Raw genomic sequence first — 44,316 nt, forward strand, 5'->3', positions numbered from 1 at the left:
TTTGCAGGTCACGCTTGCCTCGCGTGATCGTATCGGGGTGACAGCCGAACAACTCAGCAACGTAACCGATCCCGCCATGGCCCAACTTGCTCGCTTCAATGGCCGCATACCGTCGTCGGTCCTTCTCGCTGAGCGATTCGTACAAATTCCGCATCTGCGTTTCAACATCGCCTCGGTAAACATTCTTCATCGCTGGCCTCCGTGGAAAGTGACGAAACCAGTTTACACGTTTCCCGAAGTTGTTTCCGAACAGGTCCTTAGTCGGCCACCCTGGGTTGGCGAATCGTTCGCTGCCCGATTTTCACCGCCGCCAAGTAGCTTAGTGCAACAACCGGAAACTGGTCGTTCCGCTGAACCATTGCACTGTCATCACCTCCGCGTCATCCTGCCATAATGGCAGTCGCCGGAGCTGGCCGATGGGCCCAGGAAATCGAGGCTGCCATTTTTGTCGCTTGAACTTTTTTGCTAGCCGTTCGTTTTGTTTTTCCTTCGTGAATAGCGTGCTAAACAGCCTGCTGCCTGTTTGGCACCCCTCTCAATCTGACGCAATATTTCACTCTGGCACAGTTCTTGCCACTCCTCTGGGCCGTTGAAAAAGTCTGACATCCTGATCAACCAGCGGTACTGAGCACTCGGGGACACTGAGCACTCGGGGACGCTGTCAAACAATAAACACCACTTTTCTAGAACAAACCAGCCTCGTGTTAAGCGGGGCGCCAGCCCTGCGGAGAAACAAAATGGCACAAGGCGAAAAAATCATCGGCATCGACCTCGGTACCACCAACAGCGTGGTGTCGATCATGGAGGGTAGCGAACCCAAAGTGATCCCCAACGCGGAAGGCAACCGCCTCACCCCGAGCGTCGTGGCGTTCACAGACAAGCAAGAGACGATCGTCGGCGAACCCGCCCGACGGCAAGCTGTTACCAACCCGAAACGCACCGTCTACTCGGTCAAGCGATTCATGGGTCGGCGGCACAACGAAGTCGAATCGGAAGAAAAGATGGTGCCCTACGGCATCACTGGCGGAGCAGGCGACTATGTAAAAATCCAAGTCGGCGACAACGAATACACTCCGCAAGAAATCTCAGCTAAGGTGTTGCGGAAGCTCAAGGAATCCGCTGAGTCGTACCTCGGACACAAGGTCAACAAAGCCGTCATCACCGTCCCGGCGTACTTCAACGATGCCCAACGGCAAGCCACCAAGGACGCCGGCCAGATCGCGGGCCTCGAAGTCGCTCGGATTATCAACGAGCCGACCGCCGCAGCCCTCGCTTATGGCCTGGACAAGAAAAAAGACGAAAGCATCATCGTGTTTGACCTCGGTGGTGGTACGTTTGACGTCTCGGTTCTCGAGGTCGCAGACAGTGGTGATGAAGAACAAGAGAGTCGCGTTTTCCAAGTCGTCTCGACGTCGGGTGACACACACCTTGGTGGTGACGATTTCGACGAAGCGCTGATTCACTATGTCGCTGACGAGTTCAAGAAAGAAAACGGCATCGACCTCCGTAACGATGCGATGGCGTTGCAACGGTTGCAGGAAGCCTGCGAGAAGGCCAAGAAGGAACTCAGCACGCTGCCTGAGACCGACATCAACCTGCCCTTCATCACGATGGATGCTTCCGGTCCCAAACACTTGACCATGAAGATTACGCGATCGAAGTTCGAAGAGCTCATCGACAAGCTCGTCGACCGTTGCCGCGGTCCTGTCATGCAGGCTCTCAAGGACGCCGGCATGAGCCCGAGCGATATCGATGAAATCGTGTTGGTCGGCGGTAGCACTCGAGTGCCCAAGGTCCGGCAAGCAGTGAAGGACATCTTCGGCAAGGAACCTCACCAAGGCGTGAACCCGGATGAAGTGGTTGCCATCGGTGCCGCGATCCAAGGCAGCGTTCTCGCGGGTGACCGCACCGACGTGCTGCTGCTCGATGTGACCCCACTCACCCTCGGTATCGAAACCGAAGGCGGCGTGATGACCGCATTGGTCGAACGCAACACGACGGTTCCCGCAGAGAAGAAGAACGTCTTCAGCACCGCGGCCGATAACCAAACCGCCGTCACGGTGCGGGTGTTCCAAGGCGAACGCAAGATGGCGAACTCCAACCGCTTGCTCGCTGAGTTCAATCTCGATGGGATTCCACCTTCCCCACGCGGTGTTCCGCAGATCGAAGTTAAGTTTGACATCGACCAAAACGGCATCCTGAGTGTTTCGGCGAAGGAACTCAAAACGGGCAAGGAAGCGCATGTCGAGATCAAAGACAGCGGAGCGTTGTCCGATGACGATATCTCGCAAATGAAGAAGGATGCGGAAGCCAATGCTGACGAAGACAAACGGCAGTTTGAGCTGGTCGAAGCACGCAACAAGGCCAGCCAACAGGTCTATCAACTCGAAAAACTGATGTCTGAAAATGCTGACAAACTCAGCGATGCCGACACCGCACCGATGAACTCCGCGATTGAGAAGGTCAAGACCGCCGCCGAGGGCGACGACTTGGCTGCGATCAAGTCCGCATCGGACGAACTCGATGCGGCCTCGCAAGCCTTCAGCAAGGTCCTCTACGAAAAGACCGATGCTGCGGGCGAAGCAGGCGAAGGCCCAGCGGCGGGAGCAAACGCTTCTTCCGGTGACGACGACGACGCGGTTGACGCGGAATTCGAAGTCAAAGAGTAGAGCTTCTAGCTTCTAGAAAAACGGGCCTTCGGGCCCGTCGAGATTGGTTGAGCGTTTCGGTATTCGCCGAAACGCTCGACCGGTTTCGCGACTCTCCTGTTCCTGTTGGTATTTGACGGACCACGACTCACTCACCTCTGAGCAGTTTCCATGGCGTTTCGATTCGATAAATTAACCACCCAGGCTCAGAGCACGGTTGCCGAAGCGCAAGATCAGGCGACCGAGGCCGGCAACGCGGAGATCACACCTCTGCACTTACTCGGCGCAGCCATGGCGCAGTCCGGCGGCATCACCAAGCCGATGCTCGAGAAACTCAATGTCGACACCCAGTCGCTGCAGGGGCTAATCGAGAGCGAACTGGAAAAACTGCCTCGGAGCAGCGGTGGCGGCCAGCCCCGTGTGAGCTCGAAGTTGCAGGAGGTCTTCCAAGCCGCCGATGAGGCGGCCCAGTCACTCAAAGACGAGTATGTCAGCACCGAGCATTTACTGCTCGGTCTGGCGCGGATCGAAAACACAGCCAAGAACCTGCTCGCTATGTCCGGCGTCACCGCGGACGACTTGCTCAAAGCAGCCAGTGAGATCCGCGGTTCTGCGCGGGTCACCGATCCCAACGCCGAGGCGACGTATCAAGCACTCGAGAAGTATGGCATCGATCTGACTCAGTTGGCCGAATCCGGGAAACTCGACCCCGTGATTGGGCGTGACAACGAGATCCGCCGCGTCATCCAGGTCCTCTCGCGACGCACCAAAAACAATCCGGTCCTGATCGGCCAACCCGGTGTCGGCAAGACCGCCATCGCCGAGGGACTCGCCCTGCGAATCTTTGAGGGCGACGTTCCCCAAAGCCTCAAGGGAAAACGCGTGATCTCGCTCGACATGGGCGCGCTCGTGGCAGGTGCAAAATTCCGAGGCGATTTCGAAGAACGACTGAAAGCTGTCCTTCGCGAGGTCAAGGATTCCGATGGTGGCGTGGTGCTGTTTATCGACGAATTGCACCTTGTCGTTGGTGCGGGCAACGCGGAAGGTTCCGCCGATGCAGCGAACCTGCTCAAACCGGAACTGGCGCGGGGCACGCTGCGCTGCATCGGAGCGACAACACTCGATGAGTACCGCCAAAACATCGAGAAGGACGCCGCGCTCGAACGACGGTTTCAACCCGTCTTCGTGGGCGAACCTAACATCGAAGACACGATCGCGATCCTGCGTGGCTTGAAATCTCGCTATGAGTCGCACCACGGCGTGCGGATCACCGACAGCGCCCTCGTGGCGGCGGCGAATCTCTCGAGCCGATACATCGCCGATCGCTTTCTGCCCGATAAAGCCATCGATTTGGTCGATGAGGCCGCCAGCCGATTGGCGATGGAAAAGGAATCGGTTCCCGAACCGATCGATCGCCTGCAACGTCGACTGCGACAACTCGAACTCGCCCATCGGCAACTCGTCGACGAATCAGAAGCTTCGGCCGTTGAAAAACGCACCGAAGTCGAAGACGAGATGGACGAAGTCAAAGCAGAGCTCGCTAGTTTGAAAGAACAGTGGGAGGCCGAAAAGATGGGTCTCGACGACGTCCAATCGATTCGCCAGGAAGCCGAGCAACTTCAACATCGCTTCGCGAAACTCGATTCCGAAGCCAAGGAGAAGCAACTGCGCGGCGACAGTCCTGAAGACCTGTACCGTGAGATGCTGCAGGTCCAAACCCGTCAACGCGAACTGCAGGTACGTATCGAAGAGGTCGAGGCCGCCGAGAATGCGAAAGCTGCGGCCGATGTCGAAGAGCGAGCCGATGCCTCCGAGCGCGACGATGCCGATCAGCGGCGGTTGCTGCGGCAGGAAGTCACCGAAGAAGAGATCGCAGAAGTCGTCAGCACGTGGACCGGTGTGCCGGTCTCGCGGATGATGGAAACCGAGCGGGCCAAACTACTGGTCATGGAAGAACGCCTGCACCAACGAGTCATCGGGCAAGACGAGGCCGTCACCGCGGTGTCCAATGCCGTTCGCCGCAGCCGCAGTGGACTGCAAGACCCGCATCGGCCGATCGGATCGTTCCTATTTCTGGGACCTACCGGTGTCGGCAAAACCGAACTCTGCAAAGCGCTCGCCGAAGTCATGTTCGATGACGATTCCGCGATGGTGCGAATCGACATGAGTGAGTTCATGGAACGGCACAGCGTCTCGCGATTAATCGGCGCCCCTCCCGGATATGTGGGATACGAAGAGGGCGGCAAACTGACCGAGGCGGTCCGCCGGCGCCCCTATGCCGTGATCCTCCTCGACGAGATGGAGAAGGCCCATCCCGACGTGTTCAATATCCTGCTGCAAGTCCTTGATGACGGGCGGCTGACCGATGGCCAAGGCCGGACCGTCGATTTCACCAATGCCGTCATCGTCATGACCAGCAACGTCGGCAGCCAGGTGATCCAGCGAGTGACCGAAGAAGGCGGTGAAGAGGAGGAGATGCGCTCAGCCGTCCACGAGGCTCTCAAAGCGCGGTTCCTGCCTGAGTTTCTCAACCGGGTGGACGACATCGTGATCTTCCATCCGCTGCAGCAATCCCAGATTCGTCACATTGTCGATCTACAGCTCGATGAACTGCGGAAGAGACTCGCCGTTCGCGGCCTGTCTCTCAACATCACTCCTGCTGCACTCGATGAGCTGGCAGCTGTCGGATACGACCCTGCCTACGGTGCCCGGCCGCTCAAACGAGCGATCCAGCGGGAGGTGCAAAACCCGCTTGCCAGTGCGTTGTTGAAGAACGACTATTCCGAAGGATCGACCATTGAAGTCGATTTCCAAGACGGGAACTTTGTGTTCGGTGGGAGTTCGGCTACGCAATCAGACTCAGAAGATTGATTCAGCAGATTGCAGTTTTAAATTAGCGTGGTTGCCCGCCGTTCTCTAAGAGCGGGTCTCGCCTGGCGTCGAGTAGCTCGGCGGTGATCGCATGAGCGTTGTCGAACGGACACCAGTTCGTTTCAACTCCCTTGCGTTCCAGCATTTCGCGTAGACGCTCTGAGTCCGCAAACGAGAGCACCTCGTCACGCCGGTCATTACTCCGCCAGCGGCAAAGCACCCAACTCAAGGAAGAAGCGGCGAAAACGCAGGAGCACTCGGCGACTTTGAAACCGGAGCCTTTGGAAGCCAGGCAACTGCTGGTCGCCAATATCTTTCATAACGACTTCATGCCGACAACTTCGGATCGAGACGACGTTGCATCGACTGTTGATACGATCACCACCCTCGAACGCATGAACCAGCCATTCGACCGCGGTGGTTTGCAGACACACGGTCCCGGCAGAATCGCAGATCCCTATAATGGTGTCGAGTTACCGCCGGCTAGTCGGTTTCGCCAGCGACGCACGGAGCTTAGAATCGAGACCGCTCTGACCCTTGTTTTGCCTCCTTGTTTCATCTAGTTGACGAGATGCTCATGTTACGTTTTGTTTTGCTGTGCCAGCTCATGGCAGGTCTAGTGTTTGCGTTGAATGGCTACGCCGATGACGTGCATCCAATGCCGCTGATCCTTGCCCATCGGGGAGGCGCGTTCGAGTTCGAGGAGAACACGATGGAGGGATTCCGGGCTTGCTACGAGCGCGGGATTCGTGGCTATGAAACGGACATTCGGATGACCAAGGACGGCGTGTTGGTCCTGTTGCATGACGATAGCCTGGACCGGACTCACAATGCCAGCGGCCCAGTCGAAGAGAAGACGGCGGCTGAACTGAAGGATGTGCAGACAAAGAAGGGCCAATCCTTCTTACTGCTGGAGGATTTCCTCGCCTATTTCCAGGACAAACCGGGTGTGTACCTGGAATTGGAGATGAAGACCAGCAACAAGGAATTGTATCCCGACGCCCGAATCGCTGAGTACTGCGACAAGCTGTATGCGATGGCCAAGAAGTACAAGCCAACGGATTCAGACTATCTCTTCACATCATTTGACGAACGACCTTTGGTGGCGATGCGCAAGCTGGACGTGCATTGGCCGATAGCGATCATTGCCAGCAAACCGCTGTCGCTTGAATTCATCAAGCGCGCCGAACGATTGCAGGCGACGCACATCGCGTGTCAAATTTCGGGGACTTCGCGTGAGATGGTGCAGCAGGCACAAAAACTGGGGTACAAAATCAACGGCTGGCCCGGCCGCAAGGTGGAGGATTACTACTTGGCGATCGGTCTGGGACTGGACGTTGCCTGCACAGACATCCCGACGGTGATTCAGCAGACCAAGGAGGATCTGCCGGCGCGAGACAAGGAGTGAACGAGCGACTGGTCTGTGCCGGCGATCCCGAATGGACCGCGAAACTGCCCGGTACAGTCGACTCATTGTTCGACGTATACAGTTCAGATAATCCGTTTCGCAGGTAGATGCGTTTCGCGGGGGTCACTGACGGCCCAACAATCGCGTCACTCAGATTTGGCGTACGTCGAGCGGCAGGCTCTTGGCCAGTGGGCTGAGCCGGATTAAGTTAGGTGAATGATTGTTCAGCGAACTCTATTTGCCCTGGTCGTATGCGTGCTGTATTTGCCCTTGGTCAGCGGCCAAGATGTCACCGACGATCTGCTTACTGCTGAGGAGCGGGCGTGGCTTGCCGAGCATCCCGGCATTCGGATGGCACCAACGCCCGACTACCCGCCGGCTGAGTGGTTCGATGAACAGGGAAACTACCAGGGGATCACGTCCGACTATGTCGATGAGTTGGAGCGGTTATTAGGGATTGAGTTTGAGATCGTCCAAACGGACTCCTGGTCCGAGAATCTTCGCATGCTGCGCGAGCGTGAAGTCGACATGTTTCCCTTGGGAGCTGAAACGGCAGATCGGCTCGAATACTCTCGGTTCACCCAGCCCTACATTCACTTTCCGGCCGTGATTTTGGTGCGCCACGGCGACGAACATCTCGACATGGATGCGCTCCGGGGTCAACGGGTTGCCGTGGCCGAGGGCTATGCCACTCATCGCTATTTGGAAACCGACCACCCGGAACTTGAACTTGTCCCCGTGCTGTCGGCTCGGGAAGGCCTGTTTGCGGTTTCCTCGGGGGCCGTTTCCGCGTTCATCAGCGACTACGCTTCAGCATCCTACGTGATCGAAAACGAAGGCATTGCTAACGTGCGAGTTGCCGGGGAAGCAGGGTACGTGTACCACATGGGATGCTGTGTGCGTAGCGATTGGCCGGAACTGGTCAGCATCTTGCAGAAGGGGCTCGATGCGATCTCACCGCAACGACGCAAGGAAATCACAAACCGCTGGATTTCTCCCCTCCCACCGCCCACACCAATCTACCGCCAAAGGGGATTTTGGGCTGTCGTCGTGGCGACACTGGCCTTGATTGTAGGCATCTTCGCCTGGAACCGATCGCTCAAACGCATCGTCTTGCAGCGTACCGAGGAATTGCGACAGCACCGCGATACCCTGGAGGAAACGGTCCAACGCCGGACTGCCGAACTGGACGAAGCTCGCATCGCCGCGGAGTCGGCCAGTCAGGCCAAGGGAGATTTCTTGGCCAACATGAGCCATGAGATTCGCACGCCCATGAATGCCATCATCGGCATGTCCGAATTGGCACTCGACACCGACCTGGATCGCGAACAGCGCGAGTACTTGCAAACGGTGCTGTCGTCCGGTGAAGCCCTCTTGATGTTGATCAACGACATCCTGGACTTCTCCAAAATTGAAGCCGGCAAGTTAGATCTGGACAGTATCCGATTCAAACTGCGCGATGTGTTGGGCGATGCCACGCACACCCTCGCGGTACGTGCACACAAAAAAGGTCTCGAACTGGCTTGCCATGTGCTCCCCGAAGTTCCCGAATACCTGATCGGTGACCCCGGCCGTCTCCGGCAGATCATCGTCAACCTGATCGGAAACGCGGTCAAGTTTACCGAAGAAGGAGAGGTTGTCTTAAAGGTCGACGTCGAATCTCAGAATGAGGATTCTGTCGTCTTGCACTTCGCCGTCTCGGACACGGGCATTGGGATTCCGGATCACTTGATCGACAAAATTTTTGGTGCATTTGATCAAGCCGATACCTCGACCAGTCGCAAGTTTGGGGGTACCGGATTGGGGTTGTCGATTTCCAAACAACTCGTGGCCTTGATGGACGGTCGGATTTGGGCCGAGAGCACGGTAGGCATCGGCACGACGTTTCACTGCACCGCGAGTTTCGGTGTCCAGGATCCCGATACGATTCCGGTGGCGGCTGAATTGAGTGAGCTGCAAGGTTTGAAAGTCTTGGTGGTCGACGACAACGAGACGAACCTCAAGATTTTGAATGAGATGCTGTCGCACTGGGGACTTGTGCCGACCATCGTCGACAGCCCGCAAGGTGCCATGCACCTGCTAGGTGGCGATGATTCCAAGTCGCCGTTCCAACTGATTCTGTCTGATGTCAACATGCCGGGCATGGACGGATTCGACTTTCTCAGCTGGGTTCGCGCCCGACCCCAATTGGAAAAAATCACAGCCATGATGCTGACTTCGTCGCGCAGCAGTGGCGATTCAGCGCGCGCCAAAGCCATTAATGTGGCGGCACTGCTAACGAAACCCATCAAGCAATCGCAACTGTTGGAAGAGATCGAGACGGCGATGGGGGCGAGTGGTGCCCTGAAGCCAAAGTCGGAAACATCGGATGACGGCGATCCGTCCGTGGTCGGACCTTTGCACATTTTATTGGCCGAAGATCACCCTCCCAATCAACAGTTGGCAGTGCGGCTGCTGGAGAAGCATGGTCACACCATCGTGGTCGCCAATAATGGTCGCGAAGCCATTGAGGCCTTGAAGCACGAACGGTTCGACTTGCTGCTGACGGACATTCAGATGCCTGAGATGGACGGCTTCGCGGCTACCAAGGTTATCCGTGAATCTGAAGAAGGAACCCACCAACATTTGCCGATCATCGCCATGACCGCACACGCGATGAAGGGTGACGCTCAACGCTGCCTCGACGGTGGTATGGACGGCTACGTCTCTAAACCCGTGCGAAGAAAAGCCCTTTACGCCGCGATCGATGAAGTGATGCAAAACGCAGTCGCGCCTCAGCCAGTAGCCGAGGCCAGCAAACCCGCAGATACGTCCGAGGTTGACGCTAGGAAGGTCTTCGATGAAGAAGAGCTGAAACTAGAGTATGAGGGTGATGAAGACCTGCTGGCCGACATGATTGAGTCTTATTTCCAGCTCGTGCCCCAATTGATCAGTGATCTGGAAACTGCGATCGAAAAAAACGATGCCGCAGCCGTATGCGAGACCGCCCATACACTCAAAGGCGGCAGCGGTAATTTTTTCGCGGACGCCGCCTTCACCTCTGCTCAAACGCTCGAACAAATGGGCAAGGACGAAAACTTGTCGCATGCCACTGCGGCCTGGCAGCAACTGCGAGACGATCTGGTTAGCCTGGAAACAGAACTGCGACGATGCGTTGGATAATGGCACAGTGATAGAGCTGGCTGTCGTGGACAAGGCCACGAGTCCTCCGCACGTGCTGGCTGAAGAGGACTCGTCGGCTCCTGTTGATTACCCACAAGTTTGCTCCCCCGTGTGCTTGTCACACGCCGAAGCGACGTTTTCAAATGAGAACACCGCGGTATCGACACAAGTTCCCCTGTCAGACAAGCTGACAGGGAATCCGGTTTTGTGGGTTGGGTAATGACAAGCTCGTCGCCTCGTCCACTTCCCCAAAATTAAGATGCGACGCAGCACTCGGAGTTTACCGGAAAAGGGGTCTGCCTCTCTCCGGCGAGGCTGTGAAAAACCATGTCAGTTGACTCGCCTCCCATGGGTCAGCCCTCTTTTCGGATGAACTCAAAGGAACCGATCATTGAACGTATTGATTGCTGAAGACGAATCCGCGACTCGCATGCGGCTGCAACGGAACCTCGAAAAGTTGGGGTTCCAGGCTACCGCCGCGGAGAACGGCGCGGAAGCTTGGAAGTTGTTTCAGGAGGGAGAATTCCCTTTGGTGCTGACCGATTGGATGATGCCAGAAATGGATGGCCTGGAACTGGTTCGCAAGATCCGAGCCAGCGGGCAGCAGCAATACACCTATATCATCATGCTGACGTCGAAGAGCGAAAAGAGTGAGCTCGTGGAAGGCATGGAGGCTGGCGCGGACGACTTCGTGTCCAAACCGTTCGACCGCAATGAACTTCGCGTCCGGGTGCGTGCCGGTCAGCGGATCATTGAGCTGGAGCAGGCTCTTTCGCTGCAGAACCAACGCATGAAGACGGATTTGGATGCCGCTGCCGAGCTGCAAAGCTCGCTGCTACCCTCACGGGCACCCGATGTCGCGGGTGTCTCCTTTTGCTGGGCGTTTCGGCCCTGTGATGAATTGGCTGGAGACATCCTGGGCGTGTTCAAACTGGGAGACAATCGTATTGGGTTTTACGTTGCCGACGTCAGCGGTCACGGCGTTGCCGCATCGCTACTCTCGGTCAGTATCAGCCGGATGATGGACCCCACACCGTCGCCATCGTCACTCTTGTACGAAACGGCGCCCGACAACGGCGAGCTGAACATCCGCCCTGCCTGCGAGGTGCTGCGTGAGCTGAATCGACGCTTTCAAATCGAAGAGTGCGGCGGCAAGTTTTTCTCGATGGCGTATGGGATCCTCGACCCAAGCACCCGAAAATTGCAGCTCGCATCAGCGGGGCATCCTCCAGTGATTCGGGTTTCGAAGGACCAGGTCGCCGTCGCACTGGAAGCCGAAGGCATGTTAATCGGTGTGATTGACGACTATGAATTCGAGGATTGCGAAGTCCAATTGAACCCCGGTGATCGGCTGGTCGCCTACTCGGACGGTGTCGTCGAACAACTCGACGCCAACGATGAAGAGTTCAGCGAGAAAAGGCTCAACGAGCAATTGGCCGACACCCGCAAAATTTCGCTGGAAGAAGCGATCGAAAAACTCGAATCATCCGTTGTCGCGTGGAGTCACGAGGGGCATCTCAACGATGATCTGTCGATCCTGGCGATGGATCTCACCTAAGCATTGCTGGGTTCAGCAAATTAAAAAGGTCCATCCGACGGAAGCGTGCGCAGAGCACAGCGGAAGTTTTTTTGAGGCATGGCTCTCGTATCCAATGATCGTTCAAAAATGCGTCCCTGACGAACAAACGCTCGCCAGGGACCGACAACACCATTGGCGTACCGCTTTTGCAGGGAAACGCTGGCGACCGAGATATCCCTTGCCAAGCCCGCACCTCTGCAGAGCTCGGCTCCGTTTCTTCCGGCAGTGCCAGTCTAACATTGATAATCACGTCCCACAAATCAATCCTTGGATACGGGAGCCATGCCTTGAAAACCTCGGGCCCACGCTTCCGTCGGATGTGCCATTAAAACTTGCCCGAGGGGATGAACAGCTTCGTTGGATTCACGACCTCGCTGCCATTTTTTTGCATGATCTCACGACGCAATCAGATCCGTTCATTTCAATCCAGACCGCTCCGGTAGCGTCTCCGATGAAAACGACCAGAGTGCCTCGTTGGTGCGAATCAGTAGGTCGCTGCCCGCGATGACGACCGAGGCGTTGGTGGTTTCGTTGAGTTCGTTGACAGCGACTTCTTTGAATTCTTCGCGATTGGGCTCGAACACCGTCGTCCTACCGGATTTGTCCAGCAAGAACATGCGGCCGTCGGCCGTTTGCGTGATGCTGGCCCAAGTCCCACCGCCGCCGATGCGTTCTTTCCAAAATTCCTCCCCGGACTGGACATCGAAGCAACTCAGAATTCCGTCGATGCCGCTGATGTAGATCACACCTTCGTGAGCGACGCCGGTACCCAACCAGCCGCTGTCTTGGGGACGGTGCCACACCCGGTGCGTTGACGTGACATCACCGTGGCCGCCAGCCTGAACGGCGAATGACGCGCCGCCATATCCGCCCAGAACGACGATCGTATCGCCGGACTGCATCGGCGACACGTAGGCCAAGGGAGCGACGTCGCCACAGGTCCAGAGACGCTCGCCGGTCAGCGGATTGAATCCCTGCACTCGTCGTGGCAACACGGCGACCAGTTCATCGTGCCCGTCATCGGAATCAGGATTCGTCGAGTCTGCGTCAACATGGACAATGATCGGCGTGTTCCAAGAACCCCGCAACCGCTCGCTGCGTGATTTGTCGCTGTTGAAATCGTTCGCATTGCCGTCGTTCTCCGGACCGCTCCATTTTCGCTCGGCCTCGTCATCGAGCGAATCGATTTTCCAGCGAGTCTCGCCGGTGGTCTTGTCGACCGCGATCAGGAACTCTCGCTCACCTGGCCCGAAGTTCAGCAAGCACAAATCCTGATACAGGATCGGGGAGGAGCCGTAGCCCCACATATGATTCTGTTTGCCAAGGTCACGGCGCCACATTTCATTGCCCTCGACGTCGTAACAAACCAGCCCCGCCGAACCGAACCAAGCGATCACGTGTTGGCCGTCGGTGACGGGTGATGCCGAACAATAGGGATTGGTTTTATGGCTCGATTCAGACTTGGAATAGGTAATCCCACGCCGCCATAACTCTTGACCGGTTTTCCGGTCGAAGCAAATCAGCGCGCGAAGGTTGGATTCAGAAACTGGCTGCGTCACGAAAATACGATCGCCCCATACGACCGGTGTCGAGTTGCCCGGTTCGGGAAGCTCGACTCGCCAATTGACATTGAGATCCGGTCCCCATCTCGACGGGACCTCGGTCGCCGACGTTTTGCCGGAACCGTTCGGGCCACGCCACTGGGGCCAGTTCTGGTCTTCACAATGACCTTGCGTCGCCATGACGAAATGGCTGACCACGAGCAATAATCCGAATAAATTTTTCATCAGCAAAACTTCCTGAATCGAATGGACGCTTGTTTCTGCGTTCTATACCTGAGGCTTTGTTCGTGCAGACTGGACGACAGGGACCATTAGAGCCGACCAGGACGAGTTCGGGGCATAGTTCTGCCTTTTGGTTGTCCGAGTTTCGTTCGGCACCGGGCATGCCCACCGACGCCGTCAAGTTGACGACGACAGCCCCAGCCGCAATGGAGTTACTACCGGTGCTGATCGGAATGGCGTGGACTTAGTGAGCCGACGGCGCTAGCCGAATGCCACTTACTTTGGCCCCGTTTGGGGCATGGCTAGGTTGGTAACCCGATGCGTCAGCGAGGAAAATGCAGTGTTTTGCGTGGTCAATAGATGACCCTCGCTCACGTCCTGGAAGGCAACGACGGGAGCCATCTTCCGCTCAGTCGTTCGTGGTGTTCGACGTCGCTTTCGAAAGGAAATCGAGCGTCGAGTCAACAAACTCCTCTGGAGCGTCCTGCGGCACCCAATGGGAACAATTTTTGACCGCATGCAGCTGCGCGTTGGGAATATCTTTGACCAATTTTTCGGCAGTTGAGATCGGTTGCCAGTTGTCATCGACACCCCACAGCAACAGGGTAGGTTGTGGCATCTGGTTCAAACGCTCTGTCAGGCGCGTCGTGTGATTCGTGTTCAGGCTGGAGGCATTTCGCACCATGCTGACGATTCCCTCGCGATCCAAATACGGACCCGTGATTCCCTCGCGGAACTCATCGGTCAGCCGTTCGGGTCTCGATAAACCAACCTGGAAACTCTCTTCGAGAAGCTGCTTGATGTCCTCCGGGCTCATCTTTGCATTGCGAGGATGTCCTAACTCGAGCATTTCATCGATGGGCCAACTGTCGTAGGCAACACTGTTAGAAAGCACCATGGACCGGACCGTTTCGGGACTGCGGTCGGCGAGAATCAACGCGACGCCGCCACCAATATCATGGGCGATAAAGTGGGCACTGGGGATGTTGAGCTGAGCCAGAAAACGCTCAACGACGTCCGCCTGGAATTCGATCGAGCGGTCGAACCGGTCGCGTCGATCGGAGTATCCGTAACCGGCCATGTCGATCGCAATGACGCGGTAATGTTCTGCGAGCGGGTCGATGATCTCATGAAACAGATACGACCAGGTAGGGATACCGTGCAGCAGCAGTAGCGGTTCGCCCTCGCCGACATCGGTATAGGCCAAGGTGAGTGAATCATCGATCAGACCGTCGAGCGAGACTGTCTGCTGACGATTGCGAAATGTTTGCAAGTCCATGGAATCTCTCTGGGTAAGACGTTGGTCGGAAGTCGCGAAACGCCTGTCTCGCGAGCACAGGTTTCCTGATGCTGCCAGCTGGTGGTGACCACCTGGTTAGCAACACACGATGAACAAGTGTCGGTTTTAGTAGTGGACGAGGCGGCGAGTCCTGCGGCTCTGGACTCGTCGCCTCGTCCACTACGACAGAAATTGATCGTGCGTTACTTAACATCCTATCCGAAAAGCCGCCGCCCCCTGTGGAGGCGGGCCAGCACCACTGCATGGTATCGACGTCATGGACGTCAGTCGTCGTCGCCGATCACATCGCCTTCGACGAGTTCGGCAGGGTCGATCACGAGGTGTTTGATCTTCTGACGTTTCCAGGTATAGGTGATGTGAACCAATCCGTCATCGGACTCAATGATGGCTGGGTAGCTGAACTCGGCGTTCTTTTCCTGCTCGAGGACGCCTGCCTTCTTCCAGGTGATACCATCGTTGGAGATAGCGAGGTTGATGAGTCCGCGTTTGCCCCAACCGCTGTCGCCCGACCCCAAGTGGTTGTAGATGAGGAGGTGGCGTCCATCGGCGAGGGTGACGGCGTCGATCCCCGAGTTGGGATTGGGCAGATTCGTCGCCTCCATCTCGGACCAGGTCTGGCCCGCATCGGTAGAGCTGCTACTGGAGACGACACCTTCCTTGGTGCGGCAAAGAACCTGCAAGCGACCATCGGCATGGGTCACCAAGGTGGGCTGGATCGCGTTGAACTCGCTCGCGTCATTGATCGGTCCGACGCGGTCCCACGTTCCCGTTGGCATTCCATCGACCAAGGACACCGATTCGAAATGGACACGCCAGCCGTCGTATTCGGTGGACGAGCCACAGAGAAGTGTGGTGGAGTCCTGCATCAAGATCGGTTTGCAGCGAACGGGTCCATCGATACCTTCGGGGAGTCGCCGGCGGTCGCGGAAGGTGCGTCCCCGATCGTAACTCACCATCATTTCGCCCCACCACTCTCGCGGGTTCGGGCCGACTTTGAAAAATAGCAAGGTCGGAGCATCGCCTGGGGGTTGGAAGAGTACCGGGTTCCAACATGGATATCGCAGCCCATTGTGCTGGACACCATCAGCAACCTGGCGTGGCGAACTCCACTTGTTGCCGTCGTGATAACTCGTCCAGATTCCAACATCGTCCCTGCCCTCTTTGCTGCCCCCAAACCATGACGCGACGAGCCCGCGCGTCGTTTGGCAGATCGTAGAGGCGTGAGCCTCTTTAAACGGAGCTTTGTTGAAGATGAACTCTTCCTGGACGAGACCAGCCACCCGTGGCGGCTTGGGAGCATCGGGTTGCTTCGCCGAGGTTTGTTCGGTGTCAAAGGAGACACAGTCGTCGTGGGCTGCGTAATAGATTCGTCCGTTCTCACTGCCGACCAAGAGATCGGGCTTGCCATCGCCATCGAAGTCGCAGACCGCGGGGCTGGAAGTGTGCCCAGCAACGTTTCGCTTCGCCAGATTGCCGACCTTTTTGAGAACGACTTTACCGTCGCGACTTTCGCAGTTGCGGTACCAGGTCGCATTTTCCGAATTGACGAGCAAGTCGAGTCGCGAGTCACCGTCCCAGTCGACCATCGCCAATTTGACTCGGCCAGAACGGCCACATGTCCCCGTGTTGAGCTGCAGCGGATTGCCGGCTTCATCGATAAAGATGCGTTGGGCAGGTCCGGCACCGGAACGCAGTGTCAGGAAACCCTCTTGATCCAGCATGACCAGGTCGAGTTGGGAGTCGTTATCAAAATCCAGAGCCAGCGGAGTGGTGCGCCATTGGGTCAACGTTTCGCTCGAGGGTGTCTGCCACCAATACCACTTTGGTGGCAGCTCGCTGAGCCCGGAGTCGAAGGGGACTTCGCGCATGACACCGTCCTCATTGAGCAGCAAGCCCACGCGGCCGAGGATCGAATTGTAAACGATGTCACCGTCTCCATCGCCGTCCCAGTCAGCGACCGACAGCGTGGTGTAGCCCCACTTGGCTTCGCAGGGGCCTTGGATCGATCCGCTCGGTCCCGCCATAACGCGGAACGGCTTCGTGCCGTCAGCCGTTTTGACCTCGAGCAGCTTCGGGGCGTTCCATTTCGGCTTCCCATTTTCACCCTCGCCGAGGTTCTCAAAGAACCCGATCGAACCGGCGGTGTTGCCGCACAAGATGTCTTCGTCGCCGTCACGGTCCCAGTCGTATGCGAAGGGAGTCGCGAGGGCTCCGAACTTCAGCGTGTCGGCCTGTTGACGAAAATAGACGGGCGATTCGAACTGGGGCACCCCGTCGACGAGCTGGCCACTGTTCTCGACCAGGGCCACGCGGCCGTCCTCGTCACCGACAATCAGATCCATGTCGCCGTCGGCGTCCCAGTCCACTGCCGTCGGCGTGATCATCTGCAGATCCATGACCAAGGGGTCGCCACTGCGTTGCAGCAGTTTGACCCCGGCCGCGTATTGAGGGTTCTCCCGCGTGCCTGAGTTTTGGAAATAGGTAAAACCATCTAGGAACTCGCCGCAGAGCAGATCGAGGTCACCATCGCCATCGAAGTCTGCAAAGTTAGGAGATGGCCATCCGTAGACGTCCACTTCGCCACCGCCCGCTCGCAGTCGATACGGTTTGTCGGAGTATTTTGGTTCCGCGTCACTGCCCTCGTTGGTGATGATGTAGACGTAGCCATGAAGCGGTCCATTTCTCCAATTGCCAGCGTTGTCGTAAGCGTGGTCCCACGCCAAATCATTCCAGTCGCCCAAGCCTACAGCGATGTCATGGTCTCCGTCGCCATCGAAGTCAACATAACGCCACATATTGGCGCGCGTATGGCCGTTGACGAGCGACTTCGGGTTGGTGGGTGCGGGAATCTTATTCGATTTCTTAAAGTCAAATTTCCCTGATTGTTGATCGCGCCGATACTCATGGTCGGAGCGGAGCACGACGGACTCGCCATTGATCTGACTCAACATCATGTAGTGGTAGCCGTTCCCAATGCGGACTCCGGGCAAAAACACCGGAAACTTTTCATTGGGGTCCTGGGAAGGATTTTCGAAGAAATAGGTGCCCTGGGACGGTTTGTCGGGGCAGCCCACGAGCAAGTCCATGTCGCCGTCGCCGTCGTAATCCAAGGGCAGCGGGTAGGCCCACAAGCCGACGCCGAGATCCACTTCCAAACCGGGATGGTTGTATTCCAGTGGCGTGAGTTTGAAGTCAGACTCATCCGCCATCACGCTGGCGGCGCAGACGAATGCGGCGAGGCAAGTCAGAGTGGCATACGGTATACGGATGCTAGAACGCATGGGGGATCCAGTGGTGGGTGTACTCGGTGTGTCTTCAAACCCGCAGCGCGATAAACGCGAGGCTGGTCGAGCGGCTCGATGCCGCGGGAGGAACTGCGAGGGGGCGGGGGTCTTCTATAGACTTTGCCAATTGTGAACGATGGGCGACACGAAATCAAGCATGCTGGTGAGTTGCCCGCTCGGTTGATGTCAATCCCCACTGACTTTGGCGACGAAGTCCACTCCAATGTCGGCTTCGTCCTCCACTGCGATAGGCTCCGTCTATGAATTCTGACAGTGCGACTCGAGAGCCCCATGCCAGCCCTCGATTCGCCAACTTCCCTTTCAACCCAGTGCGGCTGCCGTTTTTCTACGGTAGCGTCGTTTTGGTATGCGGGACGTTGGGGGTATTGGCCAGTGCGCCGGGGCAGACCGTTGGCGTTTCGGTCTTCACGGACCTGCTGATGCAGGCTCACGAGCTGTCACGGAGCTGGATCAGTTTCGCCTACCTCGCTGGCACGATCGGCAGTGCCATGTTGATCAGCCGGGCCGGTCATTGGTACGACCGCTGGGGTGGGCGATGGGTGTCAGCGGCCTCAGCGGCGGTGTTGGCATTGGTGTTGTTGGGGATGAGTTTTTCAGTCGAGATTGCCAACCTCGCTGCTTCGATGTTGCCCGACGGCTACCACGGCTATGCCTCGTTTGTCGTGCTGACGATTGGCTTCTTCGCAATGCGTTTCAGTGGTCAGGGCATGTTGACCCTGTCGTCTCGCAACATGGTTCTGGAGTGGTTCGAGCAGCGTCGTGGCCTGGCGTTGGCATTGATCGGAATATCGGTTGCGTTTGGTTTCTCAGCGGCTCCGACGGTTTTTGAATGGCTGATCCAAAAGGGCGGATGGCCGTGGGCTTGGCAGGTGATTGCTGCTGGTGTGGCGGTTTACTCTGTGATCGCGTTTTGCTTTGGGAGGTCGCGACCGGAGGACCATGGATTGACGCCGGATGGTCCCTTTGCGAAGGAAGGTCGCAAAACGCATGCGGAAACACTCAGCGGCCGGCAGTTCACTCTCGCCGAGGCGCGACGGACGTACAGTTTTTGGGTTTTCACGTTCAGCGTCGTTCTATCGGGGCTGGTGCTGACGGCGTTCTCGTTCCATGTCGTGTCGATATTTGCCGATGCAGGGATGGGACGCAGCGAGGCCGTCGCGGTCTTCTTGCCAGCGGCTTGTGTCAGCGTGGTGGTGGAGTTCATTGGCAGCTGGGTCAGCGACTTCATCAAACTGAAATACTTAGCGATGGTGCAGCTGATTGGAATCGTGGTGCTGTCGTTGAGCCTGTCATTTCTAGCCCCGGGGCTACCGGTTGTTTTCGCCGTGTTGGGGATGGGGCTGATGCAGGGGATGTTCGGAATCATCTCGGCAGCAACCTGGCCGCGTTTCTTTGGCCGGACGCATCTCGGCGCGATCTCGGGGTTCTCGACTTCGGTCGTCGTCGCGGGAACTGCGGTGGGGCCGTATCTATTCAGCGTGGCCCATGATGGACTGGGCAGCTACCGGCCGGCAACGTTGCTGTGCGCGGCGACCGCAGTAGTGTTGCTCGCAGCCTCGCCCCGCGCCGACCGCCCTCAGTAGAAGGCGTGACAGGAGACTGTGTGCGGTTTAACGGGCAATGAAATCGAGTAGGATGAGGGGTGAGCGCAGGCGTTCACGACTGCGCTATTCCCCCCACCTTTTCACCGATTGCTGTGCACGACATGACGAACCTCTATCCGCTGCGTTTTGAGCCGCTTTTCCGTCAGTATTTGTGGGGCGGTCGGCGACTCGGGACGGAGCTGCACAAGCCGATTGGCGAGGATGGCGTGTACGCAGAGAGCTGGGAAATCGTCGATCATGGTGATGACCAGAGCATCGTTGCCAATGGGCCGCTGGCGGGCACGTCTTTGCACGAACTGATCGACCAAGACGCAGCCGCGCTCTTGGGCGAGTCGGTGGCGTCGAGGATCCGCAGCGAGTCGCTTCCCGAAAACTTGCGTCATCGTTTTCCGTTGCTCTTAAAGATGCTCGACGCCAGTCGCGATCTATCGGTGCAGGTGCATCCTAATGACGAGCAAGGCAGCCAGTTGGACCCGCCTGATCTCGGCAAGACCGAAGCATGGATGGTGATGGATGCCTTGCCGGGCAGCAAGATCTATGCGGGCCTGCAGGCTGGAGTGGATCAGCAAGCGTTTGCGGCTGCGGTGGAGTCAGGACGCACCGAAGAGGTGCTGAACTCGTTTGAGCCGAGCGTCGGCGATTGCATCTTCATTCCCGCGGGCACCGTCCATGCGATCGGGGCGGGATTGCTGATCGCGGAAATCCAACAAGCGAGCGATACGACGTTTCGCATTTACGACTGGGGGCGTGTCGACGCCGATGGCCAGCCCCGGACACTGCACATCAAGCAATCTCTCGATGTCATCGACTTTCAGAGCGGGCCGGTCAGCCCGGTCTCACCCATCCCGGTGGCTGGCGATGCTGGGGCCGCCACGCTAGTGAATTGTGACAAGTTCAAAATGCAGCGTTACTCACTCCACGAAACGCGAAGCATCCCCACCGATGGCAAATTCCAGATCGTCGCGGTGTTGTCCGGGATGATCCGCGTGGCGTCCGACCCGTCCGGCGATGTGCTGCGAAAGGGCGACACGATGTTGGTGCCGGCTTGTGTTGAGAGTATCGAGGTGGAGCCAGTGGGTTCGGCGCAGCTAATGGTCGCATCGGCGTGAACGGAGCTATCAAACGTGACCCGCGCCATCCTCCACATCTTTACCCTACGCCGAAGGCGTTTTAGAGAATAGCCGGTGGTTTGAGCGCAAGCGAACACCACCGGAAAAGACTACAGAAATGTTGGGGCGACGAGCAGAACTCCTCGCTGACTGGATCAACGAATCACTTCATCTCGGCAGGTATTCGTGAGCGGTCCGAGGCCAGCGATCTCGACGCGGCATTGATCGCCGTGGCGCAGGTATCGAGGTGGAGTTCGTGCGTCGCCGACGCCGGGCGGCGTGCCGGTGAAGATCAGGTCACCGGGATGGAGCGTGATGAACTGGCTCAGGTGTGCAATCAGGGTGGGGATATCGAAAATCAACTGCGCCGTGGTGCTCGATTGGACCACTTCTTCGCCTAGCCGGTTTTTGATGACCATTTTCACGCTCACGTTGCCGGGATCGGTGAGTTGATCGCCGGTCACGATTGCCGGACCGACGGGAGCAAAGGTGTCAAAGGTTTTGCCGAGTAGCCACTGACCACCGGGCCGACCCTTCTGCCAATCTCGCGCCGAGACGTCATGGCCAGCGGTGTATCCGAACACGTATTGCAGGGCATCGGCAGCGCTGACGTGCCGAGCGGTCTTGCCAATCACGACGACGAACTCAGCTTCGTAGTCGACCTTCTCACTGAGTTTGGGCAGCACGATGTCCTCACCACTGCCGATCAGGCTGGTGTTGAATTTGCTGAAGACAACCGGTTCGGTGGGCGGCTGAGCGCCGGTTTCGATCGCGTGGTCGAGATAGTTCAGACCGATACAGATGACTTTCTCGGGCGTGTCGACGGGCGGTAAAAATTTTTCCGGTGCGACCTGCCACTGAGCCGTTGTGGGTTGTGGTATGCTCGCGATCTGTTCGGCGGACCAGTCAAAGATGTGCTTGCTATTTGCTAGCAATTTCTCGGTTGGCTCGTCGATCAGTTCAGCGAGTGGACAAACCTGCGGCGATACCGATGAATTGGTGTCACCGTCTCGGTAAAGTGCGAATCGAGTTTGCCCCGAAGGTTCCAGGTAACGACAGAAGGCGGCCATGATCGAAGCAGTCAATGAGGTGTGGCAGTGATGGAAAACACTCGCGAGATAACGATCGTGTGTGTGCATCGGATGCTCAATTACTTCCGAAACAAATCTTTACACAGCGAGATGATCCCGGCATACTGCCAGACATCTTACCGTGACGTAGCGGTCGGCCCAACCTGTGTGCAATGGAGCCGTCGTTGGCGTCCGACTGCTCTGCTTTTTTCATGTGACCCGACTTGATGATGAACACCCTCGCGGTCAATCAGCTATCGACCTTTCGTTGGGATTTTGAGACGGATGCACAGGCGTACGCCGACCATGGATTCGGCGGCATCGGGTTGTTTCGTCCGAAAGTCGAAGACTTTGGCATCGACCGCAGTGTCGAGTTGCTCGCCGATCTCGATCTATCGGTGACCTCGCTCAGTTGGGCGGGCGGCTTTACCGGCAGCGACGGACGCGGGTTCAATGACGCGGTGCGCGATGCGATGTCAGCGGTCACCGATGCCGCGAATCTTCGCGCCGATACGTTGATCGTGTTGGCTGGTGGGCGGAACAATCACATTCGCCGCCATGCCCGACGGACGCTCTGTGAAGCGCTCGCAAAGGTATCGATCATTGCGGAAGAGTTTGGCGTTCGGATCGCGTTGGAACCGTTTCACCCAGGGTGCGGGCACGAGTGGTCGTTCGTAAACGATCTCGAATCGACGCTGCAGATCATCGACATGGTCGGCAGCCCGAATCTTGGCATTGTGTTGGACACGTACCATGTTGGAATGGACGATGACGTGCTGAGGTGGTTGCCACACGCCTGTCCGCACGTGCATCTATTACAACTCGGCGACGGGCGGCACAGTCCGCTGGGTGAGATGAACCGCTGCTTGCTCGGCGAGGGCTGCGTGCCGATCGAATCGATCGTTCACACGCTGTTGGACCATGGGTACCAAGGACCGATCGAAGCCGAAGTAATCGGCGAAGATGTCGAGCCGCTCGAGTATGAAATGGTATTGGATCACACACGCGGTTTCCTCGATCAGTTGACGCAGTCCAAAGTACACTGAGCAGGGAAACAGGGGCTGCTCGAGTTCCGAGGGCTCTAAGGCTTCGGGACGTGACGGTATTGGCCGAAGTTGCTTTCTGCGATTCGCCGCATTCGGCTTTCACCTTCGCGGCTGTGATAGCTGATCGTATGGATGATGCTGACGGGTTTGATTTCACCGAAGAGATTGGCAACCCGGTTTTCGGTCTGCAATAGGGATTCGATGCGTTGAGGGAACTCACCGTCGGAGAGCAAAAAGATCACATCGGGCTTGAGGTCTTGCAGCGCGTACTCGAGCGGTTCGTAGGGCGCTTTGCCTCGATCCATTTCGACTCGCATGGCCCAGCTCCGCAGGCGTTGCTTATTCGAGGGGCTGGCGTAGACACTACGCGGCTCGTCTTGATCGGCGCGGGAGATACGCATGTAGTCGCACTCAGCGTCGAAGAAGATCACGTAGAAACGTTGTTCAGGGCTGAGCATGTCGATCGAATCGAGCAGGGCTCGACGGGCCGAGAGAAAAGCATCGCCCATGCTGCCGGAGCTATCGACGAGATAGACGAAGTGATTTCCGCCTCCTTCGACTCCGCAGAACTGCATTTTGCTATCAGAGTTGCTCGCCAGGGTCTTGAGAGCACCGGATGCCGCCGTTGCCCCGGCGAAGGACTGCGATGGCACCGGGGAACTACCGAGCGCATCGGCGGAGACGTTTGCCATCGGCATGTCGCCGAGCGGATCGACTTCCACGGCAGCCTCTTCGGGGGCCGTTTCGGATTCCAAAGACTCGGGCTGGACCGTTTCCATTTCGAATGTCTCGATCGTCTGCTCTTCGTTTTGCGTGGACGAAGCAGCCAGTGCGATTTGATCCTTGGGCATCACAGTATGCAGCGTGAAGCCAGCCAAGCAGAGCAGTAGGACGAGATGGATGATCGCGCTGGCGATGACGGCGGTGGACCGGCGTCTGCGAGGTGGCCCGTCGCCCGGCTGCGCGACCACAAGCGGCTGATCGAGAGACGACTGACCGAGGGGCGACTTCTCGGTAGCGATCGCCGCGCGATCGGAAGCCTCAGCCCCCTGCGGAGCCCGGGCTTCCTTGGAGGTCTTCGCGCGAGGTGGTGAGCCCGGCAGAGACGTTTTCGAACTGGGGCTGGCCGCTGGTGAGGGAGTCGTCGGAGTCGCTCGACCCTCAGCCTCACCGTCCTGCGAGCCAGGGTCGCCATCATCAGGGCCGCTGTCACCAGGGTCGCTGCCACCAGGGCCCACAACGCTGGGGCACATGACGCTGGGATCCGCGACGTCAGATTCGCGATCGGTTCGCCTACGCATCCGTGGCGGTTGAAGGCTCTCGTGGGGTCCATCTTGGCGAAGGTGCTCGGCGCCACCGAGCCCTGACGGCATTCGCTGCGGCTCGCTACGCAGCTGGGCTTGGCGAACAGCCTGCCAGCTATCGAAGCGGACTGCCGAGCCCGGGGAGGCTGGCTCGAGATCATCTCCCGAGGAGCTGTCTCCATGAATGCCGATCTCACGCAGCTGCACCGGGGAGAGAGGGACGCCGGAGTCGATGCGTTTGAGAAGAAACTCGAGTTGCTCGGCGGAGGCGTCGAGTCGGGAAGCGCGGGCCTCGAGTCGTGCGGCCTCGGCTTCGCGGCGAACCCGGGCCAACTCGTGCAAGACGGTCGCACGCTGGCGGTGGATCGGTTCCTCGTCGGCAGGAGCACTCGCCGGATCGATGGGGCGGTGGCGAGCGGTGGGCGGGTTGCCAGCGGGCGGTTGGAACGAGCGGCCCGACTCGGGCGAGGTCATGTCGATTCGCTCATGGTATCCTCGGGGTCAGATGGACTCGAGCAGTTTCTGGAACTCTCGGATCCAGGCGGGGTGTGCGGGCCAGGCGGGGGCGGTGACGAGATTGCCCTCGACGTGAGCGGTGTCGAGGTTCTCACCGGGCGTAACATACTTGCCCCCCGACGCGGTGATCTCCGGTGCGACGGCGGGATAACTGCTGCACTGGCGGCCAGAGAGGATGCCTGCAGCAACCAGGATTTGCGGTCCGTGACAAACCGCGGCGATCGGTTTGTTCGTCTCATTGAAGTGACGAACGATTTCGAGCACACGCTCATTGAGCCGGAGGTATTCCGGTGCCCTGCCGCCGGGGATGATCAGGGCGTCAAAGGCTGTTTCATCAAGACCAGCAAAATTTGTGTTGATCGCGAACCGATGGCCGGGTTTCTCCGAATAAGTCTGATGGCCTTCGAAGTCATGGATGGCCGTTGCGACACTCTCGCCGGCCTGTTTGTCCGGGCAGACCGTGGCGACCTCGTGGCCGAGCATCAGCAGCATTTGCAGGGGCACCATGGCTTCATAGTCTTCGACAAAGTCGCCGACGAGCATCAAAACTCTCTTGCCAGTTCGATCCATCTCAATTCCGTTGATTGTTGTGTGAGTACCTGTGTAGGGACTGTCCGGTGCGGTGCGGTCCGTTTTCACGGCCAGACCCGTTCGGTGCCACCGGGGCCGATACCGCTTAGTTTATCCGATTCAGCGCGTTCGGGGGGAATGCCCTGCAGGATAAAATTGGCGAGGGCTGAAAAGGTGAACTATACTCCACGGTACTCTTCTCGATTGAACTCATTTCCACAGATCCTTGGATCCAACGCCATGCATCGCATGCAATCATCATCTCGGCTCGGTCACCGCGTCAAGAATTCTCCACAATGGCATCGCCACAGCGCGCGACCTGCGGCGTTGGGGATGGCCTTTCTGGTGGTGTTGAGTGCCACGGCAGTGCCCCGACACGTCGGGGCGGTCGATCGCGACGTGCTATCGCCCTCGGAATTGGACCAAATCGGGCTGGTACAGGCTTGGCGACGGCACCTCAGTGTCCCCGCGGGCGCCAGTTCAATCGTGGACAGCAAACTGTACGTGCACAAGACGTCGCCCAAGCAGTACGTGGAGGTCGTCGGCAAAAGCAGTGAGGCGGGTGCTGGCGAGAGCGAAGAAGGTGCCGAGTCAGAAAAACCAGCGGCTGAAAACGAGACTGGTGAAACAGAGGATGGCAGCGGGCCCGCGACCGGCGCGAAGGTGGCCAAGCCGCCGGTATACGCACGGTACCTGTTGGAGATACCCGATGTTCCTGAGGAAGAGGAATCGCTGACATCGACGGCGGACGGCGTGCCAGCCCGTTCGATGCTCGATCGATTGACGATGAGCGGCCAGGCGAGTTTTGCCTCCAGCGGATTGCTCGACCGCAAGGAGGCTGAGCGACGCGCTCGAAACGACATCCGGCGGCTCAAACGCCGGGGGATCGAAGCGGAGATTTCGTTTCACGAGGTCCCCACCATTCGCATGTACACGCTTGCTGACGACGGCACGCTGGAGTGCCGCGACGCGGAGACCGGTGAGATTGTCTGGCTGCAGCGAGTGGGAGAGCGGTACAAGGGCTACAGTGGATTTGGAGTCGATGATCGTTTCCTGACCGTCGTCAATGGCAGCGAACTGATCAAGCTCGATACCCCGAAGGGCGGGATCTATGATATCACGCGTTTGAAGTACATCCCGACCCGCGGCCCCCAACATTGTGGCGACTTCGCGGTCGTTCCGTCGGTGGGCTACCGGATGGTGGCCTATCCACTCTCGAACGAGCACCGCGACACTCTAACCGAGACGGTTTACGGGGACGCCTTGTCCACGCCGACGCTCGCAATCGGCTCGCAAAAGTTGGCCTGGGGGACGTCGCAGGAGTTTGTGTATTTGCTCGAGGCCTCTGGGGAACCCACGATGGAGTTTCGCCTGAACACCGACGGCAATGTCAACGGCCAGCTGGCGGCGGCATCGGGCGACCGTTTCTTTTTCGGGTCGGATCACGGACAAATCTATGGCTTGCGTGCGACCCGGACTGGTGAGGTGATGTGGACACGGCCGACAGGTGACCCGATCCATGAGGCCCCGATCGTTTTCGATGATCGTGTTTTATTCCTTTCAACGAAAGGGAATCTGATGTGCGTCGATGCCGCGACCGGAGCGGACAGCTGGGATCACCTGGCAAGAGGAATCTCGTTGGTCATCGGCGTGATCGGAGATCGCATTTACGCCCGGGCTCGGAGTGGATCCATGGTGGTGCTTGATGGTACGAATGGGAAACTGCTGCATCAGATTTTCGGCGTGAGACCTCAAATACGCGAAACAAATATTGCCAGCGACCGGCTGTACCTGATCGATAAGCAGGGCTCGATCCAGTGCTTGCGTGAGCCTGACGCGGTGATGCCGACGTTGACGGTCAGTGCCGAGCCCGCCGCCACTGCAGAAGAGCAAAAGAAAGAAGAGAAACCCAAGACCAAGCCAACCGACGGCGGCGATGATGATGGACCCTTTGGTGGAGGCGACGATCCCTTCGGTGGCGGGGCGGACCCCTTTGGTGGTGGGGGCGACCCGTTCGGTGGTGGGGGCGACCCGTTCGGTGGCGGCGGCGGTGACGATCCGTTTGGCGGCTAATCGCTCGATGGCGTCTTCGTGGCAATGTCCGGTGAGGCAATGGCCGGTGAGTCGCCCAGCAGCCACGCCCGTCTGAGCGAATCGCGTCTCGACGTTCCTAGTTTTGCCCCGTCCCAGGGCGGGCTCACGCTGGAGCCGGATATTTGCTACAATCCCGCTCCCTTTCCACGTGTCTTTCGTCCGTGTTTTCCGGCCTCACAGCCGCCGATTTATGAGCGACTCTTCTGCCCAAGATCCTTCCCAGTCCGATGCCCAGAACAGCGATGCGGAAAACGCTCCCGCTGAACAGGTTTCCACTGAGCAGGCTTCCGCCGACCCGGTTTCCGCTGCAGGCGGGGAGGAGAGCAGTTACGTCGCCCTGGTAGCGAATTCGGAGTACACCGACAAAGACCTGCAGCACCTCTCCGACCTGGAACACGTCCGCGAGCGGCCGAGTATGTACATCGGGGACACCTTCTCCCGAGGGCTGCATCACCTCGTCTACGAAGTCGTCGACAATTCGATTGACGAAGCGATGGCTGGTTTCGCCAAAACCGTGTCCGTGGTCGTGCACACCGACGGCAGCGTGACGGTAGAGGACGATGGCCGCGGCGTTCCGGTGACTCGGCACGACCAGCTTTCCGAAGAACTCGACCGTGAAGTCAGCACGCTCGAAGGCGTCATGACGGTACTGAAATTCGGCGGCAAGTTTGAAAAAGGTGCCTACCAAACCTCGGGCGGTCTGCATGGCGTCGGCGTGACCGTCGTGAACTTTCTCAGCCAGTGGGCTGAGGTGGAGGTCAGCCGCGATGGGTTCACTTGGACCCAGGAGTACGAGCGGGGAGTCCCCATGGGTCCGGTCAAGAAAGGCCGAGCGACCAAGAAAACCGGTACGAAAACAACGTTCAAGGCCGACGGCCAGATTTTCACGACGACCAAGTACGCCTACGACACCCTACTCAAACGCCTGCAGGAACTCGCGTTCCTCAATAGCGGTGTGCGGATCAAGTTTCTCGACGAAAGAAATGGAGAAGGCGGTGACTTCCAGTACAACGAAGGGATCGTCGAATTTGTCCAGCACCTCAATCGGGCCAGCGACGCGCTGCACGCCGATGTGATCTCGATCGTCGGTGCACGCGAAGGAGTTGAGTATGACATCGCCATGCAGTACACGACCGAGTTCACCGACACGGTCCAGTCTTACGTCAACAACATCCATACGACCGAAGGCGGCACGCACGTTTCGGGATACCGATCGGCGCTGACGCGAACGCTCAATACTTACGGCAAGAAAGAAGGGCTATTCAAGTCGATCACGCCAACGGGAGACGATTTCCGCGAAGGGTTGACTGCCGTGATCAGCGTCCGAGTCCCCCACCCCCAGTTCGAAGGGCAGACCAAGACCAAACTGGGCAATGGTGAAGTCGATGGGATCATCACCAGTGGCGTGGGCGAGGCGCTTTCGAAGTATCTCGAAGAGAACCCCAGGGTCGCCAAGACAATCGTCCGCAAGGGCTTGCTCGCCGCGGAGGCCCGTGAGGCAGCTCGCAAGGCAAAGGACCAGCTCCGCAAACGCAAAGACGCACTCGGCGGCGGTGGGTTGCCCGGCAAACTGCGTGATTGCATCTCCAAGAAAATGGAGGAATGCGAAGTCTATCTCGTCGAAGGTGACTCGGCAGGCGGTTCTGCCGAAGGCGGGCGAATGCGCGACTTTCAAGCCATCCTGCCGCTCCGCGGTAAGATCATCAACGCGTACAAAAGCCGCGAAGACAAAGTACTCGCCAACGAGGAAGTCCAGTCGATGATCCAGGCGATCGGTACCGGGATCGGTGTCGATCAAGATCTCACGCGGCGACGTTACAACAAGATCATCATCATGACTGACGCCGACGTCGACGGCAGTCACATCCGCACACTGCTGCTGTGTTTCTTCTATCGCCAGATGTACCAATTGGTCGCCGCGGGGCACGTTTACGTTGCCCAGCCACCGCTGTTTCGTGTTTCCCACGGCAAGTCGCGGTACTACGTCCAGAGCGAAGAAGAGATGAAGAGCCAACTGCTCGATCGCGGTCTCAATGACACCGTGTTCGAAGCCGAAGATGGTCGGCGGGTTGAAGCGGATAAAATGCGTGCCCTGGCCGAGGCGCTCGCCAGCATGGAGGATGCGATCATGGCGCTCGAGCGGCGCGGTGTCAGCCTGAAGGTCCATGCGATGCGTCTAGATCCTGTGGCCGGGAAACTGCCAACCTTCCTGGTGACGTTCCAAGGGGAAGAGCATTGGTTCCACACCCTCGAAGAGGTGGAACAGTTCCTGACCCAACGCGGCGCCCACTTGGACATTGAAGAGGATGCCCAGGATGATGGCGAGGATGCCCCAGCAGCATCCTCGGAAACGGCCGATGCCGATGCCGCCGAGCCCGATGAGCGGGTCGTGGCACACCTGACCGAACTGCATGAAGTGCGCACCATCAACAGCGGCTTGAAGGAGCTGCAACCGCTCGGATTTGGTCTCGATGACCTCATCCCGGTTGACCGCACCGGTTCGACAACACCGCGTTTTGAACTGATTCGCGGCGAAGACATCCGTCGGCCGATGGAAGACCTGCGAGCACTCTCGCCCGAAATCCGAGCCGCCGGTGAAAAGGGTCTCACCCTCACCCGGTTTAAGGGACTGGGGGAAATGAACGCGGAGGAGCTTCGCGAAACCACCCTCGATCCCGCCAACCGAACGCTCATTCGCGTGAACCTGTCCGATGCCGGTGCAGCCGACGAGATGTTTCGCTTGCTGATGGGTGATAAGGTCGAGCCGCGCCGCGAATTCATTGAAACTCACGCCCTCGATGTCCGGAATCTCGACGTCTAGAGACGATTCCAAACGGACCGGCCCCCCGTGGAAGGCAAGTCGCTCGAAACGGTTTTCGACAGCCGGCCGCAGCGGGCCAGCCCCGCCCTGCGGGCAGGCCCGTTAGTTGATTTCGTCGTATAAAATCCTTCCGGCCATCCAGATCCGGAACCGACGGATGGTTAGACCGCGCGAGAATGAAATTTCAATGGAAACCTGGCGATTTTCCAAATCACCCCACGCGGGGTCGACCGATATCCATGCGGGGAGCGTGAATTCAAGCTGGGAGTGGATTTTCAGCCAACTGATTTCAAACCAATGCGACTGGCCGTCGATTTCGACGGTTTGACGAAACCACCAGCCACTGTAAGTCAGTTGCCCCACAAACGGCTCGTGGATGTCGATAACGCGAAACAGAAAGCCGCGGCGGAGCAGTGTCGCGTGCTCAGAGAACAAACCCCTCTGCGGAGCCATGCCGGGGGTGGCGGAGTATGGGTTGGGAGCGTCTTTTTCCACATTCTATTCCGGAACTCTGTTGAATGTACGAATTCGTTGACTTACTATAAGACTGCATAGTTTGCCCAATTTGCCAATGATTTGGCTTTTGCCAGGGACGGGCAGCCCTTGATTTCAGACGGGCTGGAATCCCTTTTCAATATGAGACTCCACATGAAACGCTTCATCGCATTGCTCACCTGCTGCGGATTTGTTGCAGGCGGATTGATCGCCGTGCCCGCATCGGCGCAGTCGGGGGCCATTGCCATCACCGACCATCTTACTGTATCGCAGTGGGTCAATCCGGAAACACCGGGCGAATTGAGCGGCCAGGTGGTCTTGCCAGCGGCCGATGGGTCCGTGGCGGCAATCAGCGACGCGACCGTGGTGATGACGAATCAGGACGGCGAAGTATTTCGTGGCATTGCCGACGAAGCCGGGCAATTTGTGATCGAGGGGATTCACCCCGGCGTGTATGGCTTGACGGCTCGCGCCAAGGGTATCTTCGCTTGTTGTGCGATGCACGTTGTCGACGCCAGCATGGCGTCAGCAGACAAACTGCCTCAACAGGTCCAAGTTGCCGCTGCGGCGATCGATTACACGGTCGTGAAGACGTCCATTCTGCGATATCTCCCTCCATACCAAGACGAGGGCTTTTACTCGATCGACAATGCAAACCTGGCAGGTCTCTCAGAACGCGTTGCAGGTGAGAACCTGTTCCGCGTGAGCCAGAGCGAAGGTGGCCTCCGCGGTCGACTGCACATTGCCGGAGCTCATGGCGAGACGCTTGGTGCCGCGGGACTACTCAATGTCTTCCTCATCCACCAGGGTGAAGTCGTCGAACGGGTGCTGTCCCAACGCGACGGGACCTTCGTATTCGAAAATGTCATCCCGGGTGAGTACTCGATCCTGGCTCTCGGCCAAGCAGGCTTGGGCATGGCTGGGTTTGAATTGATCGACGAATCCGTTGTCAACCAAGTTGTGACAACTAACCGAGAAGCGGCGGGTCGCCACACCTTGACCTCTATGTACACCGACCAATCCTGCTGCCGCGAATTTGCGATGCAGGTTGCACCGTTGCCGCAAGCGATGGAGTGCTGCGAAGCTGAGATTTTCCAAGAGCCTTTGGTGGTGGAAGAATGCGACGACTGCATCGAAGAATGCGACACCTGTGAAGCGGTCGATGAGTGTGGAAATCCGATCTGCGAAGCCGACCCCTGCGGCAGCCCATGTGGTTGTGCCGGTTTCCCGACCGCTGGCGGCGGCGGTGGTGGCGGAGGAGGAGGCGGCGGCTTTGGTGCCGGCTGGCTCGGACTTGCCGGTTTGGCAGGACTTATCGATCCCGACGACGACCCGATCATCGTGCCCCCCGATCCAATCAGCCCCGTTCGGTAAAACACCGTTCGGTAAAACACTGCCCGGTGAAACACCGTTCGGGATAGCCCGTTCGGCAGACGGCCGAAAGTGCCTCAGCAATCACGAGCACGCCCAGACCTCGGAAGCAAACCTTCCGAGGTTTTTTTATGGATGATCGTCGCGTCCGACCAGCCTTTCCTCTTGTGGTTGTGGGAACGCCTTGAGGCGTTCACAATAGCAGCGTCAGATTAACAGATTGTTGACACGTATTTACTTGAGGAAGACATGGGTGCTGTTGGGGAAGTTTCCGAAGCTGAGTTTCAGTCGTCGGTGTCGGCGTCATTGGACCGCCTCAATGAGCACACGCTCAAGACTGTGCACTGGCACTTCAGCGATGAGACGGGGAGCCCGTTCTGGCTGGAGAAAAAGGCGGAACTGAATTTCGACCCGCTCAAGGACATTGGTTCCTTTGACGACCTGAAGAAGTTCCCGCACTTTGAAGACGAATGGCTTCGCGGTGGACCGATCCGGCGGTGGGTACCCAAGGGCCACGCCAACAAACCCGTCTACGTCTTTGAAACGGGCGGCACGACTGGGGTCCCCAAGAGCCGAATGGTGATCGAAGACCACTGGAAGGACTACGAGTTATTCAGTGAGACCCTACCCGAGAAGTACTTTCCCCGGGGCGCCAATTGGTTGATGCTCGGCCCCAGCGGCCCACGTCGCCTCCGAGTCGCTGTCGAGCATCTGGCCCAGCACCGTGATGGGATCTGTTTCTGTATCGATCTGGATCCACGCTGGGTCGTGAAATTGATCAAGAAAGGATGGATGGAGCACCTCGAGGAATACAAGAAGCACTGCGTCGATCAAGCTGTCACGATTCTTACTGCGGGACACGATGTCAAGTGCATGTTCGCCACCCCGAAATTGCTCGAATCACTCAGCGAAGCTCTAGAGGAAAAAGGCACAAGCCTCGCCGAAGTGGGAATCACCGGGATCTTTTCCGGTGGTACTGAGTTCACCTCACAGTGGACGCGTTTCTGTGTGGAGGAGATGCTCGGTGGCCCACCCGAGGAGAGCGGCATTTACATGACGCCGACCTATGGCAACACACTGATGGGATTGGCCTGCAGCAAACCGATCACCGCTGAGGATGGCTACAAGATTGCCTACTACGCCCCTCAACCACGCGCCGCCACCGAAGTAGTCACCTTCGACGATTACAACCAAGTCGTTGGTTACGGTGAGACGGGACGAGTGAAGCTGTACACGCTCACCGATGAGTTCTTTGTTCCCGGGTTCATGGAACGCGACGAAGGCGAACGCGAGCGTCCCATCGGAAGCTATCCCTGGGACGGTGTCAGCGGCGTGCGTCCCTTCCACGAACTCGCCAGTGCCACCACGGTCGGAGTTTATTAACCAGCGATGGAGCACATCGAAGGTTTCCTAGGCCAGGTAGAGCACGCGAGCAGTAACCTGAAAGCGGAATTCGCTCCTCTGGCCTCCCTTTGTATTGCCCTACCCTGCCCCGACTCCCTGCCCCAAATCCCGGCCCTCGGACTCTGAACCCTCCCTCCTTCTGAACTCATTTACCTATGATCACTCTCAACCCACTTCGCTGGGGCAAGCAATACGAATCGCTCGAGTTCAATGACGTCGTCCATTTTGATACCGGACAACCCATCGCCCGCGTGGGCACAGTGGGCGGCGGCATCGTTGCCAAGGATTTACGCAAGGCCGACCAAGCCCGCCAGGCGCTGCTCGAGGTGCCGACCGATGAATTGATCGCGATGAGCAAACGGGCTGCGGAGCTGTTTGAGAACGAATCGCTGCCGGTCGGCGATTCGATGCAGAGCGTCGATGACTTTGTACACCAGCAATCTGCCAGCACGGGCCTTCCCGAGCATATGTGCCGCTCGAATATGGCCAAAAACAGTTTCGTGCTCAGCCGGATGGATGAGATCCTTCAGTGTTTGACGCGGGGATTGGATCTCTCGATCTTGACCAACGGCTACGGCGATGAGGGACGGGGAGTCACAGTCAGTTTCCAAGCTCAAACGCCAGTCCTCGGTGCGATCTTGCCCAACAACTCACCGGGCGTTCATACCCTCTGGTTACCCGCCATCCCGCTGCAGATCGGTCTGGCACTCAAGCCAGGCTCGCAGGAGCCATGGACGCCCTACCGGATGGTATCGGCGTTCATGCAGGCCGGCGTCCCTGCGGCAGCCTTTGGGCTCTACCCCGGCGGCCACGATGCCGGCGGAGCGATCATGGCGAAGACGCCCCGCAGCATGATCTTTGGCAGTGCCCAAACTCTCGCTCAGCACGCTGGCAACCCGCGCGTGCAAGCCCATGGGCCTGGTTTCTCGAAGATCATGCTCGGCGATGATATCGTGGACGATTGGGAGCAATATCTCGATGTGATGGTGGAGAGCGTGCTGAGTAATTCAGGGCGCAGCTGTATCAACTGCTCGGGGATTTGGGCCAGTCGCCACACCCGTGAAATCGCCGCCGCCATCGCTGAAAAGATTGGCCCCGTCGACGCCTTGCCACCGACCGACCCGAACTCGCAACTCGCCGCGTTCACCGTGCCCGCAATGGCAACGGGGACTTGGTCGATGGTGCAACAGGATCTCGCTGAGTCTGGCGTGACCGACATGACAGCCGAGTACGGTGACAAACTGATCGAGCGAGATCACTGCGCTTACCTGCGACCGATGGTCGTGCACGCCGATTCTCCTGAGCGAGCGGTTGCGTCGAAGGAATACATGTTCCCCTTCGTCAGCGTGGTCGAGTGCCCCGAGGCTCAGATGTTACGAAATATCGGCCCCACGCTCATCGGTACGGTGATCTCAGCGAACGAATCGTTGATCCATGCGGCCAGCCAATGTGTCGAGATCGACCGTTTGAACATCGGTCCGCTGGCGACCAATCGGATCAATTGGTTGCAGCCTCATGAAGGCAATATCATCGAATTCCTCTACCGGAATCGAGCATATCAAATTGCACCGATGCCAGCGAGCTAGACGCCCGTCCGTTGGTATCTGCCGCACCGAACCCACTCTTACCCACCTCTCACCCCACTCATCGCCGTGACCCAATTACGCCGCCGCCCCGTTGTCTTGATCGTTCGTGACGGTTGGGGCCAGAACCCGGATCCGAAATGGAATGACAGCAACGCCATCCATTTGGCGAAACGCCCCGTCGACGAGAAATTGACTGCCGAATACCCGTCGGTATTGATCGCTACCTCCGGTGAAGACGTGGGGTTACCCGATGGTGTGATGGGCAATAGCGAAGTCGGTCACCAGAACATCGGCGCCGGGCGGATCGTCGATCAAGAGGTGATGCGGATCACACGCGCGATCCGTGATGAATCCTTTTTTGCCAACCCCGTTGTGGAAGGTGCAATCGAACATGTCAAGAAGTCGGGTGGGCGTTTGCATCTGCTCGGTTTGATGTCCGACGGACGTGTTCACAGCGATCTGCAACATGGCATGGCGGTCATCGAATTGGCTCGCCGCAACGGTATGACCGGCGACCAGCTCGCGATTCACGCGATCACTGACGGCCGCGATACATCGCCGCACGGCGGACTGAATTTTGTCCAACAGATCGAGGACAAATGCGTTCAAGCCGGCGTGGGAGTCGTGGCGTCGGTTATCGGTCGGTTCTATGCGATGGATCGCGATCTTCGCTGGGAACGCGTTCAGACCGCCTATGAGATGTTGACTCAAGGCACAGCGAAAACAGCCCCGACGGCAGCGCAGGCCATCCAAGACTACTACGATCACCCCACTGACTCAAACCGTACCGGTGACGAGTTCATCGTCGCCACGTCGATCACTCCAGAAGGCGAGTCACCGGTTGTGGTTGCTCCCGGTGATGCGGTCATCTTCATGAACTATCGCGGCGATCGAACGCGAGAAATCACCAAGGCATTCACCTTCAGTGATGCAGAGTGGGAGAATATCCCCGGTGGAGGCTTCGATCGGGGAACCAAACTGGACGATCTCTATTTCGCGACCATGACGGGTTACGAAACAGGTTTGCCCGTTGAAGTGATTTTTGAGAAACCAGACAAGATGCCTCACATCCTCGGCGACGTGATCTCCGATGCAGGGTTGAAACAATTCCGCTGCGCCGAAACGGAAAAATATCCTCACGTGACGTTCTTCTTCAACGACTACCGCGATGATCCTTTCACCGGTGAGGAATGGGGCATGGCCCCTTCACCACGAGACGTCGCGACCTACGACCAGGAGCCTGAAATGTCTGCTGAGGGGATCACCGAGAAGGTCCTCGAGCACTTGCAGGCAGGCGAGAACGATGTCTACATCGTCAACTTTGCCAATGGCGACATGGTCGGCCACACCGGAGTCCTATCAGCTGCGATCGCGGCAGTGGAAAAGGTCGATGATTGCGTCGGACGGATCGTCGATGCGACCTTGGCGGCCGGCGGCAGCCTGGTGGTGACCGCAGATCACGGTAACTGCGAACAGATGATCAATCCCGAAACCGGTGGTCCCCATACGGCGCACACCACCTACACCGTGCCACTGATTTTGGTGGACCCCGAATCCCGCGGCAAAACGCTACGCAGCGGCGGCCGGCTCGCGGATATCGCGCCCACGATGCTAGCCCTACTGGGATTATCCAAGCCCGCCGAAATGACCGGCCAATCGCTGGTACCCATCGACTGAGAGCGGTCACTCGGAGCACGAGTTTCACGGGAGCTGCCAGGCAAATATTTCGGAAATTCGAGTTTAACGACTAGGCAAAGACTGGCGGTCGCGAGGAATTTACGCCGATAGAGAATTCAGATGGAGGTCTGCTTTTACGCCACCCGTTTGATTCGTCGAAATGATTTCAATGCGAAACACCGCCAAGTCACCGATGCCCGCGAAATCGCTGATGTTCAGTCTCACCGTGATGATGCTGTGCTCATGGGGAATTGCTATCGAGGCAGTTCAAGCCGATGCGCCGATGACACGCGCTCAAGCCATGCAGACGACGGAGCCAATGAACTGGCGTCCCGTCAGCGCTGCAGAGTGTGCGGCATCGCCCCAGCAGGATGGATATTTGGAGTTTGGCGAATCCTATGAGGCGTTGCCGGACCTGGGACCGATCCCCATGGATGCGTGTGATCAGTACGGTTCATGCGACGGATTGGCCCCATGCGGTCCCGGCCTCCAGCCTGGCGAGTTTTGGGTTCGCGCGGAATACCTGTACTGGTCACTCGATGCAATCGACTTGCCAGCACTCGTCACGTCGAGTCCTGCGGGAACGCTGCCGGGGAGCACCGGCGTGCTGGGACAACCGGGGACATCGGTCCTCTTCGGAGGCAGTTCGTATGGCGACTCCTACCGCTCAGGAGCACGGGTCACGATCGGTTGGGACGACGCTGCCAGCGGCAACGGATGGCAAGCCAGTGCGATGGGGATTTTTGATGACGATGAATCATTCTTTCGCAGCTCAGGCCTGTTGGCTCGCCCCGTATTCGATACGGGAACGTCCAGCGAAGCGTCCATGATCGTTGCCCACCCAGACTATTTGGACGGGTCGGTGTCGATCAGTGTTGGCAACAAGATGCAGCTATACGACATCAACCGGCGACTGTGCCTGGCGGCATCCCAGTGCCAGAACGTGGATTTCTTGGTGGGCTATCGTCACGGCCAGCTCGACGAGATGCTGCAGGTGAGCCAGTCCTCGGTCTATACCGAGCCTCAAGGGCAGATTATCCCTGGAACGACGGTCGACCTGTACGATCACTTCAGCGCCGAGAACCGGTTCAACGGGGCGCAGCTTGGCGTTCAATTTCAACGCCACTCGGCCTCAACCACTCTCTCATGGATCGCCAAGATCGGCCTCGGCGTCAATCAAGCTGAGGCCACAATCGCTGGCAGGACTGTCAACACCGTCCCCGGTGGTGGCTCGGCAACGTTCGACGGCGGCTTGCTCGCCCAGACCAGCAACATTGGTGTGTATGAGGAATCCAACTTTGCTGTCTTGCCAGAAGTCGGCGTGAATCTGCATACCCACATGGACGAGCACCTCGAGGTATTCATCGGTTACAGCCTGTTGTACTGGTCCGATGCCGTCCGTGTCAGCGGCCAAGTCAACCGAAACGTGTCCCAGTTCCCACCTGAACCGATCACCGGCAGCGGCGACCCATCCTATCAATTCCAGACTGACAGCTTGCTAGCCCACGGTTTGAATGTCGGCGGCGCGTTCACGTTCTGAGACGGGTCGGGTCACCATCGTGATGATGCCCCGAAAGGGGGCAAAATAGATGGCATTGGCCGTACGGCCCCGGGTAGCGCCGCACACCCGGCCGCTGACGCGTCTCGGCTCAGTAAATCGACGCGGGTGCAGCAACGGTGAGCCGATTGTGGACGTAGTCGACAGCAAACTGCCTCACTCACGACAACACTTATTCGCCCCCGCGGCGTGAATCGGCACCCTCGCGACTTTGCTGATTGCAACGGCTGAGCGTGTTGGTCCTCGCAAAAAACAGGCACAACTGCACTTCTCGCAGCGATGGAAACAATCGGGGCCAACTGGGCTAGGTCCGGCTACGACACGGCTGCGGCTGGGTTGGTTTCACGAATACCTGGACGATACAATTACCCTTGCGAACCAATTCCAGAGTTCCAATGCCAGCTCTCAGTTCGCTTCGCGTAGCGTCGATGAGGGGCGAGATTGGGCTTCTGTGGGCGTTCAGTTGGATTGGGGGATGATTTGGGGAGGCCGTTTATCGGGCGGGTACCAAGGATTCTACAACTCCGATTCCACGTTCCACTTGGGTTCGATTGGGTCGACCTGGCTATTCTGAAACGATGGATGTTTCGGCAGGTGTTCGCTACGCTCAAGCAACCTGCTATTTTCCGGTTGGACCGATGTCCAGCTTGCAGCAGCCGAAGTCGAGTGACCCCACTTCAGTGGTCTTGCTAGGCTGTTTGTGGAAATCGCTGCTGAGCGAGTAGTAGATATACTTGCCCTCTCGCTGGGTCGTTACGAGATCGGCGTGATAGAGCACCCGCAAGTGATGCGAGACAGTGCCCATTTCTTGATCGAGGGCGAGTGCCAAGTCAGATACGCTGAGCGGCCCTGCCTGCAACGCTCGCACGATCTGCAACCGCAACGGCTCGGCCAACGCTTTGAAGTAAGCGGCGCAGCGAATCTCGTCCAGGTCGGCAGCGTAATCCATGCTCGCATTCTAGCGTTCGCAATCGACACCGCAAAGTCGCTTTCCTCAGCATCCAGCAAGCGACGGAGGCTACATCGCTGCGGCGATGGCTATCAGAATTGCCAGTGAGCGCGAACGTTGAAGTGTTGCTCGGAGGGCGACTGGGAATCGTGCATTTGTTGGAAGTAGTTGTCAATCGATTGAGGGCGGAGAGGCCCATACACTTCCGCCTCGGGACTCGGAGCTAACTCGACGCCGCTGGCCTGAAAATCGGACTTCCAGGCAACCGAATGGCTACTCTGGGGATCGGCAACAAACTGGGAGGAGAACGATTGTCGGCCGGGCTGAGGTTCTGGCGTGGCTCCCGGGCCCTGTTCGATGAGGATCTGGCCGTCACTAGGGTCATGACCGACCCTGGGTTCGTCAGTGAGCGAGATTTGTCCCTCGTTGAGTCGCACTCTCTGGACGTCGATGTCTGCTGGCCCTCGCTGCGAGGCACCGGGTTGGACAGTGAAATCGATGTCGATCAGTTCGCCGTCACCTGACGGGACCGGGTTGGCGGCGAAAACATAGACGACGATGGACCCCGCCTCCTGATCGACTCGTGCGATCACCGATGCCTTGCCATTCCAGATCGAACCGCTGCTAATTTGCGAAGCATCCGTGGTAACTTCCGAGGGATCGAACTGAATTCGCACCTCAGCGGCTCGGAGTCCATCAGCACCAGTGACGCTGATGGGTGCCGCGACCTCTGCGGCGACCTCTTGGCCATCGGACGGATGAGGCATCGGAGCGTTGGGCATGGAAACGCTAGCCATCATGCGTCTCGATTCGAGACGCTGCACCATGAAACGAGAAGATCGAGTTGCCATCCTTGGCCCGCTAGAAGAGGAGGAAGAGTGCTGAGGAGGGACCGGCTACCGTGCCGTGCCTCTCGCGGTCAGCATCGTGCGCGTGGAGCCACAGAACTAACTAACTTCGATTACCAGCAGCAATCGCAATTGAGTCATGATTCCAGTTTCACACAAATATTCCTCTCTGTCGTTCCTCTCTGCCGCTCACCAGATTCGCATCGATGTCATCGCTTCATCACGCGCCACTGTTTCGTCATCACGATCGGACTGTCCCGATTCAACGGCCGGTGGCAAGGCTTGGACCTGATCGGCGAGCAAATCGATGGCTTCGGAAAAGAGGTTCGCCGGAGGCAGCGGTTCGCCAGCGGCCGACGAGGGAGATTCTGCGATCGAGGAAGCAGCTGCGCTGGCCGAATCACTTTGGGAGGCATCTGCCGCAGCCTCGCTCACCTCGTTGGCGTCGTTGGCCGCATCGATGTTGATTTGGCGGATGGTATCCACCCAAGGCGCCGATCCAACCGGCCGAACCAATGTGGTGTGCAAGCGACTGTAGACGTACTGAGCCTTGAGGCCGAGTTCTCGGAAATTCTGGTCCGCCAGGGTTTCGTCGGCATCCAACGTCACAGAGAGTTCGTTGTCTCCGCCATCGATATAGGCGGTGGGCTGGGTTTGCACAATCTGATAGGTCGCCGGACTCAAGTCCTCAAAGGCATACCGCCCGGTATCATCGGTCGTTGTTTGCAGAGACTCGCCCGTCGTCGTATTGATCAGCGTGATCACAACACCGGGAATGCCCTCGACCGTCTCCGGGGTGTTGTTATTGTTCGTGTCCGCGTAAACGAACCCAGCAATGGTTTCGTCGCCAGTCCCCTCTGTCACGGTGATCAACCCATCGGTGGCGTCGTCGCCAGGGATCGGGGTGGGGGTGACGGGAATCTGACCTTCGTTCAGGGTGACTTCCGTCAGATCCAGCACGGCTGACTCGCCTACGACCGCGTCGCTGGCAATGGAAAAAGGCAGGATCACGAGGCTGCCTCCCCCCGCAGACAGTTCAGCTGAGGCGGAAACGAAGATCACGACAGTGCCCGCCGCGTCGTCCACATTGACCGTGATCTGGGTATCCGCAGCCGTCCAGACCGATCCCGCCGTGATGGCATCGGGATCCAGGTCGAGTTGATCGGTGTCGTAGCTCAGTCGAATTTCAGCGCCGCGCACGTCGGCAGCGTCATCAATATTCACTGGCGCCGACACGATAGCCGAGGGGGCGCCCATCAGGTCATCGGGAATGTCGACGGCGGCCAGCAGTCGGCGTGATTCAAGCGGCTGGACCGTGAGCGGTCGTGATCGATTTCTGTTCATGTTGAGTTGGACTCGCAAGTGGGGTGTCAAGTTCCTCATCGGCGATCGAACCTATAAAAATTCATTCATTCTGCAAGGCCTAGATAACATGCGGTTACTGGGGCAGCTTTGCCGGGGGGCACCCGCGCCGCACGTTCACGTGGCCCTAAAAAATGGCCAGGATCGAACCTTTTCTAGTATCGCTACCAACTGTCCAGTTGCCAGTGTCAAACCGAGATGAGTTTGCGGTTCTCGGGGGGCTCGATATTGCGACGGCATTTACCGTCACAACGGAACAAATCGAACCTTTTCGAGCGTCGACGGAACTTTTAGTCGATGAAAATAGTCCAACCCAAAAATCCGATGAGTCATAGACTGGAGGTCTTCCATCGGGGCCGCCTGTTGCAGCAGGCGGCCAGGATGTTGCAGACGAACATCGGATGTTCAAGTCCCGATGGGGGCGGGGATACTCCCCTCTCCTCTGCATGCATTTTGCGATGGCCACTCGTGTTCTGCCGTGGTTGCATCCTCCTCCTCCAAACGCAGTCGCTGTATGAACGTACCTCCCAGTTTCTCAAATTTGAGTTCTCTTCTCCATGCGTAGTCTTTTCAAGTCGAGTCGATCCTCGTCGAACACTCGTCGTCTCAAGCGTCAACCTCGTAAGCTGTCCATGCAGTCGCTGGAAAATCGGCGCGTGTTGGCGGCAAGCATCGCTGCATTTGAACCATCCGCTAGCGGTTTCACGGCGGAATTCAGTGAACAGATCAACACCGACAATTTGAACCTCTTCGACACCGAGGGCCAAGCCGCCGGGGCGGCCGACGTGGTCCTCCATGGGGCATCGACGGGCAATGTGCTCGGCTCGTTCGTTGTCGATGGAACCAGCCTCGCCTTTGTCGCCAGCGACGGAGCGCTCGAGCCCGATACCTACACAGCAACGCTGCGAAGTGCCGATGACGCGTTCACGGACCTGGACGACGGCGAACTGCTCGACGGTGACAATGATGGCACCGCCGGCGGTGATTTCGTGACGAGCTTTACCGTCGATGCATCTCCTGGCGTGAGCGTGGAACTGCCCGGCATCGTTCGCGGCCCAGGACAGGCATTGCAAACACCCGACGGCGGCAGCGGCGCAGGCCTAGAAGACGGCTTGCCTATCCGACTGAGCCAATCTGAAGGTGTCACGTCACTGACGATGACGATCCATTACGATCCTTCGATGCTCGATATCAGCGACGTGCAACTCGGCTCGGATGCTCCCGAGGGCAGCCAGGTCTATTCCAACCTGACCGATCCCGGCACGGCCACTGTATCATTCTTTTCGATCGATCCACTGACCGCTGATCAAACCGACTTCCTGAAACTTGTTGCTTCGGTACCTGAGGACGCGACCTACGGCTCATCACAGGTCGTTCATATCTCGGACCTCGATGTCAATGCGGGAGCCATGGACGCGGTCGCAAGTGATAGCTTGCAGGTCGTGGCGTACCTCGGTGATGTCAATGGGAACGAACGCTACGACGCCGAAGACGCGCGTCTGGTCGCCCGTGTGGGCGTGGGACTCGATACCGGCTTCGTCTATTCGGATCCCACCAGCACCACACCAACGAATCGCTTGTTCCCCACAATTGATCCTGTGTTGATCGGTGACGTGACGGGTGCTGATGGGCTCAGCCCACTCGATTCGAGCGATATCCTCCGCCGCGTCGTCGGCTTGCCGACCCCGAACCTGCCTGAAATTCCTGACAGCGGTAGCACCGAACACGCGCCCACCGACGTGGCTCTCTCGAATGATTCCATCGACGAGTCGTCCGCTGTCGGAACGGTAGTCGGTACGCTCACCAGCACCGATGTGGACGCTGGTGACTCCTTCACGTACGCCCTCGTGGAGGGCGAAGGCGATGCCGATAACGCCGCCTTTACAATCGATGGCGACGAGCTCAAGACCGCTGCCGCACTCGATTTCGATACCCAGTCCAGCTACTCCGTTCGCGTCAGCAGCACGGACTCTAGTGGCCTCTCGGTCGAGAAAGTACTGACCATCTCGGTCACCGAAACCGCTGAAAACACAGCCCCAACCGCGATCGCACTGAGCGAAACCTCGATCGATGAATCGTCCGAGATCGGAACGGCTGTTGGTACGCTTAGCAGCACTGACGCCGACGCGGGTGACACGTTCACCTACGCTCTGGTCGCCGGTGAAGGCGATACCGACAACGCTGCTTTCGAAATCGATGGCGATGAAATCAAAACGGTTGGCGAACTCGACTTCGACACCCAGTCCAGCTACTCCGTTCGCGTCAGCAGCACCGATGCCGGTGGACTGTCGACCGAAGAGACGTTCACGATCACCGTGACCGAGGCCGCTGAAAACACGGCCCCGACCGCGATCGCACTCAGCGAAACTTCGATCGATGAATCGTCCGAAATCGGAACGGCTGTTGGTACGCTCTCCAGCACTGACGCCGACGCCGGTGACACGTTCACCTACGCCTTGGTTGCCGGTGAAGGCGATACCGACAACGCTGCTTTCGAAATCGATGGCGACCAAATCAAGACGGTTGGCGAACTCGACTTCGACACCCAGTCGAGCTATTCGGTTCGCGTCAGCAGCACCGATGCCGGTGGACTGTCGACCGAAGAGATGTTCACGATCACCGTGACCGAGGCCGCTGAAAACACGGCCCCGACCGCGATCGCACTGAGCGAAACTTCGATCGATGAATCGTCCGAGATCGGAACGGCCGTCGGTACGCTCTCCAGCACTGACGCTAACGTGGGTGACACGTTCACCTACGCTCTGGTGGCCGGTGAAGGCGATACCGACAACGCTGCTTTCGAAATCGATGGCGACCAAATCAAAACGGTTGGCGAACTCGACTTCGATACCCAGTCGAGCTATTCGGTTCGCGT

Annotated in this window: 27 protein-coding genes and 1 pseudogene; 17 read left to right on the forward strand and 11 right to left on the reverse strand. The window is 58.1% G+C overall.

Translation table 11 applies throughout. From position 1 onward, the window contains the following. Positions 1 to 190 (reverse strand): annotated as a pseudogene (locus tag CA85_RS14630) (hypothetical protein); the annotation flags it as partial. Between the two features lie 547 nt (positions 191 to 737). Here CA85_RS14630 and dnaK point away from each other — a divergent pair. The 5 genes from dnaK to CA85_RS14660 all read left to right on the forward strand — a co-directional run bounded on the left by dnaK (position 738) and on the right by CA85_RS14660 (position 11,647). Beyond that, entirely contained in the window at positions 738 to 2,669 is a 1,932-nt protein-coding gene (dnaK, locus tag CA85_RS14635) for a molecular chaperone DnaK (protein ID WP_146392078.1), read from the forward strand. Positions 2,670 to 2,819: 150 nt separating this feature from the next. Then, positions 2,820 to 5,519 carry an ATP-dependent chaperone ClpB gene (clpB, locus tag CA85_RS14640; protein ID WP_146392079.1) on the forward strand — a complete coding sequence of 900 codons (2,700 nt, stop codon included), beginning with the start codon at positions 2,820 to 2,822 and terminating at the stop codon, positions 5,517 to 5,519. Positions 5,520 to 6,096: 577 nt separating this feature from the next. Continuing rightward, the gene (locus CA85_RS14650; RefSeq protein ID WP_246112814.1) at positions 6,097 to 6,927 is read left to right on the forward strand and encodes a glycerophosphodiester phosphodiesterase; all 831 of its coding nucleotides are present in this window, start codon (positions 6,097 to 6,099) and stop codon (positions 6,925 to 6,927) included. A 216-nt stretch (positions 6,928 to 7,143) separates the two neighbouring features. Beyond that, positions 7,144 to 10,089, forward strand: coding sequence for a response regulator (locus tag CA85_RS14655; RefSeq protein ID WP_146392082.1), 2,946 nt, complete (start codon positions 7,144 to 7,146; stop codon positions 10,087 to 10,089). Between the two features lie 391 nt (positions 10,090 to 10,480). After that, the gene (locus CA85_RS14660; protein ID WP_146392083.1) at positions 10,481 to 11,647 is read left to right on the forward strand and encodes a PP2C family protein-serine/threonine phosphatase; all 1,167 of its coding nucleotides are present in this window, start codon (positions 10,481 to 10,483) and stop codon (positions 11,645 to 11,647) included. Between the two features lie 437 nt (positions 11,648 to 12,084). On the opposite strand, the gene CA85_RS14665 is transcribed toward CA85_RS14660, so the two are convergent. The 3 genes from CA85_RS14665 to CA85_RS14675 all read right to left on the reverse strand — a co-directional run bounded on the left by CA85_RS14665 (position 12,085) and on the right by CA85_RS14675 (position 17,961). Beyond that, entirely contained in the window at positions 12,085 to 13,455 is a 1,371-nt protein-coding gene (locus CA85_RS14665) for an outer membrane protein assembly factor BamB family protein (RefSeq protein WP_146392084.1), read from the reverse strand. A 406-nt stretch (positions 13,456 to 13,861) separates the two neighbouring features. Then, positions 13,862 to 14,731 (reverse strand): alpha/beta fold hydrolase, encoded by an 870-nt coding sequence (locus CA85_RS14670; protein WP_146392085.1) that lies wholly within the window; start codon positions 14,729 to 14,731, stop codon positions 13,862 to 13,864. A gap of 284 nt (positions 14,732 to 15,015) precedes the next feature. Then, the gene (locus CA85_RS14675) at positions 15,016 to 17,961 is read right to left on the reverse strand and encodes an exo-alpha-sialidase (RefSeq protein ID WP_391564875.1); all 2,946 of its coding nucleotides are present in this window, start codon (positions 17,959 to 17,961) and stop codon (positions 15,016 to 15,018) included. A 335-nt stretch (positions 17,962 to 18,296) separates the two neighbouring features. Between CA85_RS14675 and CA85_RS14680 the strand changes: the two genes are divergently transcribed. Next, positions 18,297 to 19,640 carry an MFS transporter gene (locus tag CA85_RS14680; protein WP_146392087.1) on the forward strand — a complete coding sequence of 448 codons (1,344 nt, stop codon included), beginning with the start codon at positions 18,297 to 18,299 and terminating at the stop codon, positions 19,638 to 19,640. Positions 19,641 to 19,762: 122 nt separating this feature from the next. Continuing rightward, positions 19,763 to 20,770 carry a type I phosphomannose isomerase catalytic subunit gene (locus CA85_RS14685; protein WP_146392088.1) on the forward strand — a complete coding sequence of 336 codons (1,008 nt, stop codon included), beginning with the start codon at positions 19,763 to 19,765 and terminating at the stop codon, positions 20,768 to 20,770. A gap of 155 nt (positions 20,771 to 20,925) precedes the next feature. On the opposite strand, the gene CA85_RS14690 is transcribed toward CA85_RS14685, so the two are convergent. Continuing rightward, entirely contained in the window at positions 20,926 to 21,840 is a 915-nt protein-coding gene (locus CA85_RS14690; RefSeq protein WP_146392217.1) for a fumarylacetoacetate hydrolase family protein, read from the reverse strand. A gap of 227 nt (positions 21,841 to 22,067) precedes the next feature. On the opposite strand from CA85_RS14690, the gene CA85_RS14695 reads away from it, so the two are divergent. Then, positions 22,068 to 22,886, forward strand: coding sequence for a sugar phosphate isomerase/epimerase family protein (locus tag CA85_RS14695; RefSeq protein WP_246112816.1), 819 nt, complete (start codon positions 22,068 to 22,070; stop codon positions 22,884 to 22,886). 35 nt (positions 22,887 to 22,921) lie between these two features. Here the strand turns inward: CA85_RS14695 and CA85_RS14700 are convergent, their stop codons facing one another. Together CA85_RS14700 and CA85_RS14705 are read right to left on the reverse strand one after the other, a co-directional pair. Further along, positions 22,922 to 24,664 (reverse strand): hypothetical protein, encoded by a 1,743-nt coding sequence (locus CA85_RS14700; protein ID WP_146392089.1) that lies wholly within the window; start codon positions 24,662 to 24,664, stop codon positions 22,922 to 22,924. 27 nt (positions 24,665 to 24,691) lie between these two features. Next, positions 24,692 to 25,276, reverse strand: coding sequence for a DJ-1/PfpI family protein (locus tag CA85_RS14705; RefSeq protein ID WP_146392219.1), 585 nt, complete (start codon positions 25,274 to 25,276; stop codon positions 24,692 to 24,694). A 240-nt stretch (positions 25,277 to 25,516) separates the two neighbouring features. Here CA85_RS14705 and CA85_RS14710 point away from each other — a divergent pair, with 240 nt between their 5' ends. Further along, positions 25,517 to 27,349 (forward strand): outer membrane protein assembly factor BamB family protein, encoded by a 1,833-nt coding sequence (locus tag CA85_RS14710; protein ID WP_246112817.1) that lies wholly within the window; start codon positions 25,517 to 25,519, stop codon positions 27,347 to 27,349. Between the two features lie 211 nt (positions 27,350 to 27,560). Next, on the forward strand, positions 27,561 to 30,191 hold the full coding sequence (locus CA85_RS14715) for a DNA gyrase subunit B (protein ID WP_146392090.1): 2,631 nt from the start codon (positions 27,561 to 27,563) through the stop codon (positions 30,189 to 30,191). A 102-nt stretch (positions 30,192 to 30,293) separates the two neighbouring features. Here the strand turns inward: CA85_RS14715 and CA85_RS14720 are convergent, their stop codons facing one another. Beyond that, the gene (locus CA85_RS14720; protein ID WP_246112818.1) at positions 30,294 to 30,686 is read right to left on the reverse strand and encodes a hypothetical protein; all 393 of its coding nucleotides are present in this window, start codon (positions 30,684 to 30,686) and stop codon (positions 30,294 to 30,296) included. A gap of 153 nt (positions 30,687 to 30,839) precedes the next feature. Here CA85_RS14720 and CA85_RS14725 point away from each other — a divergent pair, with 153 nt between their 5' ends. The 6 genes from CA85_RS14725 (at position 30,840) to CA85_RS26150 (ending at position 38,856) form a co-directional block, all read left to right on the forward strand. Beyond that, positions 30,840 to 32,060 carry a carboxypeptidase-like regulatory domain-containing protein gene (locus CA85_RS14725; protein WP_246112819.1) on the forward strand — a complete coding sequence of 407 codons (1,221 nt, stop codon included), beginning with the start codon at positions 30,840 to 30,842 and terminating at the stop codon, positions 32,058 to 32,060. A 246-nt stretch (positions 32,061 to 32,306) separates the two neighbouring features. Beyond that, positions 32,307 to 33,440 (forward strand): phenylacetate--CoA ligase family protein, encoded by a 1,134-nt coding sequence (locus CA85_RS14730; protein ID WP_146392091.1) that lies wholly within the window; start codon positions 32,307 to 32,309, stop codon positions 33,438 to 33,440. A 176-nt stretch (positions 33,441 to 33,616) separates the two neighbouring features. Beyond that, the gene (locus tag CA85_RS14735; RefSeq protein ID WP_146392092.1) at positions 33,617 to 35,047 is read left to right on the forward strand and encodes an aldehyde dehydrogenase family protein; all 1,431 of its coding nucleotides are present in this window, start codon (positions 33,617 to 33,619) and stop codon (positions 35,045 to 35,047) included. Positions 35,048 to 35,113: 66 nt separating this feature from the next. Then, positions 35,114 to 36,724 carry a 2,3-bisphosphoglycerate-independent phosphoglycerate mutase gene (gene gpmI, locus CA85_RS14740; protein ID WP_146392093.1) on the forward strand — a complete coding sequence of 537 codons (1,611 nt, stop codon included), beginning with the start codon at positions 35,114 to 35,116 and terminating at the stop codon, positions 36,722 to 36,724. A 160-nt stretch (positions 36,725 to 36,884) separates the two neighbouring features. Continuing rightward, a complete protein-coding gene (locus tag CA85_RS14745; protein WP_146392094.1) occupies positions 36,885 to 38,264 on the forward strand; it encodes a BBP7 family outer membrane beta-barrel protein in 1,380 nt (459 codons plus the stop codon). A gap of 229 nt (positions 38,265 to 38,493) precedes the next feature. Beyond that, positions 38,494 to 38,856, forward strand: coding sequence for an autotransporter domain-containing protein (locus tag CA85_RS26150; RefSeq protein ID WP_186774958.1), 363 nt, complete (start codon positions 38,494 to 38,496; stop codon positions 38,854 to 38,856). 45 nt (positions 38,857 to 38,901) lie between these two features. Here CA85_RS26150 and CA85_RS14755 read toward each other — a convergent pair whose 3' ends face one another. The 3 genes from CA85_RS14755 to CA85_RS14765 all read right to left on the reverse strand — a co-directional run bounded on the left by CA85_RS14755 (position 38,902) and on the right by CA85_RS14765 (position 41,423). Next, on the reverse strand, positions 38,902 to 39,231 hold the full coding sequence (locus tag CA85_RS14755) for an ArsR/SmtB family transcription factor (RefSeq protein ID WP_146392095.1): 330 nt from the start codon (positions 39,229 to 39,231) through the stop codon (positions 38,902 to 38,904). A gap of 92 nt (positions 39,232 to 39,323) precedes the next feature. Beyond that, positions 39,324 to 40,082 carry a cohesin domain-containing protein gene (locus CA85_RS14760; RefSeq protein ID WP_146392096.1) on the reverse strand — a complete coding sequence of 253 codons (759 nt, stop codon included), beginning with the start codon at positions 40,080 to 40,082 and terminating at the stop codon, positions 39,324 to 39,326. A 186-nt stretch (positions 40,083 to 40,268) separates the two neighbouring features. Continuing rightward, positions 40,269 to 41,423: an SdrD B-like domain-containing protein gene (locus CA85_RS14765; protein ID WP_146392097.1), complete on the reverse strand. Its 1,155-nt coding sequence runs from the start codon at positions 41,421 to 41,423 to the stop codon at positions 40,269 to 40,271. A 650-nt stretch (positions 41,424 to 42,073) separates the two neighbouring features. Here CA85_RS14765 and CA85_RS24970 point away from each other — a divergent pair. Further along, positions 42,074 to 44,316 (forward strand): cadherin domain-containing protein (locus tag CA85_RS24970; RefSeq protein WP_246112820.1); only part of this gene is annotated, 2,243 nt, incomplete at its 3' end.

Origin of the sequence: Allorhodopirellula solitaria, assembly GCF_007859855.1 — a bacterium.
Lineage (GTDB): Bacteria > Planctomycetota > Planctomycetia > Pirellulales > Pirellulaceae > Rhodopirellula > Rhodopirellula solitaria.

What these genes read in the sequence shown, in the direction of transcription:
- CA85_RS14685 (WP_146392088.1), top strand. Translation starts at nt 19,763, where the DNA reads ATGACGAACCTCTATCCGCTGCGTTTTGAGCCGCTTTTCCGTCAGTAT.
- CA85_RS14680 (WP_146392087.1), top strand. Translation starts at nt 18,297, where the DNA reads ATGAATTCTGACAGTGCGACTCGAGAGCCCCATGCCAGCCCTCGATTC.
- CA85_RS14730 (WP_146392091.1), top strand. Translation starts at nt 32,307, where the DNA reads ATGGGTGCTGTTGGGGAAGTTTCCGAAGCTGAGTTTCAGTCGTCGGTG.
- CA85_RS14715 (WP_146392090.1), top strand. Translation starts at nt 27,561, where the DNA reads ATGAGCGACTCTTCTGCCCAAGATCCTTCCCAGTCCGATGCCCAGAAC.
- CA85_RS14760 (WP_146392096.1), bottom strand. Translation starts at nt 40,082, where the DNA reads ATGGCAACTCGATCTTCTCGTTTCATGGTGCAGCGTCTCGAATCGAGA.
- CA85_RS14695 (WP_246112816.1), top strand. Translation starts at nt 22,068, where the DNA reads ATGATGAACACCCTCGCGGTCAATCAGCTATCGACCTTTCGTTGGGAT.
- CA85_RS14700 (WP_146392089.1), bottom strand. Translation starts at nt 24,664, where the DNA reads ATGACCTCGCCCGAGTCGGGCCGCTCGTTCCAACCGCCCGCTGGCAAC.
- clpB (WP_146392079.1), top strand. Translation starts at nt 2,820, where the DNA reads ATGGCGTTTCGATTCGATAAATTAACCACCCAGGCTCAGAGCACGGTT.
- CA85_RS14765 (WP_146392097.1), bottom strand. Translation starts at nt 41,423, where the DNA reads ATGAACAGAAATCGATCACGACCGCTCACGGTCCAGCCGCTTGAATCA.
- CA85_RS14670 (WP_146392085.1), bottom strand. Translation starts at nt 14,731, where the DNA reads ATGGACTTGCAAACATTTCGCAATCGTCAGCAGACAGTCTCGCTCGAC.
- CA85_RS14755 (WP_146392095.1), bottom strand. Translation starts at nt 39,231, where the DNA reads ATGGATTACGCTGCCGACCTGGACGAGATTCGCTGCGCCGCTTACTTC.
- CA85_RS14655 (WP_146392082.1), top strand. Translation starts at nt 7,144, where the DNA reads ATGATTGTTCAGCGAACTCTATTTGCCCTGGTCGTATGCGTGCTGTAT.
- CA85_RS14745 (WP_146392094.1), top strand. Translation starts at nt 36,885, where the DNA reads ATGATTTCAATGCGAAACACCGCCAAGTCACCGATGCCCGCGAAATCG.
- CA85_RS14650 (WP_246112814.1), top strand. Translation starts at nt 6,097, where the DNA reads ATGTTACGTTTTGTTTTGCTGTGCCAGCTCATGGCAGGTCTAGTGTTT.
- CA85_RS14725 (WP_246112819.1), top strand. Translation starts at nt 30,840, where the DNA reads ATGAAACGCTTCATCGCATTGCTCACCTGCTGCGGATTTGTTGCAGGC.
- CA85_RS14735 (WP_146392092.1), top strand. Translation starts at nt 33,617, where the DNA reads ATGATCACTCTCAACCCACTTCGCTGGGGCAAGCAATACGAATCGCTC.
- CA85_RS14675 (WP_391564875.1), bottom strand. Translation starts at nt 17,961, where the DNA reads ATGGCGGATGAGTCTGACTTCAAACTCACGCCACTGGAATACAACCAT.
- dnaK (WP_146392078.1), top strand. Translation starts at nt 738, where the DNA reads ATGGCACAAGGCGAAAAAATCATCGGCATCGACCTCGGTACCACCAAC.
- CA85_RS14665 (WP_146392084.1), bottom strand. Translation starts at nt 13,455, where the DNA reads ATGAAAAATTTATTCGGATTATTGCTCGTGGTCAGCCATTTCGTCATG.
- CA85_RS14705 (WP_146392219.1), bottom strand. Translation starts at nt 25,276, where the DNA reads ATGGATCGAACTGGCAAGAGAGTTTTGATGCTCGTCGGCGACTTTGTC.
- CA85_RS14690 (WP_146392217.1), bottom strand. Translation starts at nt 21,840, where the DNA reads ATGGCCGCCTTCTGTCGTTACCTGGAACCTTCGGGGCAAACTCGATTC.
- CA85_RS14710 (WP_246112817.1), top strand. Translation starts at nt 25,517, where the DNA reads ATGCATCGCATGCAATCATCATCTCGGCTCGGTCACCGCGTCAAGAAT.